This is a genomic window from Pseudomonas sp. MF6776, from assembly GCF_016613125.1.
GTDB classification, from domain to species: Bacteria; Pseudomonadota; Gammaproteobacteria; order Pseudomonadales; family Pseudomonadaceae; genus Aquipseudomonas; species Aquipseudomonas iridis.
Window position 1 is genome coordinate 1 of the sequence record NZ_JAENSQ010000031.1, and the last position, 56,331, is coordinate 56,331.

Annotated in this window: 55 protein-coding genes, 1 tRNA gene, 1 pseudogene and 1 riboswitch (1 of these 58 only partly in view); of the genes and pseudogenes, 27 read left to right on the forward strand and 30 right to left on the reverse strand. The window is 58.2% G+C overall.

The features are described from left to right. Window positions 1–86: 86 nt before the first annotated feature. A complete protein-coding gene (rimA, locus tag JJD74_RS25150) occupies window positions 87–857 on the reverse strand; it encodes a S6 modification regulatory phosphodiesterase RimA (protein ID WP_200617059.1) in 771 nt (256 codons plus the stop codon). Between the two features lie 1,200 nt (window positions 858–2,057). Between rimA and JJD74_RS25155 the strand changes: the two genes are divergently transcribed. Further along, window positions 2,058–2,498, forward strand: coding sequence for a phage infection protein (locus tag JJD74_RS25155; protein WP_200617060.1), 441 nt, complete (start codon window positions 2,058–2,060; stop codon window positions 2,496–2,498). A 290-nt stretch (window positions 2,499–2,788) separates the two neighbouring features. Here JJD74_RS25155 and JJD74_RS25160 read toward each other — a convergent pair whose 3' ends face one another. Both JJD74_RS25160 and JJD74_RS25165 read right to left on the reverse strand, forming a co-directional pair. Next, the gene (locus tag JJD74_RS25160; RefSeq protein ID WP_200617061.1) at window positions 2,789–3,364 is read right to left on the reverse strand and encodes an HD domain-containing protein; all 576 of its coding nucleotides are present in this window, start codon (window positions 3,362–3,364) and stop codon (window positions 2,789–2,791) included. Window positions 3,365–3,470: 106 nt separating this feature from the next. After that, on the reverse strand, window positions 3,471–4,028 hold the full coding sequence (locus JJD74_RS25165; protein WP_200617062.1) for a helix-turn-helix domain-containing protein: 558 nt from the start codon (window positions 4,026–4,028) through the stop codon (window positions 3,471–3,473). An 874-nt stretch (window positions 4,029–4,902) separates the two neighbouring features. Here JJD74_RS25165 and JJD74_RS25170 point away from each other — a divergent pair. Next, window positions 4,903–5,112: a hypothetical protein gene (locus tag JJD74_RS25170; RefSeq protein WP_200617063.1), complete on the forward strand. Its 210-nt coding sequence runs from the start codon at window positions 4,903–4,905 to the stop codon at window positions 5,110–5,112. Between the two features lie 3 nt (window positions 5,113–5,115). Here the strand turns inward: JJD74_RS25170 and JJD74_RS25175 are convergent, their stop codons facing one another. Beyond that, a complete protein-coding gene (locus JJD74_RS25175) occupies window positions 5,116–5,529 on the reverse strand; it encodes a cupin domain-containing protein (protein WP_047303372.1) in 414 nt (137 codons plus the stop codon). 276 nt (window positions 5,530–5,805) lie between these two features. Here JJD74_RS25175 and JJD74_RS25180 point away from each other — a divergent pair, with 276 nt between their 5' ends. Further along, window positions 5,806–6,186, forward strand: a complete 381-nt coding sequence (locus tag JJD74_RS25180; protein WP_042558925.1) for a RidA family protein — start codon at window positions 5,806–5,808, stop codon at window positions 6,184–6,186. A gap of 309 nt (window positions 6,187–6,495) precedes the next feature. Next, window positions 6,496–8,484, forward strand: a complete 1,989-nt coding sequence (locus tag JJD74_RS25185; protein ID WP_200617064.1) for a peptidase U32 family protein — start codon at window positions 6,496–6,498, stop codon at window positions 8,482–8,484. Window positions 8,485–8,598: 114 nt separating this feature from the next. Here the strand turns inward: JJD74_RS25185 and JJD74_RS25190 are convergent. Further along, window positions 8,599–8,673 (reverse strand) — tRNA-Gln (locus JJD74_RS25190). A 318-nt stretch (window positions 8,674–8,991) separates the two neighbouring features. On the opposite strand from JJD74_RS25190, the gene JJD74_RS25195 reads away from it, so the two are divergent. Then, a complete protein-coding gene (locus JJD74_RS25195) occupies window positions 8,992–10,020 on the forward strand; it encodes an alpha/beta fold hydrolase (RefSeq protein ID WP_200617065.1) in 1,029 nt (342 codons plus the stop codon). 71 nt (window positions 10,021–10,091) lie between these two features. Here the strand turns inward: JJD74_RS25195 and JJD74_RS25200 are convergent, their stop codons facing one another. The 5 genes from JJD74_RS25200 to JJD74_RS25220 form a co-directional block, all read right to left on the reverse strand. Further along, window positions 10,092–10,451, reverse strand: coding sequence for a DUF6124 family protein (locus JJD74_RS25200; RefSeq protein WP_200617066.1), 360 nt, complete (start codon window positions 10,449–10,451; stop codon window positions 10,092–10,094). Window positions 10,452–10,556: 105 nt separating this feature from the next. After that, window positions 10,557–10,922: a DUF6124 family protein gene (locus JJD74_RS25205; protein WP_200617067.1), complete on the reverse strand. Its 366-nt coding sequence runs from the start codon at window positions 10,920–10,922 to the stop codon at window positions 10,557–10,559. A gap of 539 nt (window positions 10,923–11,461) precedes the next feature. Next, window positions 11,462–12,487 carry a GlxA family transcriptional regulator gene (locus JJD74_RS25210; protein WP_200617068.1) on the reverse strand — a complete coding sequence of 342 codons (1,026 nt, stop codon included), beginning with the start codon at window positions 12,485–12,487 and terminating at the stop codon, window positions 11,462–11,464. Between the two features lie 86 nt (window positions 12,488–12,573). After that, a complete protein-coding gene (locus tag JJD74_RS25215) occupies window positions 12,574–13,734 on the reverse strand; it encodes a radical SAM/SPASM domain-containing protein (protein ID WP_047303359.1) in 1,161 nt (386 codons plus the stop codon). 123 nt (window positions 13,735–13,857) lie between these two features. Next, entirely contained in the window at window positions 13,858–14,751 is an 894-nt protein-coding gene (locus tag JJD74_RS25220; RefSeq protein ID WP_042558918.1) for a LysR family transcriptional regulator, read from the reverse strand. Window positions 14,752–14,866: 115 nt separating this feature from the next. On the opposite strand from JJD74_RS25220, the gene JJD74_RS25225 reads away from it, so the two are divergent. From JJD74_RS25225 to JJD74_RS25250, 6 genes are all read left to right on the forward strand, one after another. Next, window positions 14,867–15,268: a RidA family protein gene (locus tag JJD74_RS25225; protein ID WP_115147960.1), complete on the forward strand. Its 402-nt coding sequence runs from the start codon at window positions 14,867–14,869 to the stop codon at window positions 15,266–15,268. A 250-nt stretch (window positions 15,269–15,518) separates the two neighbouring features. Then, window positions 15,519–16,382: a putative selenate ABC transporter substrate-binding protein gene (locus tag JJD74_RS25230; protein ID WP_042558916.1), complete on the forward strand. Its 864-nt coding sequence runs from the start codon at window positions 15,519–15,521 to the stop codon at window positions 16,380–16,382. Beyond that, the gene (locus tag JJD74_RS25235) at window positions 16,379–17,176 is read left to right on the forward strand and encodes a phosphonate ABC transporter ATP-binding protein (RefSeq protein WP_200617069.1); all 798 of its coding nucleotides are present in this window, start codon (window positions 16,379–16,381) and stop codon (window positions 17,174–17,176) included. The genes JJD74_RS25230 and JJD74_RS25235 overlap by 4 nt, the downstream gene beginning before the upstream one ends. Next, a complete protein-coding gene (locus JJD74_RS25240; RefSeq protein WP_047302108.1) occupies window positions 17,170–17,994 on the forward strand; it encodes a PhnE/PtxC family ABC transporter permease in 825 nt (274 codons plus the stop codon). The genes JJD74_RS25235 and JJD74_RS25240 overlap by 7 nt, the downstream gene beginning before the upstream one ends. Further along, complete coding sequence (gene phnE, locus JJD74_RS25245; RefSeq protein WP_200617070.1) at window positions 17,991–18,758, forward strand: phosphonate ABC transporter, permease protein PhnE; 768 nt, start codon at window positions 17,991–17,993, stop codon at window positions 18,756–18,758. Before JJD74_RS25240 ends, phnE begins: the two co-directional genes overlap by 4 nt. Window positions 18,759–18,949: 191 nt before the next feature. Beyond that, window positions 18,950–20,629 carry an MFS transporter gene (locus JJD74_RS25250; protein WP_042558908.1) on the forward strand — a complete coding sequence of 560 codons (1,680 nt, stop codon included), beginning with the start codon at window positions 18,950–18,952 and terminating at the stop codon, window positions 20,627–20,629. 43 nt (window positions 20,630–20,672) lie between these two features. On the opposite strand, the gene JJD74_RS25255 is transcribed toward JJD74_RS25250, so the two are convergent. From JJD74_RS25255 to JJD74_RS25275, 5 genes are all read right to left on the reverse strand, one after another. Beyond that, window positions 20,673–20,903 (reverse strand): hypothetical protein, encoded by a 231-nt coding sequence (locus JJD74_RS25255; RefSeq protein ID WP_200617071.1) that lies wholly within the window; start codon window positions 20,901–20,903, stop codon window positions 20,673–20,675. After that, a complete protein-coding gene (locus tag JJD74_RS25260; protein WP_234451867.1) occupies window positions 20,900–21,829 on the reverse strand; it encodes a catalase family peroxidase in 930 nt (309 codons plus the stop codon). Before JJD74_RS25260 ends, JJD74_RS25255 begins: the two co-directional genes overlap by 4 nt. Before the next feature lie 98 nt (window positions 21,830–21,927). Continuing rightward, window positions 21,928–23,385 carry an aldehyde dehydrogenase family protein gene (locus tag JJD74_RS25265; protein WP_200617090.1) on the reverse strand — a complete coding sequence of 486 codons (1,458 nt, stop codon included), beginning with the start codon at window positions 23,383–23,385 and terminating at the stop codon, window positions 21,928–21,930. A 19-nt stretch (window positions 23,386–23,404) separates the two neighbouring features. Beyond that, window positions 23,405–24,916, reverse strand: a complete 1,512-nt coding sequence (locus JJD74_RS25270) for a GMC family oxidoreductase (protein WP_200617073.1) — start codon at window positions 24,914–24,916, stop codon at window positions 23,405–23,407. A 116-nt stretch (window positions 24,917–25,032) separates the two neighbouring features. Next, window positions 25,033–25,962, reverse strand: coding sequence for a LysR family transcriptional regulator (locus tag JJD74_RS25275; RefSeq protein WP_200617091.1), 930 nt, complete (start codon window positions 25,960–25,962; stop codon window positions 25,033–25,035). A 206-nt stretch (window positions 25,963–26,168) separates the two neighbouring features. Between JJD74_RS25275 and JJD74_RS25280 the strand changes: the two genes are divergently transcribed. Next, a complete protein-coding gene (locus JJD74_RS25280) occupies window positions 26,169–27,104 on the forward strand; it encodes a LysR substrate-binding domain-containing protein (RefSeq protein ID WP_047302118.1) in 936 nt (311 codons plus the stop codon). An 86-nt stretch (window positions 27,105–27,190) separates the two neighbouring features. Further along, complete coding sequence (locus JJD74_RS25285) at window positions 27,191–27,409, forward strand: hypothetical protein (protein WP_042558903.1); 219 nt, start codon at window positions 27,191–27,193, stop codon at window positions 27,407–27,409. A 139-nt stretch (window positions 27,410–27,548) separates the two neighbouring features. On the opposite strand, the gene JJD74_RS25290 is transcribed toward JJD74_RS25285, so the two are convergent. Genes JJD74_RS25290 through JJD74_RS25310 form a run of 5 tightly spaced genes read right to left on the reverse strand, consistent with a single transcriptional unit; the run spans window position 27,549 to window position 32,368 of the window. Beyond that, window positions 27,549–29,576 carry an LTA synthase family protein gene (locus tag JJD74_RS25290; protein ID WP_200617074.1) on the reverse strand — a complete coding sequence of 676 codons (2,028 nt, stop codon included), beginning with the start codon at window positions 29,574–29,576 and terminating at the stop codon, window positions 27,549–27,551. Between the two features lie 22 nt (window positions 29,577–29,598). Continuing rightward, the gene (locus JJD74_RS25295) at window positions 29,599–30,210 is read right to left on the reverse strand and encodes a hypothetical protein (protein ID WP_047302122.1); all 612 of its coding nucleotides are present in this window, start codon (window positions 30,208–30,210) and stop codon (window positions 29,599–29,601) included. Beyond that, a complete protein-coding gene (locus JJD74_RS25300; RefSeq protein ID WP_042558900.1) occupies window positions 30,210–31,505 on the reverse strand; it encodes a sialidase family protein in 1,296 nt (431 codons plus the stop codon). Before JJD74_RS25300 ends, JJD74_RS25295 begins: the two co-directional genes overlap by 1 nt. Before the next feature lie 51 nt (window positions 31,506–31,556). Further along, window positions 31,557–32,102, reverse strand: coding sequence for a cytochrome b/b6 domain-containing protein (locus JJD74_RS25305; protein ID WP_200617075.1), 546 nt, complete (start codon window positions 32,100–32,102; stop codon window positions 31,557–31,559). Next, window positions 32,102–32,368, reverse strand: a complete 267-nt coding sequence (locus JJD74_RS25310) for a PepSY domain-containing protein (RefSeq protein WP_042558898.1) — start codon at window positions 32,366–32,368, stop codon at window positions 32,102–32,104. Before JJD74_RS25310 ends, JJD74_RS25305 begins: the two co-directional genes overlap by 1 nt. A 170-nt stretch (window positions 32,369–32,538) precedes the next feature. Between JJD74_RS25310 and JJD74_RS25315 the strand changes: the two genes are divergently transcribed. The 3 genes from JJD74_RS25315 to mntP all read left to right on the forward strand — a co-directional run bounded on the left by JJD74_RS25315 (window position 32,539) and on the right by mntP (window position 35,446). After that, a complete protein-coding gene (locus JJD74_RS25315; RefSeq protein ID WP_115147975.1) occupies window positions 32,539–33,201 on the forward strand; it encodes a response regulator in 663 nt (220 codons plus the stop codon). Then, the gene (locus JJD74_RS25320; RefSeq protein ID WP_200617076.1) at window positions 33,198–34,568 is read left to right on the forward strand and encodes an ATP-binding protein; all 1,371 of its coding nucleotides are present in this window, start codon (window positions 33,198–33,200) and stop codon (window positions 34,566–34,568) included. Before JJD74_RS25315 ends, JJD74_RS25320 begins: the two co-directional genes overlap by 4 nt. A 136-nt stretch (window positions 34,569–34,704) precedes the next feature. Beyond that, window positions 34,705–34,876, forward strand: a riboswitch (yybP-ykoY riboswitch). Between the two features lie 6 nt (window positions 34,877–34,882). Then, window positions 34,883–35,446, forward strand: a complete 564-nt coding sequence (gene mntP, locus JJD74_RS25325; RefSeq protein ID WP_042558895.1) for a manganese efflux pump MntP — start codon at window positions 34,883–34,885, stop codon at window positions 35,444–35,446. Window positions 35,447–35,497: 51 nt separating this feature from the next. Here the strand turns inward: mntP and JJD74_RS30940 are convergent. The 3 genes and pseudogenes from JJD74_RS30940 to JJD74_RS25335 form a co-directional block, all read right to left on the reverse strand. Then, window positions 35,498–35,602: pseudogene (locus JJD74_RS30940) on the reverse strand (DUF72 domain-containing protein); the annotation flags it as partial. A 45-nt stretch (window positions 35,603–35,647) separates the two neighbouring features. Further along, a complete protein-coding gene (locus JJD74_RS25330; RefSeq protein WP_042558894.1) occupies window positions 35,648–37,435 on the reverse strand; it encodes a thiamine pyrophosphate-requiring protein in 1,788 nt (595 codons plus the stop codon). Window positions 37,436–37,612: 177 nt separating this feature from the next. After that, window positions 37,613–37,888, reverse strand: a complete 276-nt coding sequence (locus JJD74_RS25335; protein ID WP_047302133.1) for a DUF2798 domain-containing protein — start codon at window positions 37,886–37,888, stop codon at window positions 37,613–37,615. Window positions 37,889–38,012: 124 nt separating this feature from the next. On the opposite strand from JJD74_RS25335, the gene JJD74_RS25340 reads away from it, so the two are divergent. From JJD74_RS25340 to JJD74_RS25370, 7 genes are all read left to right on the forward strand, one after another. After that, window positions 38,013–38,954: a LysR family transcriptional regulator gene (locus JJD74_RS25340; RefSeq protein ID WP_200617077.1), complete on the forward strand. Its 942-nt coding sequence runs from the start codon at window positions 38,013–38,015 to the stop codon at window positions 38,952–38,954. Between the two features lie 76 nt (window positions 38,955–39,030). Continuing rightward, complete coding sequence (locus JJD74_RS25345) at window positions 39,031–40,074, forward strand: alpha/beta hydrolase family protein (RefSeq protein ID WP_200617078.1); 1,044 nt, start codon at window positions 39,031–39,033, stop codon at window positions 40,072–40,074. 43 nt (window positions 40,075–40,117) lie between these two features. Next, window positions 40,118–40,507 carry a hypothetical protein gene (locus JJD74_RS25350; protein ID WP_200617079.1) on the forward strand — a complete coding sequence of 130 codons (390 nt, stop codon included), beginning with the start codon at window positions 40,118–40,120 and terminating at the stop codon, window positions 40,505–40,507. Window positions 40,508–41,017: 510 nt separating this feature from the next. Beyond that, window positions 41,018–41,428, forward strand: coding sequence for a GFA family protein (locus JJD74_RS25355; RefSeq protein ID WP_200617080.1), 411 nt, complete (start codon window positions 41,018–41,020; stop codon window positions 41,426–41,428). Window positions 41,429–41,500: 72 nt separating this feature from the next. Continuing rightward, window positions 41,501–42,340 (forward strand): glutathione-dependent disulfide-bond oxidoreductase, encoded by an 840-nt coding sequence (gene yghU / locus JJD74_RS25360; RefSeq protein WP_042558889.1) that lies wholly within the window; start codon window positions 41,501–41,503, stop codon window positions 42,338–42,340. A gap of 248 nt (window positions 42,341–42,588) precedes the next feature. After that, a complete protein-coding gene (locus JJD74_RS25365; RefSeq protein WP_200617081.1) occupies window positions 42,589–44,769 on the forward strand; it encodes a TonB-dependent siderophore receptor in 2,181 nt (726 codons plus the stop codon). A gap of 132 nt (window positions 44,770–44,901) precedes the next feature. Next, window positions 44,902–46,095: a GAF domain-containing sensor histidine kinase gene (locus JJD74_RS25370; RefSeq protein WP_047302143.1), complete on the forward strand. Its 1,194-nt coding sequence runs from the start codon at window positions 44,902–44,904 to the stop codon at window positions 46,093–46,095. A gap of 34 nt (window positions 46,096–46,129) precedes the next feature. On the opposite strand, the gene JJD74_RS25375 is transcribed toward JJD74_RS25370, so the two are convergent. The 4 genes from JJD74_RS25375 to JJD74_RS25390 form a co-directional block, all read right to left on the reverse strand. Further along, window positions 46,130–46,270, reverse strand: coding sequence for a hypothetical protein (locus JJD74_RS25375; protein ID WP_155418744.1), 141 nt, complete (start codon window positions 46,268–46,270; stop codon window positions 46,130–46,132). Continuing rightward, window positions 46,267–46,995 (reverse strand): SDR family oxidoreductase, encoded by a 729-nt coding sequence (locus JJD74_RS25380; protein ID WP_200617082.1) that lies wholly within the window; start codon window positions 46,993–46,995, stop codon window positions 46,267–46,269. The genes JJD74_RS25375 and JJD74_RS25380 overlap by 4 nt, the downstream gene beginning before the upstream one ends. Before the next feature lie 425 nt (window positions 46,996–47,420). Beyond that, complete coding sequence (locus JJD74_RS25385; protein WP_047302146.1) at window positions 47,421–47,762, reverse strand: hypothetical protein; 342 nt, start codon at window positions 47,760–47,762, stop codon at window positions 47,421–47,423. Between the two features lie 85 nt (window positions 47,763–47,847). After that, window positions 47,848–48,486 carry an ATPase gene (locus JJD74_RS25390; protein WP_200617083.1) on the reverse strand — a complete coding sequence of 213 codons (639 nt, stop codon included), beginning with the start codon at window positions 48,484–48,486 and terminating at the stop codon, window positions 47,848–47,850. Window positions 48,487–48,656: 170 nt separating this feature from the next. Here JJD74_RS25390 and JJD74_RS25395 point away from each other — a divergent pair, with 170 nt between their 5' ends. Both JJD74_RS25395 and JJD74_RS25400 read left to right on the forward strand, forming a co-directional pair. Continuing rightward, entirely contained in the window at window positions 48,657–48,905 is a 249-nt protein-coding gene (locus JJD74_RS25395; protein WP_042562040.1) for a hypothetical protein, read from the forward strand. A 72-nt stretch (window positions 48,906–48,977) separates the two neighbouring features. After that, the gene (locus JJD74_RS25400) at window positions 48,978–49,472 is read left to right on the forward strand and encodes a PaaI family thioesterase (RefSeq protein WP_200617084.1); all 495 of its coding nucleotides are present in this window, start codon (window positions 48,978–48,980) and stop codon (window positions 49,470–49,472) included. Window positions 49,473–49,529: 57 nt separating this feature from the next. On the opposite strand, the gene JJD74_RS25405 is transcribed toward JJD74_RS25400, so the two are convergent. Beyond that, window positions 49,530–51,725, reverse strand: coding sequence for an OsmC domain/YcaO domain-containing protein (locus JJD74_RS25405; protein WP_200617085.1), 2,196 nt, complete (start codon window positions 51,723–51,725; stop codon window positions 49,530–49,532). 298 nt (window positions 51,726–52,023) lie between these two features. Here JJD74_RS25405 and JJD74_RS25410 point away from each other — a divergent pair, with 298 nt between their 5' ends. Beyond that, window positions 52,024–54,669: a bifunctional diguanylate cyclase/phosphodiesterase gene (locus JJD74_RS25410; RefSeq protein ID WP_200617086.1), complete on the forward strand. Its 2,646-nt coding sequence runs from the start codon at window positions 52,024–52,026 to the stop codon at window positions 54,667–54,669. 48 nt (window positions 54,670–54,717) lie between these two features. On the opposite strand, the gene JJD74_RS25415 is transcribed toward JJD74_RS25410, so the two are convergent. Both JJD74_RS25415 and ppk2 read right to left on the reverse strand, forming a co-directional pair. Then, the gene (locus JJD74_RS25415; protein ID WP_042558879.1) at window positions 54,718–54,921 is read right to left on the reverse strand and encodes a hypothetical protein; all 204 of its coding nucleotides are present in this window, start codon (window positions 54,919–54,921) and stop codon (window positions 54,718–54,720) included. 145 nt (window positions 54,922–55,066) lie between these two features. Continuing rightward, a complete protein-coding gene (gene ppk2, locus JJD74_RS25420; RefSeq protein WP_042558878.1) occupies window positions 55,067–55,882 on the reverse strand; it encodes a polyphosphate kinase 2 in 816 nt (271 codons plus the stop codon). Window positions 55,883–56,052: 170 nt separating this feature from the next. Here ppk2 and JJD74_RS25425 point away from each other — a divergent pair, with 170 nt between their 5' ends. Further along, window positions 56,053–56,331, forward strand: the 5' portion of a protein-coding gene (locus tag JJD74_RS25425; RefSeq protein ID WP_200617087.1) for a TonB-dependent receptor family protein. It continues 1,848 nt past the right edge of the window; the window shows 279 of its 2,127 coding nt (coding positions 1–279); it begins with the start codon at window positions 56,053–56,055; its stop codon lies beyond the right edge, outside the window.

Consider the following 56,331-nt stretch of genomic DNA (forward strand, 5'->3'; position numbering starts at 1 on the left):
GCAAGCGCTTCGACTTCAAATGCCCCATCGAGGTGATGGGAGAGGTCATGCAAAACTCCATGGCAATGCGGCATGATGCTCCGGCTTCAATTCAATAACCGTGTTGCACTCAGCTCCTGCAACCGCCCAGGCTTGGCGAACCAGTACCCCTGCATTAGATAAACTCCGCATTCGGTTAGAAAATCCCGCTCCTCGGAATGTTCTATTCCTTCTGCAATAACTTCAACACCCAGTTCCGCACACATAATGACAATACCTCGGACGATAGCCTGACGAGAGTGGTCACGATGAATGTTACGCACCAGTTCCAGATCAAGTTTTATAAAATCCGGTTGAAAGTCTGCCAGCAGTGTTAATCCCGAATAACCCGAACCAAAATCATCAATTGCTGTTTTAAAGCCGAACTCCCGATATTCACGTAGAATATTGGTGAGATGGTGATTGTTATCAACGTATTCGCTTTCGACCGTTTCGAAAATCAGACGATCGAGCGGGAAATTATTATTTCGTGCGGCTTCCAATGTAGTTCTAATGCAAAGCTCTGGACGATAAACTGCATTCGGAAGAAAGTTAATCGATAGATTTTCAGTCATTCCAAGTTGCGCAGCGGTAGTAATAGCCCGCGTGCGACAAAGTTGATCAAATCGATAACGATTATCATCGTTCACTTTACCCAGCACTGACATAGCCCCCTCACCATCAACTCCCCTTACCAACGCCTCATGTGCAAATATCGATTGATCGCGCACGTCCACAATCGGCTGAAAAGCGAAAGTAAAATCCAAATCCAGATCAATATTGCTTTTGCAACCCTTGCAACCCTTTGACGAAGTCAGTGCGCTTGGAAAGACGGTCATGTCGCGCTCCAAAAAATCCAAATTAAGGTTTAAGCATCGGAATAAAAGATACATCATGGAAGCTTTTATGAGGCCTCGACTGGGCTCTCTCACTATAGCAGTTGGTTCTTATAGTGCTTCTCACCGACTGATATACTCACGTCTTGCCAGCCTTAAAAACAACACCACCAGATCAAAATACTTTTATTAGTTAGATACTTAGCCTTATTTCATAAAGCCGGATTTAATTTTTGCGAGGAAGGTTTCCGGTCGCAAATTGCGAGGATGCGCGGCAAAAATGAGACCAATATAATCAGACGGAGGACTTCAGATGTGAAAGGCCCGGGCAACATTTAGCACGATCAACATCGACCATGGCTGATTTAAAATATAGATGAGAGCCCGCACCTTTGCGACAATAAACTTACAACCAAGTAAATTAACTATTATGACCCTGCAATCATTCCAGGATAGCAACACTGCTTTACTCTTAAATACCAGACACTTAATCAAAGCCCCCTGCTCTTTCTACTTTTATTTAAAAACATTTCGATTTTCAATTGATGTTAATACTGGACCATTGCTTTCACCAATGATTCTTGCTTCTCTTGTCTTGACTCATTTATCTTAACAGAAGCATTAGTGGTACTTTGATATCACGACAGGAGAGGAAATGTAAGAACCCCCACGGCAAATAAATTCATTATTTTTTGCAGAAGGTCAAAAATGAAATCAAAATAGACTCTAACCTCATGTTTTTTATAACTTATTTACCACAGAAGACTTTAGTCTAAAAAGCCATAACCATTTATCAACGTTTCCCAACCCTTCTGATCAAGCGATATAGCAGCGACGCGGTATGTGGCCTCAACTCTTCACTCAGGTGGACAACCCGCGGTGCTCGCCTTTCTCTTCTCGGGAGGCAGGGATCTGAAACTGATCCACGCGATATGACCATTTCCCGGCGAATGGCTGCTTCAGGTTGTGAATGGCAGCAATGAGAATGGAGTTGTCGCGCATTACGGTTGCTACGCAATGTAATCAACGCTCGGATACATGCCGATTGCGAAGGCTGCCCCCTCTCATCCCGCTCACCAGAGGTCGGCCGCTCGCCCTATCAATGCAATTGATGGTCACCATCAAGGTAATGAAGTTCTCTTAAAAAATCCGCGGCGTAACATCTGCTCCATACCAACCAAAAACACCCCGGAGCACACGATCATGAAACGCCAAACCATCCTCAGCATCGCTTTCTCGGTTTTTGCAGTTAACGCTTTCGCCGCTACCTCGACTCACCCGGTTGTCGCTGAAGGCGGCTCGGATCGTCTGATTGAACGTCGTGTGGCTGAAGGTGGCTCGGATCGTCTGATCGAAAAACGCGTTGCTGAAGGTGGCTCGGACCGTCTGATCGATAAACGCGTTGCCGAAGGTGGCTCGGACCGTTTGATCGATAAACGCGTTGCTGAAGGTGGCTCGGACCGTCTGATCGAAAAGCGCGTTGCCGAAGGTGGCTCGGACCGTTTGATCGATAAACGCGTTGCTGAAGGTGGCTCGGACCGTCTGATCGAAAAGCGCGTTGCCGAAGGTGTCTCGGACCGTCTGATCGAAAAACGCGTTGCTGAAGGTGGCTCGGACCGTTTGATCGATAAACGCGCTGCATAAACAAGTCGCGTCACCGCGATACCTGAAAGCCCGGTCTGATCAGCCGGGTTTTTTATGGGTAATTGCACTGACTTTCTTCATTTATATTCGTCCTGGCCAGTGATGTGCACCGTAGTAGACCAGCAAGCTTCGTGGAGACATGGCCGGTAGAGAGCGGCCGTTAGCGGGCGTTCTGCTGGTCGTTTTCGGGCAATAGCAGACGTTTTCGTCCCTCTGCAATGGCCAAAAGCGACCTTGTCCAGAGATAATCAGGATAGGCATCGCGGCGGCAGGCTATGTTGTGGGTTGGTTCATTTCGGATTTACAAGCATGTTTTGTTTGGTGTCTTGGTCAATGATGTTTCGAAGCGCCTCGAATAGAGGGGCGGCATCTGTGTATTTTTTGCCATAGGCAAGATTGAATTCGTAATCGAAGTCCGGTGGGTTCTTGCCTTGATTGTGCTGAAGCATTGTTTCCAACTTATCTAGCGCCTTGACGGCTACCGCCTCTGGCGACAAAGCATTTTCGTAGTCGTCCCAAAGTGCCAGAATCTCGGCTTTTAGTGCTTCATCCAGGGCACTGGTCAAGAGAATGAGATCTCTCCTCTCATGGTCGCTCTTGTGGGGAAACGAATCTTTATTGACGGCGGGAATGTCTCCGCTGATGGCCTCTCCCAAGTCGTGAATGACACACATCTTGAGCATTTTTAACCTGTCGAGGCCGGTCAGATAATCCCCAAAGACAACGGCCATCAGGCATAGGCGCCAACTGTGCTCCGCCGTGCTTTCGGTACGCCCGGAAGAGGTGTGTGCGCTTCTAAGTACATCCTTGAGCTTTTCCGCTTCGCGCAGAAATTCGAGACGCCCTTTGATTTTTTCGATGTCCATGAACACCTCTGACTCTGAGGACGGGCAGAATGCCGCTTGCCTTGTTCAGCCAGACTAAATCTCAAGATGAGCAGCGTCCACGCATAAAATATGCAGGGCGATGCAGTCAGAGCGACTCAACCAAGCGTGCTGTTGCTCCGTCCGAAAGAGGGATACGTGTCCAGCGACATAAGCTTTGGCTGATCGGAACGATGGGTGAATTATTGTCGCCCGTTAAAAATTCCAGCGCTGGTGGTGCGAAGGCTTCACGCCAACCCAATCTATCCAGGTCAACTTCCTTGCTAATGATATTTGGCGTAGCGAAGCGCCATAACGAGCTGCCCATCAGCTCACTGACAGGACTCGCGAACTGGGCTGCTCGAGAAGATGAACAAGCAAGTAGACGGTGCGTCAAATCACAGATGAGATGAACGGGACGCGAGCTTTCACGAACCATTCGGCCCAGCGCTTGATCAGCGGCTGTAGTCAGGCGTGCAGCCAGCAATTTCTCAAGCTTTTTGTGTGCGAGGGGATCCAACTCCAGTACGCCACTCTCCCAGCGTGAAATGGTCGACTGGGTGACGCCAAACAACTCCGCTGCACAGGACTGTTTGACCCGATGTAACTGACGCCATCGTCTTAGCATAAGGCCGGGCAAGGCAGGGTTTAGCAACATTTCAGACATTTCGTATTACGAGAAAGTGTAAAGGGCTGGCCAGTCTGATCCATGCGGCACATGTCTGTAAATGAGCTAGAAATTAAACTGGATAGACGCGTCAGCAGTGCAATGATTTCGTGAGGGCAGTTTGTAAATCCCTTTTTAACGAATGCTTCTGGCCGATTCCTGTCCTTCGCCACTTTCAGCTTGGGGCCCAGAGTGTGTAAAAACGCTTCGCCAAAATTGAAGTGTCCGCGTCTACGTTAAATCTGAAATTTATCGGCACGTCTGCAGATGTGGATTTCGCATAGAAACGCGATTTCCAGTGCGGTTTTGAGCACCTGAAGCGCTCAAAAACGTTTTTACACAGCCTCGGCCGTAAGCGGGCGTAGTTCAGCGTTCGCTTTTGACCGATAGCAGAATTCACAATTGACTGCCTTCGGCTCGAAGCCCCCTAGCCTCCCCGTCAACCTCAAATCCCAAACGAAAGCGCACCGCAATACATAACCGTATTACAAACAATCATCTGCGCAATAAAATTTTCTCTTGGGCTTGCACGGGCTGCCCTGAACAGGCTTTAAGCGCCAAAGTTAAACGAAATGGGAATCCGCGGCCTCGTTACTTCATAAAGTTTCACCGAGTGCATCAACCACGACGGGAAGAAAAAAGTGCCACTTTGGGCAACACACGTAGTGCTAAAACCCGCACTGAGGCAATCTTCAACTCTGATGCGCAAAGCAGGATTGTAGGTCGATGCAACCATCCCGCGGGGGCGATGAATTCCTGGTCACCGACCACATTAAAAAAGTTAAAGCACGTTGGCGCCATGCTGCCTTGAACTTCACGGCACGCAGGCATCGTGCTAAAACGGCAGCTACCCGCTATGCAGGAAAGTCACCGAATGCCCAGCAAACAACCGGCCAGTAAAGAGGCCGCAACCGCCGCAGACATCGAGCGATCGATCCAGGCGCTAAACAAAATGGCCGAACGCTTGTGGGGGGATGGTCGAGAAGCGGAAGCCAAAGCCCTTCTCGACGCACTTGATGCATTAAACCGTGCGCTCGACCGGATCCGGATTGGCGAGAGTCGCCGGGTTGTGACACTGCACTAAACCCTACGGCTTGAGAATCAACAGCGGGTCGCCCTTCTTCACGATGTAAGTCGCCAACTCCGAGCCCTTGTCAGTACCGATGTTCTTGGCGATATGCGCCACACCCTCCGGAATGAACAGCGAATCACCGGCCTTCAGCGTCACGGGCGCCCTGCCCTCGAGTTGATATTCAAATGTGCCGCTGATCACGTACGCGACTTCCACGCCCGGATGCGCATGGCGTGGCGAGGTCACGCCGGGTTCAAAATCGACTCGTGCCTGAATCACTTCGCGGTCGGCAGCGCCGAGATCCTGGCGAACCAGATCAGTTCGGCTCAGGCCTTGCTGCCAGCTTTTAGGCTGCGTATCGGCGGCGTGTGCGATGCCGATCATCGAAGCAAGTATGGCGGCAGTAGTCAGGAACAATGGACGGCGCATGATGTTGCCCTCTCAAACTCAGTGGTGTGTGGTGACGCCACTTTGAACAGGGCTTGTAGTGCTGATGTGTCGTGAATCCTTGGTTTGTTATTGGCGTGTGTACCCGGCCGGGATTGATACACGCTTATACAAACGTTTCGTCTTTCTGTCTGTGTGGGAGCGACCGCCCCTGAGGTGAGAAGCGTGACAGGCCTCCATTCGATTGACCAAACGGGCCATGTCGGCAACGAATCTGTAAACTGCGGCGATCTTTACTCGCTCAGACAAGGGACCCACATGGCCAACCAAGACATCACCTTCACGCCCGATCCGGATGCCGAGTCCATTTCTTCCGACGTCGCGACCTTCGGCGGGATCATGGTTTCCACCCAGATTCCGACCCGTGCCGATGGCAGCCTGGAACTGGGCGGCATCACCGAGCAAAGCGAATGCACACTGCAAGCGCTGAAAGTTGCACTGGAACGCGCGGGCAGTTCGATGGACCGGGTCATGCATCTGACCATCTACCTCACCGACATGGCTGATCGCGCCGCGTTCAACGAAGTTTACAAGCGCTTCTTCGCCAAACCGTGGCCGGTGCGGGCGGCGGTTGGTGTTGCCTCGCTGGCCGTCGAAGGCATGCGCGTGGAAGTGACAGCGATGGCTGCCAAGGCCTGATCACGATGCACTGATAGTCGACATCTTTATTGACTGATCCACCGCCATCGCGGGCAAGCCCGCTCCCACAGGGTTTTGCGGTGGTCGCGAGATCTGTGTATGGCACAAATCACTGTGAGAGCGGGCTTGCCCGCGATGGCGGCGGGTCAGGCAACATTGATGTTGGATGTGCCTGCCCCTTCGCGAGCAACCTTGCCCCCACAGGGTTTGGCAGGGTGGCATCTGCCATCGGGCAGCACGGGCGTGCCCGGCGCGCATTTCGGGGCTACAATGCGCGCCTCAACCGTGACAGCCTGACTAAAAAAAACTATGTCCTTGCCCAAGCATCATCTGGAATTGCTCAGCCCTGCCCGCGACGTGGCCATTGCCCGCGAGGCGATCCTGCACGGCGCCGACGCCGTGTACATTGGTGGCCCAAGCTTCGGCGCCCGCCATAACGCCTGCAACGAAGTGAGCGAGATCGCCGAGTTGGTGGAGTTCGCCCGCAAATATCATGCGCGCATCTTCACCACCATCAACACGATCCTGCACGACAACGAACTGGAGCCGGCGCGCAAGCTGATCCATCAGTTGTACGACGCCGGTGTCGATGCATTGATCGTCCAGGATCTGGGCGTGATGGAGCTGGACATTCCGCCGATCGAGTTGCACGCCTCGACCCAGACCGACATTCGTACGCTTGAACGGGCAAAGTTCCTCGATCAGGCCGGCTTCTCGCAATTGGTGCTGGCTCGCGAACTCAATCTGCAGGAAATCCGCGCGATCGCCGATGAAACCGACGCCGCCGTCGAGTTCTTCATTCACGGTGCGTTGTGCGTGGCGTTCTCCGGTCAGTGCAACATTTCCCACGCGCAGACCGGGCGCAGCGCCAACCGTGGCGATTGCTCCCAGGCCTGTCGCTTGCCGTACACCCTTAAAGACGAAAAGGGTGGCGTGATCGCCTACGAAAAACACCTGCTGTCGATGAAAGACAACAACCAGAGCGCCAACATCCGCGCCCTGGTCGAAGCCGGTGTGCGCTCGTTCAAGATCGAAGGTCGCTACAAGGACATGGGCTACGTGAAAAACATCACCGCCTATTACCGTCAGCGCCTCGACGACGTGCTCGAAGATCGCCCGGACCTGGCCCGCGCTTCCAGCGGCCGCACCGCGCACTTCTTCGTGCCCGATCCGGAAAAAACCTTCCACCGCGGCAGCACTGATTACTTCGCGACTGATCGCAAGATCGACATCGGCGCCTTCGATTCGCCGACCTTCACCGGTTTGCCGGTGGGCACGGTCGAGAAAGTCGGCAAGCGTGACATGCAGGTCGTGACCCACGAACCGCTGTCCAACGGCGACGGTCTGAACGTACTGGTCAAGCGTGAAGTGGTCGGTTTCCGCGCCAACATCGCCGAGCCAAAAGGCGAGTTCGAAGAAGACGGCGAGAAGCGTTATCGCTACCGCGTCGAACCGAACGAAATGCCGGAAGGCCTGTACAAACTGCGTCCGAACCACCCGTTGAATCGTAACCTCGATCACAACTGGCAGCAGGCGCTGCAAAAAACCTCTTCCGAGCGTCGCGTCGCCCTGAGCTGGGCTGCGCGTCTGCGTGAAGAGCAGCTGGATGTCACCGCCACCAGTGAAGAAGGCATCAGCGCCAGCGTCACCCTGAACGGTCCGTTTGGCGTTGCCAACAAACCTGAGCAGGCACTGGAGCAGTTGCGCGATTTGCTCGGCCAACTCGGCACCACGCAGTACCACGCCACCGACATCAAACTCGATGCGCCACAGGCATTCTTCATCCCTAACTCGCAGCTCAAATCCCTGCGCCGTGAAGTGATCGAAGCGCTGACCGCCGCCCGCGTTGCCGCTCATCCGCGCGGCGGCCGCAAAGCCGAAACCACGCCGCCACCGGTGTACCCGGATTCGCACCTGACGTTCCTCGCCAACGTCTACAACCAGAAAGCGCGCGACTTCTATCATCGTCACGGCGTGAAGCTGATCGACGCCGCGTACGAAGCGCACGAAGAAGCAGGCGAAGTGCCGGTGATGATCACCAAGCATTGTCTGCGTTTCTCCTTCAATCTGTGCCCGAAACAGGCCAAAGGCGTGACCGGCGTGCGCACCAAAGTCGCGCCGATGCAGTTGATCCACGGCGATGAAGTGCTGACGCTGAAGTTCGACTGCAAGCCGTGCGAGATGCACATTATCGGCAAAATGAAAGGCCACATCCTCAACCTGCCGCAACTGGGCAGCGTGGTTGGCCATATCAGCCCTGAAGACCTGATGAAAACCATCCCGCGCGCACCGCACTGAGTGGTCGGCGTGCGCGGTGCTTCGGCGCCGCGCACGCCTGCCCTGCTCCATCGAGGCCAAATCGCAGGCATAAAAAAACGCCAACTTCTTTCGAAGTTGGCGTTTTTTGATAGATGGCAGGGGCGGCTGGATTCGAACCAACGCATGGCAGGATCAAAACCTGCTGCCTTACCGCTTGGCGACGCCCCTACAGCACTTGTCAGCGGCTCCGTGAGGATCACTGCAAGAACGGGGCGCAATTTATCAACATTCGATACGTTTGGGAAGCCCGAAATGAAATATTTTTTGTTTTAAAACAGCGACTTATTTTCTTGGCCGGATTTAGCCCAATGATCGGCCCGTTTGGCGGCGTGTATCACACTGTGTACCTACCCCGCCGCGATACAGCGGATTTCAACATCGCCCCTCTTCGACACAGGCCAGATACGTCTCGGCGCTCAAATGCACTCAAGGTTTGAAGGGTTCATTCGCAACCCTCATCCGACAGTTCGCACAGGAGACGTCACCATGAAAATGGCACTGCACACTCGCAAAACCGCATTCGGACTTTCGATTCTGGCGCTGTCGTTGTTCGGCGCTTTGGGTGCGGCTCAAGCCCAAAGCGCGGAACCTTCGGCTGCGAGCTATTCCGCGCCCTCGCCGTTCGGTCCGCTGAAGCATGTGAAGGCGGGTGTGCTGGACGTCGCTTACGCCGAAACCGGTCCGGCCGACGGCCCGGTGGTGATTTTGTTGCACGGCTGGCCCTACGACATTCACAGCTACGATGAAGTCGCGCCATTGCTCGCGACCAAAGGCTATCGCGTATTGATGCCGTATGCGCGGGGTTATGGCGATACGCAATTCCTCTCCAAAGACACCCTGCGCAACGGCCAACCGGCGGCGCTGGCCAGTGACGTCATCGACTTCATGGATGCGCTGAAGATCAAGCAAGCGGTGCTCGGCGGTTATGACTGGGGCGCACGCTCGGCGGACATCGTCTCGGCGCTTTGGCCGGAGCGGGTCAAGGCGCTGGTGTCGGTCAGCGGCTACCTGATCGGCAATCAGGCGGCCGGGCAGAACCCGCTGCCGCCCAAAGCTGAATTGCAGTGGTGGTATCAGTTCTACTTCGCCACCGACCGCGGCCGCGCTGGCTATGCGAAGAACACCCACGACTTCGCCAGGCTGATCTGGCAAACCGCTTCGCCGCAGTGGAAGTTCGATGACGCAACCTTCGATCGCTCCGCCAAAGCGCTGGAGAACCCCGATCACGTCGACATCACCGTGTTCAATTACCGCTGGCGACTGGGCCTGGTGCAGGGCGAGGCGAAATACGCGGCGCTGGAGCAGAAACTGGCCACCGCCCCATCGATCAGCGTGCCGACCATCACCCTGGAAGGCGACGCCAACGGTGCACCGCACCCGGCGCCGGAGGACTACGCCAAGCGCTTTACCGGCAAGTACGAGTTTCGGCTGATCAACGGTGGCATTGGCCACAACTTGCCGCAGGAAGATCCGCAGGCGTTTGCCAAGGCTGTGATTGATGCGGATCACCTTTAAAAGTCTTCCCCTACCCGCACAAAAAAGCAGTCAACCGCTCAGGCTGACTGCTTAATGGCTAACGTACGTGATTACTCCGTTGGCACAACGATATCCAACGCCTTGTTGACCGCCAACTCTCCCAACATGACCACTTGCGCGATACCCAACAAGGTATGGCGGTTCGACCCTTCCAGCAGCCCTGCAAAATTACCGAGCATGACGGTGGCAGATGCTAAAGAGCCGCTGGCATTGGTCAGCAAGGACTCGGCGTCGGACTGCGGGTTGACCATGAACATAGTGCTGGGCGTATAGGGTGTTGCCATGATCCCGGCAGCTGGCAGCAGGTAATGGTCAAGCGCACGCTCTGCCGCTTCGTGGAGTTTTCTTGAGTTGGGTGATGCGTACGGCGATGCCGGATCTGTGACGGGTGGTTCGGGTGTCTTGGACATCAGCTGAAACTCCATAAGAGCCAGAAAGCCTGAAGCGTCACGATCGCGACCGTAGACGCTTGTCTGCAATGAGGGAGCAAGCCCCCTCACTCATCTGCATCGCGACTATTGCGGCAAGCGCTGATTATCCAGGACTCGCCCCACCACCAGTTCGCTGAGCATGATCACCTGCTGCAGCACCAGCATCTTTTTGCGGTGTGGCCCCTCCATCAACTCGGCGAACTCACGCGCCATGTCACTGGCGGACGACAAGGTTTCGTAGGCCTCGACGAGCAGCGTTTCGTCATCCACCGTGGGGTCGATGAGATAGATTCGGCCGGTCTTGCGTGTGGGGATTGAAGTCTTCAATGCCGAGGGATTGAGATAGAAGTTGATCGCGCGTTCTGTTGCCTCTTTGATGTTTTGAGGTTCGAGCGCGGCGTCGTAGGGGATTGGATCGGTGTCTGGCGGGTTTGGCGTGATTTTGAACATAGATGACACTCGCTTAGCAAAAAATGAGGAGCCATCACTCACGCTACCAAACGAGGGTGGTGACCATTACGCAGGTTGGTAAACCGGTCTAAGCGAGTAAACCCCGGCGCTCCCGAAAGAGCCCCACGCATGGCCACCATATAAACCGAGTCCCGAAAAGAGACTGCATATAGCGGCGCATTACGCTTAGAGGACGGGCTACCAAACCCGATCACTGTTTTGCAGTGACAGGGAAACGATACAGCCCGCCTCAAAGCGCGTAAGCCGGCGGATTCTGGCGTACGCGTAGGCAACGGCGCAAGGTGGTGTAGCCGTTATGGCGTAACAGTGCGTGTAAGTTAAACGTGTGCGCGCAGTGGCGTTTAAGTGCCGCAACGGACGTGAATCCTTCGTCCCCTTTGCGGGTCAATTTCAGTCCCCTCACATCAAAAGATCGCAGCCTTCGGCAGCTCCTACAGGGGCCATTGTAGGAGCTGCCGAAGGCTGCGATCTTTTGATGTGAAGGTTGTAGGTACGCCGACTTGGATACCGGGTTTGGGTTATTTGACCAGTCGTTTTTCCTTCGAAGGTCGATACCCGAAATACGAGCTATAGCACTTACTGAAATGACTCGGCGAAACAAACCCGCACGCCACCAGCACTTCCACCTGCGACAGCTCGGTGTGTTGCAGCAAGCGCCGTGCTTCGGTGATGCGCAACTCCAGGTAATAGCGCTGCGGCGTGGTGCCGAGTTGTTCCTTGAACAAGCGCTCCAACTGGCGGCGGGAGCGGCCGGCGTAGACCGCCAGTTGCTCCAGCTCCAAAGGTTCTTCGAGGTTGGCGTCCATCAGCTTCACCACTTCACGCAGGGGTGCGCTGACGCAGATATTCTCATCTGGTTTGATCCGTCGATAACGCGACTCCTCGAAGGCGAGGATATCCTCGACGCCCTCGACCAGGGCCTTGCCGTGGAGGTTCTTGATCCAGTCCAGTGCCATGTGAAACGCCCCGGATGGGCTCGATGCCGTGAGTCGGTCGCGGTCGATGACGTAGGGTTCGCTGCTGACGTGGGTGGTCTTGGCGATTTCGGTCAGCGCCGGGCGATGTTCCGGGTGGATCGCGCAACGATAGCCGTCGAGCAATCCTGCGCGGCCTAGAAACCACGCGCCATTCCACAAACCTGCGAGGCTGACACCGCGTTCTGCTGCCGCTTTCAACAGGCTGATGAACTCGTCACTGGCGCGCAGTTCGGTTCGATAGCCGCCGCACACCACCAACAAATCCAGATCCTGAAGTGCCGCCAGATCAATCCGCGCATCTGGCCGAATCACCAATCCCAGATCGCTGATGACCTCAGCTTCACTCAAGCCAAACGTGCGCGTAGAAAACAGCTCTGCGCGCAACAGATTGCTTGTAATGATCGTGTCCAGCGCCTGGGTGAAGGCCGGCAGCGAAAAGTGTTCAAGCAGTAAAAAACCCGCGCGCGTCACGCGGGTCTGGTCAGCGGATTGCTCATTCAGATAGCGGAGGTTTTTGCCCTTCATGCCCCCGCTGAATTGACGTCGTTCGATCAAGGTCTGGTCCATCGGTCATGTTGTTATGCGCCGATAGTTGGCCTGAACCGCGCCGGAGTCAATCACGCCTGTTACTGACCGGGTCATCCTGACTGCGTTTACACCGCTGAAAAAAGCCCGGCGCCCACTCGCCCTTCCAGGCGACCGAAGAGCACGTAGTGTTGATAGCCGCTGGTGAAAGCGCCGGTGGAAACGGCGTGGCGCACGTCATCGTTCAGTTGAAGGTATTGGGCTTCATCGAAATTTTCGGAACTGACCTCGCCGGCCCGGCCGAGTTGCTCGCTATCAATCGGCAGACCCGCAATGGTGCGTTGCTGGAAATCGATCATGCGATTGATTGCATGACTTTCCAGCACGCCCTTGCCGGGGTGCATCGCGTAGATGTGCATCCCCTTGTTTACGCACCGATTGCACATGTCGACACAGTTTTTCTGGGTATCTTTACGCTTCATCAATTCGTCGACATTGATGTCCAGATACTTTCCGACCTGATATTCGCTTTGATTGAAGATGGTGCAGCAAAGCACTGTATTGCCGTTGCAGTCGATCACCAGCCAGTTATCTTTGAGTGTGCACGCTTGCTTATGGAAGTGTTGTACGACATTGACCAGATCATCGTAAGGCGGCAATGCCAGCCTTTTCAGGGTCTCGTGGTCAGTATCGGTCACGGAAGGATCGCGTTCGACAATGGCCAGCGCCTTCTCCAGCGGCATCATCACGGAATACCCCGTGTTGAATATAAAGCCGAGACGTTCACTGAACTCGCGCATCAGTGCTTCTTCTGCCAGATTGTCCAGATACCGATGGTAATAAACCTCGACATTGGTGTTCAGACCATGACGCTGCACGATTTCACTCAGCGTGATCATGTTCTGTTTTACAACTTCGATGTCCCCCCCTACATGCCCCTTCGCGTAGGTCTCCTGGTAAAACCCTGACAGCGAAATACGGAAGAAACCCGGCTCGGCCAACAAGGCTTTTTCCATGTTCTTGGCCAGGTTCAGGTTAGTGCTGACGCCACTGTTCATGCCGGCTGCATTGATGATCTCGATGAACTCGCCGATCTTCGGATGCACCAAAGGCTCAGTCCAGTTGTAGAGAAAAATCGCCCGAACGCCTTCGCGTTTGGCTTTCTCGACGATCTGCCGGAACATGTCGAGCTGCATGGCTTTTTTGAAGTTTAGGTTTTCCGAGTTGCCCATCGGGCAAGAGGGGCAACTCAGATTGCAGGCGCCGACGATATCGATGTACATGTTCATGATGAGTAAAGCCCCTTGAGCTCAACGCTACTCTGGTCAACGCCGCAGGCTTTCGGGTTGCCGGATGTGTTAGTTATTTGACGACATTGAGCACGTCCAAGCAAAAAGTGCACCACACGCCTCCTAAGCCATTAACTTCACAACCCAATCGATAAATACTCGCAACTTGAGACTGATATGCCGGTTCGGCGGATACGCTATGTAGAGAGGCATCGATTCAAGTTGCCAGCCCTCGAACAGCGGCACTAGCTCGCCGCGCGCCACCGGGGCGTCGGACATGTACCTGGGCAGCCACAGCACGCCCATGCCGGCCAGACCCGCCGCAAGGTAGGCATTGCCGTCGTCGACTGCCAAAACATGGCGACCCTTGATCTGCAGGCTTTGCTTATCGTTATGCAGGGCATACGGCATGGGCTTGCCGGTGCGCGCCCACAGGAACGCAACCACGCGATGATGGGAATCTTCCAGCTCCTGCGGATGCATCGGCGTGCCGGAGCGAGCGAGGTAGTCGGGCGCGGCAAACACGCCCAATTGCAGATCCGCGACCTTGCGCGCCATCAGTGACTGGTCCAGCAACTCGCCGCCACGTACCACGCAGTCGACGTTCTCATCGATGATGTCGACGATGCGATCGCTGACGCCCATGTCGATCTGAATGTCTGGATACCGCGCGTGAAACTCGGGCAATGCCGGGATCAGAATCAAGCGAGCGAACGGGCTGGGGACGTCCACGCGCAAGCGGCCACTGGGCGACACCGAGGCACCGGGCAAACTGGTTTCGGCGTCCTCCATGTCGGCCAGCAACTTGATCACGCGCTGGTAATACGCCGCACCGTCAGCCGTGACATTGACCTTGCGCGTGGTGCGATTGAGCAATTTGACCCGCAACCGCGCCTCCAACTGCTGGACCAGTTGCGTCACGGTGGTCTTGCTCATGTGCAGGGTTTCAGCGGCTTTGGTGAAGCTCCCCGCCTCGACCACCCGTGCAAACGCCTGCATTGCATCAAAACGGTCCATTGCTCGGCTTCCGATTGTTTGGGTTTCACAAACAGTTAACGCCAAGCTTGCGCGTTTATCGCGCACCTGCAAATCCCTAAAGTTGGGCCATCACCTCACTGATGGAGACACCCCCATGACGCAGCGCGATGTTGTTTTCCCACCTACCCGCAGGACCCTTTACGAGCGCCATCGCTACTCACCGGCGATCCGCTCCAACGGTTTTCTGTTTGTCTCGGGCCAAGTCGGCAGTACGGAGGACGGTACGCCCGAGCCGGATCTGCAGAACCAGGTGCGTCAGGCTTTCAATAACCTGAATGCAATTCTCGACGAGGCCGGTTGCACGTTCGAGGACGTGGTCGACGTCACCCTTTTCATGGTTGATCCGCAATCGAAGTTCGAGACGATCTGGAACATCGTGCTGACGGAGTTCTGGGGCGAAGCGCCGCATCCGACCGTTACCGCCGTTGGCGTGACCTGGCTGTATGGTTTCGACTTCGAGATCAAAGTGATCGCCAGACTCCCAGAAAACCACTGATTGCCCCTTGTAGGAGCTGCGGCACGCTGCGATCTTTTGATCTTTAACAACAAGATCAAAAGATCGCAGCGTGCCGCAGCTCCTACAGGGGTTGTCCGGGGGCATCAAGTGTGACCAAAGCTGATGCGCACTGGCCTTTGAACCCACGAATGCGTATAACCTCGCCGTTTCGTCTAACCTGACTTTGCGCCCAGCCTCGACTGCACAACGGCGGCGCTTCGACTTTGACGCTCACGAAACGGAGAATTCCATGCTCAAACGAACCCTGGCACTGACGGCCGGCCTGGCCCTGTCCCTTTCCGCGCTGGCAGCGCAAGCCGCTGATGTGTTGCGGGTCAGCGCCATTCCCGATGAAGCCCCGACTGAACTGCTGCGCAAGTTCGAGCCATTGGGTGCGTATCTGGAACAGCAATTGGGCATGAAGGTGCAGTTCGTCCCGGTGGCCGATTACCCGGCAGTGGTTGAAGCCTTGGCCACCGACCGTCTCGACATGGCCTGGCTGGGTGGCTTCACGTTTGTGCAGGCACGCCTGAAGACCGACGCTACCACTCCGGTGATTCCGCTGGTGCAGCGCGAACAGGATGCGCAGTTCACCAGCAAATTCATTACCGCCGACCCGAACGTCAAAAGCCTGGCCGATCTGAAAGGCAAGACCTTCGCTTTCGGTTCCGTGTCGTCGACTTCCGGCAGCCTGATGCCGCGTTACTTCATGCTGAAAAACGACGGTATCAAGCCTGAAGCGTATTTCAGTCGCGTCGCCTACTCCGGTGCCCACGACGCCACGGTTGCCTGGGTGCAGGCTGGCAAGGTCGACGCCGGTGTGTTGAACGCCAGTGTCTGGCAGAAACTGGTGGACGCCGGCAAGGTCGACACCAACAAGGTCAAAGTCTTCGCCACCACTCCGTCGTACTTCGATTACAACTGGACTGTGCGCGGCACACTCGACCCGGCGCTGGCGGCGAAGATCAAAAAAGCTTTCCTTGATCTGGATCCGGCCAACCCTGAACAGAAGAAGATTCTCGATCTGCAGGCTGCCAGCCGTTTCATCGACACCAAGCCTGAGAACTACAAGGGCATCGAGGAAGCCGCCCGCGCTGCCGACTTGCTGAAATGACGCTACGCCTCACCCACGTCAGCCTGCGCCACGCCAATGGAGTCGATGCCCTGCGCGGCATCGACTTGCAGATTGGCGTCGGCGAACAAGTCGCGATCATCGGCCCGTCCGGGGCCGGTAAATCGAGTTTGCTCAACCTGCTGGCCACCGCACTGCGGCCCAGCAGCGGCGAGATCGAAGTGCTCGGCGAACGCGCCTGGCACTTGTCTGCCCGCCAGCGACAACGCCTGCGCGCGCGTATTGGCCTGGTGCATCAGGCGCCGCCACTGCCGCTGCGCCAGCGCGTGGTCACAGCCGTGCTGGCCGGCAAGCTCGGACAGTGGAGCTTGGGTAAAAGCCTGCTGAACCTGCTGCATCCACTCGACGTGCCCGGCGCCCGCGCGGCATTGGCACGGCTCGATCTGGGCGATAAATTGTTCGCCCACTGCCAACAACTATCGGGCGGTCAGTTGCAGCGCGTCGGCATCGCCCGGGTGCTGTATCAGGCGCCGGAGATTCTGCTGGCCGACGAGCCGGTGTCGGCGATGGATCCGGTCATGGCCGGGCACACGCTGACGGTGCTGTCGCGTCATGCCCGCGAGCATAACGTCACGCTGGTGGCGAGCCTGCATGCGGTGGACCTCGCGCTGTCGCACTTCCCGCGCATCATCGGCTTGCGTGACGGCCAGATTCTGTTCGACAGCCCTGCCGATCAAGTCAGCCACGACATGCTCGACGCGCTGTACGCCAATGAACATCTGCAATCGCCGCCCTCGCCAGTTGCGCCTCTGCCTGTGCAGATTCCGCGATGCTGAAGGCCGATTCACGCGATCCCGCGGCGTGGCCGCGTCTGCTGCTGACGGTTTTGGCGATTGCGGTGCTGTGGCCTGGAATCCAGCTCAGCGAGCTGAATCTGGGCGTGCTGCTGCCCGACAGTCAGAATGAAATGGGCCGGTTTGTCGCGCAGTTCTGGCCGCCCGCTCACGATGAAGATTTTTTGCAGTTATTGTTTAAAGCCACGCTGCAAACCCTGGCGATTGCCACGGCAGGCATGGCGTTGGCGCTGTTGCTGGCGGTGCCCGCCAGTTTGCTCGCCAGCCGTGCCTTGTCGCTGTCTGCCGCTTCACGGGGTGGCGTGCCTAGTCGTTTCGGTCGTTTGTTGCGCTGGCCGGTTCGTGGGTTGCTGATCTTCCTGCGCAGCGTGCCGGAAATCGTCTGGGCGCTGTTGTTCGTGCGCGCCGTGGGCCTCGGCCCGGCGGCGGGCGTGCTGGCGATTGCGATCACCTACAGCGGCATGCTCGGCAAGGTCTACGCAGAGATTTTCGAATCCACCGACCAGCGTCCGGCGCACGCGCTGTTGCAGTCGGGCAGCGGTCGACTGGCGAGTTTTGCTTATGGAATCTTGCCGAATGTCGCCGGGGAATTGCTCTCGTACACGGTCTATCGCTGGGAATGTGCGATCCGCGCTTCGGTGGTGATGGGTTTTGTTGGCGCCGGTGGCCTGGGCCAGCAAATCGACCTGTCGATCCGTATGTTCGCCGGCGGTGAGGTCGCGAGCATTCTGCTGACGTTCCTGCTGCTGGTGCTGGTGGCCGATCAACTCAGCCGTTTGCTGCGCTGGAGGCTGGCATGAACCGTCTGATCAATCTGTTGCTGATCGCCGGCATCGGCGTGGCCGTCATCGCTTCGTTCATCTACTTAGGGCTCGACCTCGGCGAGCTCGGCAGTGCCACCAGCCTGAAACAGATGGGCGCGTATGTGCAGCGTTTTCTCAGCCCGGATCTGAGCGCCGATTACTTGAAAGCGATCCTCCATGGCTCGCTGGAAACCCTGGCCATGTCGGCGCTCGGCACCCTGCTCGCCGCGCTGCTGGGCATCGTCCTCGCCCTGCCCGCTGCCGGACGTTTCGGCTGGCCGCTGCGCAGTGCTTCGCGATGGCTGCTCAATGCTCTGCGGGCCATTCCGGAACTGGTCTGGGCCGCGCTGATGGTGCTCGCCGCCGGGCTGGGCCCAAACGCCGGGACGCTGGCCCTCGCCCTGCACACCACTGGCGTGCTTGGCCGCTTGTTCGCCGAAGCGCTGGAAAACACCCCGCCGCAACCGGCCGAAGCGATCCGCCTGCAGGGCGGTAACCCCGTCCTCGCCTTCTGCTACGGCACCCTGCCCAACCTCGCCCCACAACTGCTCGCCTACGTCCTGTACCGCTGGGAAAACAACATCCGCATGGCCAGCGTGCTGGGTTTTGTCGGCGCGGGCGGATTGGGGCAGATGCTGTATGTGAGCCTCAGCCTGTTTCAGGAAGCACAGGCCAGCACGGTGATTCTGGCGATGCTGGTGCTGGTGTTTGCGGTGGACTGGTTGAGTGCGTGGAGCCGCCAGCGCTGGGTGAAGGCGTAAGTACAGATGCTGGCGAGTGGATATCTGTCAGAAGCTGATTATGCTTCAGGAAACCTCGCACACCCGCGAGGCGGTCAGACTGTGCAAGTTTCACGCGACAGCAATTGCGGCATACGCCACAAGGCCAGAGTGCGATAAAGCGGTAATGGGGAACTCCGGCCTACAAAAAACACGTACGACGGAGTACACCCATGACCACAATCGACACGACACCCACAGGCAATCCACCTCGCAGCGGCGGCATCACCAAGGAGGAGCGCAAGGTCATCTTCGCGTCATCCCTCGGCACGGTGTTCGAGTGGTACGACTTTTACCTTTACGGCTCACTGGCGGCGATCATCGCCAAGCACTTTTTTGCCGGTGTCAACGAGACCACCGCGTTCATCTTCGCTTTGCTGGCGTTCGCCGCCGGGTTTGCCGTGCGGCCGTTCGGCGCCATCGTGTTTGGCCGGCTCGGCGACATGATCGGGCGCAAACACACGTTCCTGATCACCATTGTGATCATGGGTGTGTCCACGGCTATCGTTGGTCTACTGCCCGGATACGCAACCATCGGCGTCGCCGCGCCAGTCATCCTGATCACCCTGCGCCTGCTGCAAGGCCTGGCGCTGGGCGGTGAGTACGGCGGCGCGGCGACTTACGTGGCCGAACATGCGCCTCCAGGCAGACGCGGCTTCTTCACGTCATGGATTCAAACCACCGCGACCCTGGGTCTGTTCATGTCGCTGCTGGTGATCCTCGCCTGCCGCACCGCGCTGGGCACCGAAGCGTTCGAAGCCTGGGGCTGGCGGATACCGTTCCTGCTGTCGATCCTGCTGCTGATCGTTTCGGTATACATCCGCCTGCAACTGAGCGAGTCGCCGGTGTTCCAGAAGATGAAGGCTGAAGGCAAGGCGTCCAAGGCGCCGCTGACTGAATCCTTCGCGCGCTGGGACAACCTCAAAGTGGTGATCATGTCGCTGCTCGGCGGTACGGCCGGTCAGGCGGTGGTTTGGTACACCGGGCAGTTCTACGCGCTGTTTTTCCTGTTGCAGACGCTGAAGATCGACCCTCAGACCGCCAACCTGTTGATCGCCGGATCACTGTTGATCGGCACGCCGTTCTTCGTGATCTTCGGTAGCCTGTCCGACCGCATCGGCCGCAAGCCGATCATCATGGTCGGCTGCATTCTGGCAGCGCTGACTTACTTCCCGATCTTCCATGCGTTGACCCAGTACGGTAACCCCGACGTGTTCATAGCCCAGGAGAAAAACCCGGTCAAGGTGATCGCCAATTCCGATCAGTGCTCGTTCCAGTTCGACCCGGTGGGCAAGGCCAGATTCACCAGTTCCTGCGACCTGGCCAAGACCCTGCTGGCGAAACGCGCGATTCCTTACGAGAACGTCGAGGCCGAGCCCGGCACCGTCGCGCAGGTGCGCATCGGTGACAAAGTCGTCGAGAGCTTCGAGGGCAGCGCCCTGCCCGCGGCTGACTTCAAGGCGCGCAACGATTCGTTTACCGCCAATCTGAGCAGCGCACTGAAGGACGCGGGCTACCCGGAGAAAGCCGATCCGGCGAAAACCAATTACCCGATGATGTTGCTGCTGCTGACCATTCTGGTGATCTACGTGACCATGGTGTATGGCCCGATTGCGGCGTGGCTGGTCGAGCTGTTCCCGACCCGCATCCGCTACACCTCGATGTCGCTGCCCTATCACATTGGTAACGGCTGGTTCGGCGGGTTCCTGCCGACCGTGGCTTTCGCGATGGTCGCAGCCACGGGTGATATCTACTACGGGCTGTGGTATCCGATCGTGATTGCGGTGATGACGGCAATACTCGGTACGTTCTTCCTGCCGGAAACCAAGGATCGCGACATTCTCAAAGACTGAGTCCAGGGCTCCGCCCTCTTGAACGGAGGGCGGAGCGCAGCCCCTAACGCAGCATCCAGCGTGACAGCAGTCGCGCACTCAACGGCAACATCCAGTACACCATGTTGAAAGAGATCAACCCGGCCACCACCACTTTGAACAACCATCCCGGCCACTCCAGGTCGGCCAGTTCCAGCAGCGTCGCCACCCCCCATGGCATGCTCACCGTCAGCGGCAAGACGACCAGCCATGACAACACCCATTGCTTCCAGCGAGCGCCCGTATTGCTACTCATGGTCGCTGTCGCCTGAGTACCGCCCGCTGATAAATACGATCACGCGCCAGCGTCATCGGGTCGGCGCTGAGACTGATGCCGTCGAGCAAGCGTCCCGGGCTGAACGCCAGACGTTGCTGGGCGAGTTGCTGAGTCTCGGCCGGTTCCAGTGCATCAAGGCTGAAAACCCCCAGTTCAAGCTCCTGGTTCTGACGCGACCACGCAATCGAGCCATCTTCGACAGCGTCTCCCGGCGCTGCCAATTGCAGCACCAAGCGCATCTTCAACGAGCCCTTGCTCAGTCGCGCGCTGATTTCCTCCTGCAAGTAATCAGCGTGCATCGCCGCCGCTTGGGCGTCACTCAGTGATGGCTGCATGAGCAGTGGTTCGATGCGGTAACGGCCAATCAGCTGATCGCCCTTGCGATTGGTGAACACCAGCGAGTTAACACCGAAGTATTCGAGCCCCGCATAGCTACGGGGTGCGGGTTTAGGCGCTTCCAGGAAATGCTGAGCCCGTGGATGGTTTGCCAGAAAGATTTGCAGTGGCTGAGGATCCGGCGGTGTCGCGACATTGGCGGCAATGCCTTGCAGAAAACCCAAAAAGTCTGCTGGCGTGGCCACCGGAAAGCCGTCGAACGAGTGCGCCACGATATCGGTGAACTCGCCGTTCGGCAGGGCAAAACGCACTGCCACCCCCTTAGGACTGGCCATTGGATCGCCGTCAGCGGTAGCCGGTACGCCACTGAAGTTGGAGAACCGCAGCACCACCGGTACCGTTTGCCCTTGCAAGTGGGCTGCCCGGCTGATCGAACCGGCGATGCGCGTAGCCGTGAATGTGCCGTTCACCAGCAGACCCTTGGCATGGGTTGCCCTGAATCCGGGGTGACGGCCGAACGTCGCAGTGAGCGCATCGAGCAACGCATCGTACAACCGCTCCTGGGGCATAGCGTTTTTCCTTGTTTCAGTGGCGAACAGGAGCGAGGACGTTGTCAGCGTCCCGGCCAGCACCGCCCCGATCAGTAAGTGCTGCAATCGCATCGCGGTCATACCTGGCGCAGACCGGGATTGAGCGCGATGTGTTTGTACTCAATGAAATCGTCCATGGCCGCCACCCCATTGAGCCGCCCCTGCCCCGATTGCTTGAAACCGCCCTCCTCGAACTCGTCGAATACCATGGCCCAGTCGTTGACCCAGACAGTGCCGGCCTCCAGCTCGCGTGCGACTCGCAGGGCGCGATCGACATCACGGGTCCAGACGCTGGCGGCCAGGCCGAACTCGCTGTTGTTGGCCAGTTCAATCGCCTCGGCCGCAGTGTCGAACACCTGCAATGTCAGCACCGGGCCGAAGGTTTCGCGCTGGACAATTGCCATGTGTTGATCGCTTACGCGCAACAGCGTCGGCCGATAAAACGCGCCTTTGGCCAGCGGCCCCTCAGTGACCGGCCCGCCGCGCACGATGACTTGCGCACCGGCAGCCATCGCCTCTTCGACCACTTGGTTGACGCGTTGCACATTGGCTTTGTCGATCAACGGTCCCATTTCACTGGCCGGATCCGCCGCCGGCCCCACGCGCACGGCCTCAAGGCGTGCAGCCAGACGTTCGATCAGCGCGGGCGCAATATCGCGCTGGACCAATAGCCGTGAACCGGTCATGCAGAACTGCCCGGCGAACACCGTCAGGGCCTTGAGCAACACCGGCACCGCCACCTCAAGATCGGCATCGTTGAATACCAGCATCGGGGTCTTCCCGCCCAGCTCCAGACCGAAGCGCTTGAGATGTTGCGCCCCCGCCGCCGAGATCGCCCGGCCGGTGCCGGTGCTGCCGGTAAAGCTGATCACCGGCACCTTGGGGGACTCGACCAGATGGATGGAACCCGCCGCCCCCAGTTCGCTGAACAGATTGATGACCCCGCGAGGCAAAGACCGCGCCTCGCTCATGATCCGTGCCAGTAGCGCGTTGGTCTGAGCGGTCTGCCCCGGCATTTTGACGACCGTGGTGCAACCGGCGGCCAGCGCCGGCGCCAACGATCGAATCATCAATACCACCGGTGAATTCCACGGCACGATGATGCCCGCCACACCCACGGCCTGACGCAGCACCATGGAGATCCTGCCGGGTTTCGGCTCTGCCGCTCGCCCATACTCGGCACGCGTCATTGCCGCGTAATAGCGCAACTTGGACGGCACCATCCGCACTTCAAATTCGGCTTCAGGGCGGATCTTGCCGTTTTCCAGTGCCAACGTATCGATCAGTTCTTCGGCATTGCGCTCGAAAGCATCCGCTAGCTCCAACAGCACCGTGGCGCGCAGGGTGCGATCATCTTTCCACGGTGTTTGGGCGAACGAGCGTAACGCCGCTTCAATGCCCTGCTGCGCTTCATGGGCACCGCCCTCGGCGTATCGCCCGATCCGCTCGGACGTCGCAGGGTCGATGGAGTCTTTGTAAACACCCGAATCGAGCCACAGGCCATCGATCCAGTTCAAAACCGGTGTGTTGTTCATGGTCATTAAAAACCTCAAGTCAGGCGTAGAGCGCGGCGATTTTTTCCGCAACGGCAATCACAGTGATGTTGGTGGCGACCGACGGCACATCCGGGAAGATTGATGCGTCGACCACGCGAAGCCCTTGCAGGCCAATGACACGAGCCTGCAAATCGACCACTGCGCCGGTATCACCCGGCTTGCCCATGGGCGCGGTTGAGGTTGGGTGGTGATACGTGTCCAGGCTCGCCCGCACGCTCGCCAACAGCGCTTCATCCGACTCATTGCCCGACCCCGGATTGAGCTCGGAGTGGATAAACGCGTTCAACGGCGCTGTGGCGCCGATTTTGCGCGCCAGGCGAATACCCTCCAGCAGACGCAGGCGATCCTCAGGTTCGGCGAGGAAGTTCAGGTCAATATTGGGCGCCACCAGCGGATCACGACTCGCCAGCGTGACGCTGCCGCGCGATTGTGGCCGGGTGAGTGCGACCGCGAGCACGAAGCCGACACCGGTCGGACTCTGCTCGTGAGGAAACAGGTGCGTGGCGGTGATATGCAGATCAAGCTCACCTTTGTCGGCGCTGCGGCTGTGTGTCCACAGCTTGGCCCCGATGGCCGGTGATTGCCGACCGATCACATCCGCACGGGCGGCATAGGCGTTGTAGTAGAACGGGTGATCCACCAAACGGCGACCCACCGGCAGATCCGCAACCAACGGAATCTGCAAAGCGTCCAGATCAGCGGCCGGGCCAATGCCGGAGCGCAGCAGAATCGCCGCACTGCCATAACTGCCCGCGCACAGGATCACCTCACCGGCCAACAGTTGCGTGCCATCACTCATTTGTACGCCTATGGCACGCTGGCCATCGAACAGCACTTTGTCGACCAGACGGCTCGCCTGGATCTGCAGGTTGCTGCGCGCTCGCACCTGTTCAGTGAGATAGGCCATGCCGGTGTTGATGCGCACGCCGTCGACGATATTCATCGGATAGGGGCCGACGCCGTTGGCATCAGCGGCGTCAAAGTCATCAATGATCTTGTAGCCGTAAGCAAACGTGGCCTGAATAAACGCCCGCTGCATCGGTGTGACGTCCAGGTTGCTCAGTTGCTTGACCGGCAGTGGCCCATCATGGCCGTGCAAGTCGCTTGCACCACGGCTATGGCTCTCCAGTTTCTTGAAAGCGGGCAGCACGTCTTCATAACTCCACCCTGGCAGATCCCAGCGCTGGAAATCACTGGCACGGGCGCGGATCGCTACGGCGCCATTGATCGCCGAACTGCCCCCCAATACCTTGCCGCGCAAGGCACCGATGGGATGGTCGATGTAGCCGGGGCGGGTTTTGTAACCCCATTCGAACGCTGGATCAGCGTTGGCTCCGACAATGTCGCTGCTGGCCACGAAGTCCGGATACTCGTTGGGTAAAAAGCTTTTGCCTGCCTCCAGCAGCAACACTTGACGCTGGTTGTTCTCACTGAGTCGGCGCGCCAGTACCGCGCCAGCCGAACCGCCGCCGACTATCACCACGTCGACTTTATCAAGGGTGTTGTTCATGCATGTCTTCCTTGTCAGGCGCTCGAGATGGCGCCTTTCAGGGAAAGCTTAAGGAACGGCACGAAGGCCCATAAGCAGGCAAAAAACGAATCGGCGTTTCGTTAATTCCGAACGACTCAGCCCGCTTGCCGCGCGTGCGTGGCAAGCATCTGCTCCCACTCTGGCGGACTGCCGATCTGCTCAGTCAGAAAGCTCACCAAGGCTTGCAGCTTGGGCGAAGCGCGCAGTGATTGCCGGTACACCGCCGAGATATTGCCACCGCGCGGAGCATAAGGCGCCAGCACCTCCTGCAACTCGCCGGCAACAATCGATTGCGCGGCCAGAAACGTTGGCAGAATCGCCAGGCCCATGCCTGCCTTGGCCGCTTCCATGAGTTGGTGAGCATTGTTGGTACGCAGTCGACAACGGACACGAAACGATTCCAGCGCATTGTTCACCGGCAAGGTCCACATGCCGTGCGGCTCGCGGTTCACGTAAAGCATCGCAAAGTGTCGGGACAGTTCCTGAGGGGTTTGCGGCGTGCCATGCGCCGTCAGATAGTCAGGACTGGCGCAAATGATGTGGCGATTGGGCGTGATGGTTTTCGCCACCAGCGAGGAGTCTGGCAGTTCACCGATCCGGATGGCCGCGTCGTAGCGCTCTTCGTGCAGATTTACATGGCGGTCGTCAAAATCGACGTCCAGTTGCAACTGCGGATAACGCACCGCGAACGACGACAGAATCGGCGTCAGATAACGAATACTGAACGCCATCGGCGCGGCGATTCGCAGGCTCCCGTGCAGGCTCGACTGCAGCGTCTGAACGGCGCCTTCGGCGTCGTCGACATCCGCCAGGATACGCACACAGTACCGATAGAACACCTCGCCCGATTCGGTCAGGCGCGCATGCCGGCCGCGCTCTAGCAAAATACTGCCCAACCGCTTTTCCAGTTGCTGAAGACGTTGACTGACCATCGATTTGGCAACGCCCATACGCCGCGCGGCTTCGGAAATACTGCCGGTGTCGACCACCGTCACGAAAGAATGCATCTCACAGAGTTTGTTCACGTTATAGATCCAGAGAAACAGCAAAAACTGCGCAGCCAGTGCGCAGGGCTGACGGTTCAGGCGGATGCCGGGGCGGTCATTCAACAGCCGCAATCTAAAGCCCCGGTTGGCGGGCGCGGTAGTCGCAAAAAACGGGTTGCTGATTCCCATACAAGGGACGATCAGCCTTGTATAGTTGGCGCCTTCTGACTGAATGGAATTCGACTGTGCTGGATCTCAATGACCTTCAGTACTTCGTTATGGTGGTGGACCACGGCGGTTTCGCGCCGACCGCCCGTGCGCTGGGTATTCCCAAATCCAACCTGAGCCGGCGCATCGCGCAGCTCGAAGAACGGCTGGGTGTGCGCCTGATCATCCGCAACACCCGAAACTTCTCGGTGACGGAACTGGGGCAAAGCTATTACGACCATTGCCGCGCCATGCTCAAGGAGGCCGAAGCCGCAGAAGCGGCGATCGCCATGACCCACACCGAGCCGGGCGGCGTGCTGCGTGTTACCTGCCCGACTGCGCTGCTGGAGGAATGCGTTGGCGCAATCATCACGCGATTCATGGCCATGCACCCGCGCATGGAAGTGCATCTGGAAGCCAGTGATCGCCAGGTCGATGTGGTTGCCGAAGGCGTCGACCTGGCGTTGAGGGTTCGCCCCATGCCGCTTCAGGACTCCAATCTGGTCAGCCGCGTCATGTCGCAACGGCCACAATGCCTGGTTGCCAGTCCAGCGCTTTTGAACCGTTTGGGCACACCCGATGGACCGGAAGATCTAGCGCGCTATCCCAGCGTTCATCACGGCAGCCCACAACGCGATTACAGCTGGACGCTATTCAATGAAGATGGCCGCGAATTCACCCTGCAACATCGACCGCAGCTCATTACCAAGGGCCTGCCGATGTTGCGTTGCGCGGCTATCGACAGCATCGGCGTCGCACAAATGCCCATGTCACTGGTACACGACTACATCGAGCGCGGCGAACTGGCCGTGGTTTTGCCGGACTGGAAACCCCGAACAGAAATGATTCATGCCGTATTTGCGACACGGCAAGGGATGCTGCCGTCAACGCGGTTACTGCTCGATTTCATGCTTGAGCAGTTTCGTCTGCTGGATGATCCGCTGCGAGGCATGAGAAACAGGCCGCTTGCCTGAAGTACCGTTCATTCACAGCCTCTGAAAAAAATCGAACGCTCGCCGCAGTCCCTCCTCCAATGGTTACACCCACGGAGGTCAACGATATGAACAGCAACGACAGCAAAACCCCGAACGCCCCGCCTACCGATACGTCCGGTAAACCGGTCAATGTGGTCGAGCGCGATCTTGCGGACAGGGACGATGACACCAAGGCTGTGGACGAGGTCATCACGCCTTCTTCCACCCGCGTCAAAGAGCAGGACGCCGAGACGTTGCAGCGCAAGGTCGATGAGATTGAGCGTAAGGTCGCGGATGGCAATTGAGTTTGTGTAGTGTCAGCGGGATTTACCCCCTCCCCCCGACCCTCCCGAAACGTCGGACCGCCCCCAAGGGCGCGAGGGGGAAAGGGAGCAGATAATCCCGGCTCTGGACTCAACACTTTGCTCCCGCCAGTTTCCAGCCTCAACGCACGTTGCGGTACAGCATCATCCTGGCGCTTTCGTGCAAGCCTCGGGTCAGTTCCACCAACCGCTGATATTCCTGCGGATTTTCCTCGGCGACGTTTTCCAGTGGGGTTAGCGAGCGCAGGTCGTGCAGGGTCGGATTGCTCCCGTCGTGCTGCATTTGCAGCAGATGATGGCGGGTCACGCCACCGATCAGCGGGAATGTGCCCTCGCGCAACACCAGCGGCACCACACGCTCACCTTCTGGCGGCGGTTGCTGAATATCGCGCCCCATCGCGCCATTGGTGAACGGGATGCCGGCCATGCCCGCAACGGTGGGCAGCAGATCCGCCAACCCCACGGCCTGGTCGATCACCTTGGGCTTGAGCAACCCCGGGGCATGAATGAGCATCGGCACATGATTGCTCTCCAGCCCCAGCTGCTCGAAGGCCGGCGGCATGTGCGGGATCTGGCTGATGCGGGTGTTGTGGTCACCAAAGAACACAAAAATCGTGTTGTCGTAGTAGCCGCCGGCCTTGGCCAGCTCCATCAATTTGCCGATGTTGAAGTCCAGCAGCCGCACGGCGTTGTACTGCTCGACGCTACGTGACCCGGCGGCCTGCACCTGTTCCAGCGACAGGTTACTGACCTGAAAACCGTCGTTGTTCTTGGGAATGGTGAACGGCCGGTGGTTGCCCGAAGTTTGCACGTAAGCGAAGAACGGCTGATCCCTAGGCAGATCGCGAAGTATCCGGTCGCTTTCCTTGAACAGATCCAGATCGGAAATGCCCCACACATCCACCAGCGGCGCGCGCCAGTCGCTTTCCTGATACAGACGCACGCCCTCGATGCTTTGCTGGATCAGCGCATTGATGTTGGCCCACCCCGCGTTGCCACCAATCATGTAGAGCTTGCGGTAATCGGTGAAGGCATTGATCAGTGTATGTTGGCGGGTGATCAGCGGATGGCGGGTTGCCGTTTCCTGACGGGTGACGTCGGGAACCCCGGTGATGCTCGCCCATACGGTTTTCGCGGTGCCGGTGACCGGGACGTAGAAGTGCTTGAAGAACCAGCTCTGGGCCGCCAGTTGATCGAGATTAGGCGTCGGGTTGAGCGGGTTGCCGTAAGCCCCGACTGCGCTGGTGCCAAGGGACTCGAGCATGACGAACATCACGTTCGGCGTACCTGCGACCCGGTACGGCTGCACGCCCTGCTGGCGATCAAAGGTCAGCCTTTGTGCGTCCGGACGATCCACGCCCAGATAGCGCGCAACCGCCGGGTAATGCTCGCGTACCTGAGCCTCGTCAAACTGCGCCTGCCCTGCCTTGAGCGTGTCGTACAGAAATAGCACCGGGTTGAGCCCTAACGCCGCCATTTGCGCGTTACCGGAGAAAAATGCATCGCTCCAGCGCAACGGCACCGGGTTTTCCAGGTTGAGATTTTCCACTCGTCCGAGCAGTGCCAGCAGCACGGCGATCAATCCGGCCCCGGTGCCGATGGCGAGCGAGGTGCGTCCGATGGCCCGAGGCTCACGCGTCAATGTCAGCTTTTCAAGACGCAAGAATCCGCAGAACCACAGGCCCAGCACGGTCAGCCAGCCTAGGGCAATCCACAGCACCGGATAGGTTTCCCGAACCATCTGCTGCGAGATCTGCGCATCCTCCAGATAACGCAAGATCGTGGCGTTGATCCGCACCCCGAGGTAGGCGTAATGGCCAAAATCGATGATGTACACCAGGCCAACAATGCCCAGCGCCAGCAGCCAATAACCTCGAGCAACAGCACGCAACAACGGCACTCGTATCAGGTTCCAGCGTGGCAGCCAGGCGAGCACGGCCACTGGCAACATCAGCAACACGGCCAGCCGCAAATCGAAACGCAGGCCGATGCCGAGGGTTTCGCGCAGCTGCGGATTATCGACAAACTCGCTGAGCGCAATGCCGGAAAAACCCAGCACAAACACCAGCCTGAGCAGAGCGAACAGTAAAAATGTCAAACCTGCCGCACCCACGCCGTAGCGCAGGCGTCGCGATTGCAAGCAGCCCATCGTTAACCTCTGAGTCATTCGTTTAGATAGAAGATGCCGCGACAGCTGACGTGCGGCGTAAACGCCGCCAGATCGATTTGAGGCAAAGCATCGCGCCGGCCACCAGGCAGTAGCCAACCAGCAACGGATCGATCAGGTAATCCCAGTAGTTTTCCGAAGCCTTGAGCCTCAGCGCAAAGGCCAGCGTGCCGAGCGCGAGCATCCACACCGCCAAGCCATTGCGCAGCCATACCAACGCCAGCGTCAGCAGGCCGATGCAGACGATCATCGGCTGCGGATTGAAACCCCAGCGGTAAGGGTCGACATAAGTCAGTCCCATTGTCGCCGGGTATAACACCGCGGCCAGCAGGCCAAACACCAGCAACACTTGCATGCGCACCACCGGTTTCACCGGCTGGACGACGCCCAGGCGCAACAGGCTCGCCCAGCCCAACAACACCAGCGTGGTGATCGCCAGATCATCGGTAAAACTGCGTACATACGCGGCCAGCGGCAGGTGATTGACCGGGATGAAACTGACCAGCGCCAATAGCGGCAACAACCACGGGCGCCATCGCCGGGTGCCGCGCAATGACCCCAACAGGACAAAACCCAGCAGGATAAAACTCAAATGGGCTTGCCATGGAAACAGCATCACAGGCGCTCCTCCAGCCAGGCTTCATTGAAACTGACATGCTTGATGAAGGTGTTATTCCACGAATACACCAGGTGATAGAGGCCGTCGGTGCCACGGCTGAAATAGGGGTATTCGTACTCGAAATCACAGCCTTGCGGCTTGCACACGCGGTAATCCAGATTGCTCAGGAAACGTTGCTCCAATGGCAGCCGGCGCGCGCCGCTGGAAGCGCGAAAACCTTCGCCAATGATCGCCTTATAAGCTTCGGGCGAGAACGGCTGGCCGAGCGGATCCGGTGACTGGTCGAGTTCGATGACGCTGCGCCAGTCTTTGAAACTGGCATCGGTGCCGTACAGGCTCAGCTTGAACCGACCATCGCGCAGATCGTTCAATGCCACCAGCAGACCATCGTCGGCGGTGCCCACGGCGGCCAGCGAAGAGTTGGGGTTGGCCGGTTCCAGCGGATACGGCTCGCTCCATGTTTGCCCGGCGTCTTCGGTGCGGCTGGCGAGTACGCGATGATGGGTGTCACCGGCATAACGCAGCATCGCCACGGCGCGGCGCGCGTCCAGGGGCACGATGGTGGGTTGCAGCGAGTTTTTGCCGCGGCTGATGCGGAATTTATCGATGACCGCGCCGTCTGCGCTCAGGTACAGGTATTCGGCAAATTTGCCCATGAATTCGTGATACACCGGCAAACCGATTGAGCCGTCGGCATGGAACACCGGCGCGGCGCGCACCAGCGTGCTGATGTTGAAGAATGGCGAGGTGATCAACTGCCGTGGCGCCGTCCAGTTACGCCCCATGTCATTGGAGACCATCACGTTGATCGCGCTGGTGGCCCAGCCGCCCACGGACACTGAAACATAGAACATCCACAGACGTTGATCCGGCGCCAGGGCAATCACCGGGTTGCCGAGTTTGCGGATATATCGACGCGTGCCGTCGCGGGTCGATTCACGGGTGGCCAGCACGTGTTCGGCGCCCCACTCCGCGCTGTCGGCGTCATAGCGCGCGGTGCGGATCTGCACATCAGCAGCGCCTTCGCGCGAGCCGGCAAACCACACGGCCATCAGATCCCCGCCGGGCAACGCCGTGACCGAGGAGGAATGCACAAAGTCTTTCAGTTCAGAGGAAACGAAACGGCTGCTGTACTTCGGTTCGGGGGCTGGCAGCGCGGCGTCGACCGGGGCTGTTGCGACCGCGAACGGCGCCAGAACATGGGTTGGATGGCTGCGCCAAGCAGCCAGAAAAACAAGGCACACGGCCAGACTGGCAAGTATAAATTTCAGGCGTAGAGATAACGCACGCATAGTCAACTCGCGGCAAAGGCAGGATGGGTGGCAATCGGCAAAACATCCTTGTCAGCGCGTCGAATCGTCCGGCAATCGGCGACGGCGTCCGGTGAGCATCGACAACGGCAAGTTGTCGCGAACCTGAAAGCTTTCAAACACGGCGGCGGCGATGTGGATGCAGACCAACACCAGCAGGCCATCAGCTGCGGTTTCATGAACCTGAAGCGGCCAATCGGCGCCCCACAAGGCATCAATCTCTTCCATGGCCCAACCGCTGAGGCCGACAGTCAACAACGCCAGCAGCATCAGAATCATCACCAGCGCACCCAGCGGCGAATGCCCAAGACGATGTTCGGGTCGCCCGGCCAGCAACGAACGCGCGTGGCTGGCAAGTCGCGACGGCGTCGGCCAGAAGTCCGCCCAACGCGCACTGCGTGGCCCAATGAATCCCCACACCATTCGCACCAGCAGCCAGGCTACGGCGTAGTAGCCAAGCCAGACATGCCAGTCATCGCCGACCTCATTGAAGAAGTAATTGGCGACGAAAACACCCGCGATGGACAGATGAAACAGCCGTACCACGGGATCCCACAGGCGCAGGGACTCGCTCGGCATCAGCCCTTGATCTCGGTCTTGATCGCTTTGCCGCTGACCGGATCGTGGTAGATCTCGACCTTGCGCTTGTCTTTGTCAAAGCCGTAGATCTCATAGCAATTGCCATCAGTGACTTTGAACTTGCTGATCTCGTAGCCCTGGCCTTTCAGTTTCTCTTGAAACGCCTTCTCGTCTTGCCATTGCGAACGCTCAGCGGTGGTGCATTGCGGGCCGGCAAGCGCCATCGGGCTGGCGACAATCAGGGACAACAGCAGAAGTTTACGCATGGAAACACTCTCGCTCGATGAGGAAGGCCTCACTGTGCAAAAGCAACCTTAGTGAAAGCTTAGTTGGCAACGAGTCGTTACATCTTTCCCGTCGGCCGGACTGCCACGGCTGGCCGTACAGCGGCATGATGCCGCCGATCAAACGCCCTATTTCCTACAGAGAACCGTCCATGCGCCTACTTCTGGTCGAAGATGATCGCGCCCTCGGGCAAGGCATTCGCGTTGCGTTGAGCAACGAAGGCTACACCCTCGACTGGTTGCAGGATGGCATCAGCGCCTTGCATGCATTGCGCAGTGAAAGCTTCGATCTGCTGTTGCTCGACCTCGGCCTGCCACGGCTCGACGGTCTGGCGCTGCTGCAACAACTGCGCGGCGGGCAGCAGGACTTGCCGGTCTTGATCCTCACCGCCCGCGACGGCACCGCCGAGCGCATTGCCGGGCTGGATGCCGGCGCCGATGACTACCTGATCAAGCCGTTCGATGTCGACGAGTTGAAGGCACGCATCCGTGCCTTGCTGCGCCGCAGTCAGGGGCGTGCGCAACCGGTGCTGGAGCATGCGGGCGTGTGCCTCGATCCGGTCAGCCAACAGGTGACCTGGCACGGCAACGACGTCGTGGTGACACCGATGGAATACCAGTTGCTCCATCAGCTGTTGGTCCGCCCCGGCAAAGTCGTCACTCGCGAGCGCTTGTCCCGGGCTCTTTACGGTTGGCAGGAGCGGGTCGAGAGCAACACCCTTGAGGTGCTGATCCACAACCTGCGTAAAAAGCTCTCCACGGAGTTGATCCGCACCGTGCGCGGCGTCGGTTATGTCGTGGAGCTCAACCCATGATTTCCATACGCGCGCGGATTCTGGTGCCGGTGCTGATTCTGGTACTGATGGGCGATGTGCTGATTAGCTGGCTGGTGCTGCGCGACAGTCACCATGAAATCGAAGAGGTCTATGACGCACAACTGGCGCAGAGTGCGCGCTTGTTGCAAGGCGTGCTGGCCCAGCGCGCACCGGGCGACAATGACTGGGATCGGCTCCATCATGCTTTCGATCAGGCCATGAGCCGGGTTGGCGATGGCGAAGCCGCACACCCCTATGAAACCCGACTGACGTTTCAGGTCTGGCGCAGCGACGGCCAATTGCTGATGCGTTCCGCCGAAGCACCGGAACTCAAGGCGCCACCAACGACGCTGGGCTCGCACGACCTGATAGACAACGGCCGCGACTGGTGCGCCTTCCTGCTCAAGGATACGCAGCAGGGGCTATTGATCTGGGTTGGTGAACGTGACGACATTCGTCAGGACCTGATCGAGCGTATCGTCGGTCATACGTTGTGGCCGAGTGTGATCGGTGTGCCGCTGTTGGCCCTGCTGATCTGGCTGACCATCGGCTGGGGCCTGCAACCGCTGCGGGCGATGGCCCAAAGCATTCGTGGGCGCAATACCGAAACGCTGAAACCGCTCAACCTCAGCCCCCTGCCCCACGACCTCGAACCGATGCAAACCGCGCTCAACCGGCTGTTGCAGCAGATTGACAATCTGCTGGGTCGCGAGCGACGTTTCATCGCCGACGCGGCACATGAGCTGCGCACGCCGCTGGCGATTTTGCGCATCCACGCGCAAAACGCGCAATTGGCCGGCACGCCGCAACAACGCGAAGAGGCGCTGGAGTTTCTGCTCAGCGGTGTCGACCGCGCCACGCGCATCGCCAGTCAGTTGCTGACCATGGCGCGCATCGAGCCGCGCCTGGCCAATCCGGAAAAAAGCGCAGTGGAACTGACTGCGCTGGTACGCGAAGAACTGGCGGAGCTGGCGCCGCTGGCACTGGAAAGAGACGTAGAGCTGATCCTCGACAGCGACCACCACTGCCCGGCAGATACCGATCCCGTCGCCCTGGCTATCGCTCTGCAAAACCTGGTGACCAATGCATTGAACTTCGCCCCACCCGGCAGCGAGGTGCGGGTTCAGGTGCTGCCGCAAACTTCCGGGGCGGTGTACATCAGCGTCGAAGACGCCGGCCCCGGTATCAACGAACAGGATTACGCACGGTTGTTCGAACGCTTTTACAGTCACGGCCACGCCAACGGTGCCGGGTTGGGGCTGGCCATTGTGCAAATGATCGTCAGCAAGATCGGCAGCACGTTGCAGCTGTACAACCTGCCGCAGGGTGGATTGTGTGCGCAGTTGCGGATCAATGAGACTCACTGAAATGTATGCCGGATAGTTAAGTCTGGCGCTGACTTTGTGGTGAGGGGATTTAGCGAACGCCCTCACCACAGGTTATTCGTCGCCTTCGAATTAATCGGGGGCTTTGACAAAATTTTCATATTCGTCCGACTAACATCCGCAGCCTCGTTGGGGAGTAGCCTGTTTCCGAGACTTTCGGAAGCGTTCGTATCAACATTCTCGGCAACCTGCCGTGGTACGAACACCTTTTGGTTGGTGAGACCGACGACACATTCATGCCTAAAGTCGGGCGTGTGATTGTGTCGTTGACTCATAGCCCGACTGGAAGTGTTGCCGTGAATCCCGTTTCCCTCATATTTCTCGCCCTCGCCATGTCCACGGATGCGTTCGCCGCCGCCATCGGCAAAGGCTCCAGCCTGCACAAGCCGCGTCTGACCGAAGCCCTGCGCACCGGTCTGATCTTCGGTGTCATCGAAGCCATCACACCCGTTATCGGCTGGCTGATCGGTCAGGCAGCGACCCGTTGGGTCGCCGAATGGGACCACTGGATCGCCTTTACTCTGCTGGTGATTCTGGGCCTACACATGATCTACAACGGCCTGAAACACGACGACGAGGAAGAAGAGAAATCCGGCCAGCACTCGTTCCTGATTCTGGCCGTCACCGCGTTCGCTACCAGCATCGATGCGCTTGCCGTTGGCGTGGGCCTGGCGTTTGTCGACGTGAATATCTGGGTGGCCGCCGGCGCTATCGGCTTGGCGACAATGACCATGGTGACCCTCGGCGTAATGCTCGGCCGTGTGTTGGGTGCGGTGGTTGGCAAGCGTGCGGAGATCGTCGGTGGCGTGGTGTTAATGATCGTCGGTTCGACGATTTTGTATGAGCACCTGTCTGTCTGACTCAGAGAACAAGGCAGTGACGATGCCGGTCATCGACTTGTTGATGGCCGGCGGACGATAGAACGAGCTGTTGATTTCCATGCTATTCAATCGCACGGCGAAGCGCTGCAGGTGCGTGCCTTGCGCCGGGAATGAAGGCCAATGCTCGCGCCCCAGACTTCACCCTGCATAGCTGATGAAAACCAACAGCCCCCCGCTCGGTTATTTTTTGCCGGGCAATACCGAGCTCAGTACTTGTTTGGCGGCTTGCACGATGATCCCCGCCTCATCCGGATCGCCCTTGAGCAGCGTCGTGGCGAATTTCTTCGCCTGTTCAAGCTTGATATGCGGTGGCAATGGCGGCACGTTCGGGTCGGTCTTGAACTCGATCAGCACCGGCACGTCCGAGGCCAGTGCCTGTTCCCAGGCCGCCGCCACGTCTTCTTCGCGGTCGACGAAAATACCTTTCAGACCGATGGAAATGGCGAACAAGTGATAAGGCACATCGGGGATGCTCTGCGACGCCTCGAATTTCGGATCGCCCTCCATCACCCGCTGTTCCCAGGTGACCTGATTGAGGTCTTCGTTGTTGAAGACGGCGCAGATCCATTTCGGGCTCGCCCATTGGCGCCAGTATTTGGCGACGGTGATCAGTTCGGCCATGTTGTTCATCTGCATCGCACCGTCGCCCACCAGCGCGATGACCGAGCGCTCGGGATAAGCGAATTTGGCCGCGATGGCGTAAGGCACGGCGGCGCCCATCGAGGCCAGGCCGCCAGACAGAGAGCACTTCATGCCCCGACGAATCTTCAAATCGCGGGCGTACCAGTTGGCACATGAACCCGAGTCGCTGGTGATGATTGCCTGATCCGGCAGGCGCGGCGACAACTCGTACACCACCCGTTGCGGATTAATCGGTTTGGCCTTGACCATGGCACGCTTTTCCAGGGTTTTCTCCCAAGTGCCGCGCCACCCTTCGACTTTCTTGCGCCATTTGCCCGAGCTTTTCTGTTCGAGCAGCGGCAGCAACGCGGCCAGTGTTTCTGCTGCATCGCCCTGCAGATTGACCTCCATCGGATAGCGCAGGCTGAGCATGTCGGGCTGCAAATCGATCTGTACGCCGCGCGCCTGGCCTTCCTTAGGCAGGAATTCTGAATACGGGAATCCCGAGCCGATCATCAGCAAGGTGTCGCACTCGGCCATCAACTTGTAGCTGGGTTCGGTGCCGAGCAGACCAATGCTGCCTGTGACCCACGGCAAATCGTCGGGCAGCACGGCTTTGCCGAGCAGTGCTTTGGCGACACCGGCGCCGAGCTTTTCGGCCACGGCGATGACTTCGTCAGTTGCCTCCAGCGCACCGGCGCCGACCAGAATCGCGACTTTTTCACCGGCATTCAGCACGTCTGCCGCACGCTGCAAATCTGCCTCGTAAGGCATGATTTTCGGCTTGCTGTAGCCGACACCGGAATGCGCGGTGCCATGCGCACGGGCCGGTGCCTCATAGGCCAGATCCTGCAAATCATTGGGCAGGATGATCGCGGTGACGCGACGCTCGCCAATCGCCGTGCGCACCGCGCGGTCAAGCAGATGGCGGACCTGCGAGGGCGCCGATGCCTGCTGCACAAACGCGCCAGCGACGTCCTTGAACATCGAGACCAGATCCAGTTCCTGCTGGTAGTGACTGCCCAGTGCAGTGCGCGCCTGCTGACCGACAATTGCCAGCACCGGCATGTGATCCATCCGCGCATCGTAGAGGCCGGTGATCAGGTGCGAAGCGCCGGGACCCGAAGTGGCGATACAAACCCCCAACTCACCGGTGAACTTGGCATGCGCCGATGCCATGAACGCGGCCATTTCTTCATGGCGTGCCTGTATGAATTCGATCTTTCCGTTGGCTCGGTCGAGCGCGCCAAATACGCCATTGATGCCGTCGCCCGGATAACCAAAGATCCGCGTGACGCCCCATTGGCTGAGCCGCTCAACCAGAAAATCTCCTACTGTCATCGTCATCGTGTGCCTCGCCTTTCACCGGTGCATGGAGCTTTCCGGCAGCGCATCCGCCGGAAGTTGTAAGGGTCTGGACAGTCGGGTTGGTGGCGAAGTTTCGACTTTCTGGTGGTCGGTGCCTATCCGTCTGGGAAACGCGCCGACATCTGTCGGGACGCGCCGAACCGGGACGAATGAACCTCACCGATGCGGATGCACCGTCCACGCCACCAGTTTGATCACGATGGGCCGAACGAAGAGGATGCACAGGAATGCCACCGGCATCGCCAGCTTGTAAGCGTGGAGCGCATTACTCAGGTAGTCGTTATCAATGCCGGAATTGGCGGCGGTGATCACCAGAGACATCAGAAACGCCATGATCGTCGCCATGTACAACGCAAACACATAGGGTGTGGCACGCGCTGACAGCTTGCGACGACTGACATACAGGGCATCGGAGCTTGTTCTTTGATTCATATGGCTTTTGCATCCATTGACAGGGAGCGGGCACCTTAGCAAAGCCCTTTGCCCCCAACTAGACGGCCAGTCACAGGTACTTTATAAAGCATTACTTACGAATCTTCTTCCCGGCAGGCCATGGATGAATCTGTTAGCGGCGATTGCCAGTTTTATCAAAGTGGTCGAATCGGGCTCCATTGTCGGTGCAGCCAAAACCCTGGGCGTCAGTGCAGCGGCGGTGAGCCAGACGATCAATCGTCTGGAGGCGCATCTCGGCGTGCGCTTGCTGCAACGCACGACGCGGAGCATGGCGCTGACTGAAAACGGCGCGGTGTACTACGAAAAGGTCAAGCGCATTGCGGCGGATCTGGAGTCGGCGCAAAGCTCAATCAGCAATGAAGAAACCGAACTGCAGGGGCGACTGAGCATTGCCTCGACCTCTGCATTCGGCCGGCATGTGCTCGCACCGCTGATCGCCGGTTTCGCCGCACAGCATCCGCGCCTGCTGCTTGAGCTGTCGACCACCGACGGCAAGATCAGCCACATTCAGGATGGCATTGATCTGAGCCTGCGGATCAAACCGCAACTGGAAGAAGGCATTGTCGCGCGCAAGATCGTGTCGCTGCCCTTCATCCTGTGCGCCGCCCCCGCCTATCTCGAACACGCAGGCGTGCCGCAATCACCGCACGACCTGCAAAACCATGCATGCCTGGCGTTTCGTTATCCTCTTGATGGGCGATTTCTGCGCTGGAGTTTTCTGCGCGACGGCCAGCGTTACGAGGCCAACATCAATGCCACAGCGATCAGCGACGACATCGACGCACTGGCGCAGATGGCAATCAGCGGCGCCGGCATCACGCGTCTGGCGGAGTTTGTAGCAGCGCCTTACATCGCCAGCGGTCAACTGCTGCCACTGTTCGAAACCCGTCACGGCGCACAACACGCCGTTGTCGAACCCATGGAGATTTACGCCTGCGTGCAGGAGCGCGCGGCAATGACGCCGAAGGTCAAAGCGTTCATGGACTATTTAATCGAACACTTGGCGCTGCGCTGGCCGATGGAACAGCTGTCATCGGGGCGCTAAAAGATACTCGCTGAAACATGTGGATTAAGGCAAAGTCCACATCGCCAATCGAGGCTCATCATGGAAGATAAAAACAATGAAAAAGGCTTTGCGCGCCCTGTTTCTGCTCTGCCTGACCACCCACGCATTCGCTGATGACACGCCTATCGGTTTCCAGCGTTCAACACTGCCCGACACGGACAACATCCGTCCGTTGGAAATGGTCGTTTGGTACCCTTCCCGTGCAACCACCAGTGCCCCCAAGTTGATCGCCGACAATCCGGCATTTGTCGGTGTCCTGTCTGTCGAAAACGCAGCACCGGCTGAAGGCGAACACCCATTGGTGGTGCTTTCCCACGGGTATCGCGGCAATTGGACTAACCAGGCATGGCTGGCCAGCGCGCTGGCGCATCAGGGTTACATCGTTGCGGCGGTCAATCATCCCGGTAGCACCACGCATGACCGTAGCCCACAAGCAGCCGCGCAGCTATGGCAGCGTCCCGCAGACATTGGCCGGGCCATTGATGCGGTGACGGCTCAGCCGGCAAAATTTGGTGCAGTCGCGACGCGGCGTATTGCCGTTATCGGTCATTCACTTGGCGGCTGGACAGCAATGGAAATCGCCGGCGCGCGTTTCGACACGGATCTGTTTGCCCGCGACTGCAGCGTTCATCTGAAGTTAGCCAGTTGCGGCGTTTACCAAACCATGAATCCCGCGAGCAACCCGGCATCAAAGGTCCGACTCGCCGCCGATTTAGGCGACAAGCGCGTCACTGCCGTGGTGGCATTGGACCTGGGTTTGTCCCGCGGCTTCACGGATGCCAGCCTTGCAACGCTGCCGGTGCCAGTGTTGGTGATCGCAGCGGGCGTGCCGTCGGAAGATCTGCCGGCCGAGTTGGAGTCCGCCGACCTGGCCAAGCGTCTACCCAAACCGTCGAGCCAGTACGTTGAAATTGGCGATGCCAGCCATTTCAGCTTTCTGTCGCAGTGCAAACCGGGCGCGATAGCCATGCTCGAAGAGGACGTGCCCGGTGATGGCATCATCTGCACCGATGGCCAGGGTGGACGTCCGCGTGAGGTGCTCCAACAGCAGGTTATTACGCTGATCAGCGAGTTTTTGGATCAGCCTGCAGGTCATTGAAGAAACAGACCAGAAACATACCGCTCTCTCTTTCGGGAAAATCATGCCGATGAACATTTCGAAAAAAGCCGCATTACCTGCGGTAGCCATCGCTGCCGCTGCTGTGGCCGCGCTGCAACTGTTTATGTACGACAGCGAAATAATCATCGCTCAGGCGACATTGGGCAGTATCCCGGTTGAGTTAATCGCTGAAATACTCATTACCGTCACATTGCATGCGTTCTTCGTCCTGGTGATCCCGCTGATATTGATCGCACGGCACAACATCACGGCTGGCTACGCGGCACTCGCGTTATCCCTTGCAGCCTACGTCCAGCTGACAACAGATTTGAGTTTGATCGGGATGGCAGTCACCGCCATCGCCTTTTCAATTCTGGCAGTCTGGGCTATCAGCAAAGCACTTGAATGGGTCCGCTATCTGCGCGCCAGATGAATGTGCGCAGGGTTGCTCGTATCACGATCAGGGAAACACTCCACACAGGGCATTTCCCTCATAACCATGCACGATCGGCCCTAACACCATGAGAGGACCACAAGCGTAAAGGGGAGATGCCATCGACTGCCCAGGACGCACTTTGCAGACCGGCAACATCAATGGAATCGGCACAATAACCGCCCAGAGCGTTACACCGCACCATTCTCGCCGGGTCTCGCCACTGTCGGTTTGCTGGGACCGAACGCCTGATTCTCGCGTAGAAACTGCTACTCCTACACAACCGGATAGCGTCAATGCCATGGCTGTCACGCATGAAATTGTTTTGAAGTGGAACTGACTTCGCATTGCAGGCTTTATCCTTAAAATCCAATCGCCTGGCGGCGTCTGTCGACTGCGCCAGCATCCCTGAAGGTGAAAGGCCGGGATTCTATCCCCTGAGGGTAAAAGCCACTAGCTGGGTTAAGGTTTTGCCCCAAGACGAAACAACACTCAACCAAGAGGTCTTTAATGAAGTTTCCCCAGACCTTTCTGGGCAGTTGCCTGTGCGGCGCAGTGATCTATCAGATCAACTCAAGACCCAAAGCGCTTTCTCATTGCCATTGCAGTCAGTGCCGCAAAAGCCACGGCGCAGCATTTGCCAGCTATGGCAGCGTGCCGAGTGCGGATCTGCAATTGCTGCAAGGCGCCGACGACATCAAGGCCTACCGCTCTTCTGAATCAGTACTGCGCCAATTCTGCTCTCACTGCGGCTCTTCGTTGTTCTGGTCACGTCGTCAGGGTGATTTCGCCGACTGGATTTCGATAGCGCTGGGGACGCTGGACACGCCTTTCACCAGTGATAAACAGAAGCATGTCGATGTAATGTCCAAAGCATCCTGGTATGACATTCAGGATCACTGGCCACAGTGCCAATCCTGACACATTGAATGGAACGAGATTTTTCCCTACGGTGTCCCTCTATTCTCAGCCAGCAACGATGAGGTCTTTTTCATGAGCAATGCGCCCTACGTTCCGCCCAAGGTCTGGAAAAACGAAGCAGCGTCCGGCGGCCAGTTTGCCAGCATCAACCGCCCGACTGCCGGGCCGACGCACGAGAAAACGCTGCCGGTTGGCAAGCATCCGTTGCAGCTTTACTCGTTGGCCACGCCCAACGGGGTGAAGGTGACCATCCTGCTCGAAGAGTTGCTGGCACTGGGGCACAGCGCCGCCGAATACGATGCGTGGCTGATCCGCATTGGCGAGGGCGATCAGTTCTCCAGCGGTTTTGTCGAGATCAATCCGAACTCGAAAATCCCAGCCCTGCTCGACCGCAGTGTCGAGCCACCGATTCGCGTATTCGAGTCGGGCTCGATCCTGCTGTATCTCGCGGAAAAGTTCGGCGCCTTCCTGCCTGAAGATCCGGCTGGGCGCACGGAAACCCTGAACTGGCTGTTCTGGCAGATGGGCTCGGCGCCTTATTTGGGCGGCGGGTTCGGGCACTTCTACGCCTATGCGCCGGAGAAACTGGAGTACCCGATCAATCGCTTCACCATGGAAGCCAAGCGGCAACTGGATGTGCTCGATCGGCGCCTGGCCGAGAGCCCGTATCTGGCCGGCGACAGTTACACCATCGCCGACATCGCGGTCTGGCCGTGGTACGGCCAACTGGTGCGCAACAACGTTTATTCGGCGGCTGAGTTTCTCGCGGCCCATGAATACACTCACGTGCAGCGCTGGGCAGAGGAGATCGCCAAACGGCCTGCCGTCATCCGTGGACAGCGCGTCAACCGCACGTGGGGCGATGAGGCGAGCCAGGTACCCGAGCGGCATCAGGCTGAAGATTTGAGCTGATATTCGCGCAACGCTCCCCTGCTTTAAAAACGGCCGATCAAAATCAAATTGATCGGCCTTTTTTTCAATCCCTACCTTCATCCAATCACCGGCGGTGACTGTTCAGTCGTAAGCCAGATGTGAAAAATTTGTTAACTAACTGACTCGTACGGCTTTCTCCGAGCGGATCAATCTGACAGACTAATGCGAATAATTCCTACACGCACATGCATCAGATTCGTCTTTAGTATCCTTGGGGAAGCAGATTGATGTCGTTTCATACCGGTTTTCGTCGTTCGAACCTTTCGCCTAACTTGTTGGCAATGGCCATTTGCATGGCCGGCGTCGCGCCAGCGCTGGCCGATGAAGCAACACCAGCCACGCCAGAAAACACCGCGGCGCCCGCCACGCTGGAGCTGGGTGCGACCGAAATTGGCGCCACGCAGATGAGCAGCACAACGGAAGGTTCAGAGTCCTACACCACAGGCCCGATGCAGACCGCGACCAAACTGTCGCTGACCATGCGCGAAACGCCGCAGGCGGTGACCGTCATCACCCGTCAGCGCATGGATGATCAGGGCATGACCAGCATTAACGATGTGGTGCGGGGCACGCCGGGGTTGTTCCTCAATCAATCCAGCGGCCCGGGTCGGCAAAATTACAGCGCCCGTGGTTTCGACATCGACAACATCATGTACGACGGCCTGCCGAGCTCTTACCAGCCGTACTCGATGGCAGTGCAGCCGAATCTGGCGATGTTCGACCGGGTTGAGATCGTGCGTGGTGCGACCGGTCTGGTGACCGGTGCCGGCAACCCTTCGGCAGCGATCAACATGGTGCGCAAACGCCCGACAGCCACCCCGCAAGTGACGCTCACCGGTGCAGCCGGCAGTTGGGATGATTATCGCGGCGAGATTGACGCCTCCGGCGCATTGAATGACAGCGGCACCTTGCGTGGCCGCGTAGTGGGTTCCTATCAGGGCGCCGACAGCTTCCGCGACAAGGAAGAAAACGATCACGGCCTGTTCTATGCCATCGGTGAATACGACCTGAGCGACGCCACTACGGCAACCTTGGGTTTCTCCCGTCAAAATGAGCAAACCAACTATTTCTGGGGCGGTTTACCGATCGGCACCAACGGCCACCACCTCGACCTGCCCCGCTCCACCTACCCGGGCACGGATTGGGAAAACAAGAAACTGCAGATCGACACCGTTTTCGGTGACATCGAGCATCGCTTCGACAACGACTGGAAACTGCACGTAGCCGGCTCCTCCTCAACGCTGAACGGCGAATTCTCTGGTTCGTACCTGTCGCGTTACGCCGGCCCGCTGGAAACCACCGCCTATCAGTCGCACAACACCGATAAGCAGCACGCTTTCGACGGTTTTGCCAGTGGCCCGTTCGAAGCCTTCGGCCGCACCCACGAGCTGGTCGTCGGCGCCAGCAATCGCGTCTACGATGCAACTACCAAGGAATATGATCCCTACACCACGGCCTGGCCGATCGGTGCACCCAAGCCCAACTTCGTGCGTGATGGCAAGACGCGCAGCGTCACCACTCAGGATGCGGTTTACCTGACCACCCGTTTGAGCCTGGCCGATCCGCTGACGCTGATCCTCGGCAGCCGCCTCGACTGGTATGACTACGATGACCGCACCACCGACGGCGACTACAAAATCACCCGCAACCTGACGCGTTATGCCGGGCTGATCTACAAGTTTGACGACCACCACTCCGTTTATGCCAGCTACACCGACATCTTCACCCCACAAACCAGCAAAGACCTTTCCGGTAAAGTGCTGGAGCCAATCGTCGGCGAAAACTACGAGGTCGGCATCAAGGGTGAATATTTCAACGGCGCGCTCAACGCCAGCCTGGCCGTGTTTCAGATGGACCAGACCGGCCGCTCTACCACGGCGGACAACCAGTTGGGTTGCCCGGTGATGACCTGCTACAACGCGTCCGGCAAAGTCCGCAGCCAAGGCATCGACATGGAACTGCAAGGCGCGCTGACCGAAAACTGGCAGCTCGGCGCTGGATACACTTACACCCGCACGCATTACATCAAGGACGACAACCCGGCCAACAATAATCAGAAATTCGACAGCGACACGCCCGAGCACTTGTTCAAGGTCTCAACGATGTATCGCCTGCAAGGCTCACTGGAAAAACTCCGCGTCGGTGGCAGCGTTTACTGGCAGAGCCGCATGTATAACGACATCGCACTCGCCAATGGCAACAGCTATCGTCTTGAGCAGGGAAGCTACGCGACCGCTGACCTGATGGCCGGTTACGAAGTCAGCAAACACCTCGACCTGCAGGTCAACGCGAACAACATCTTCGACCGCGTTTACTACTCCGCCATCGGCAGTAACGTCACCTGGGGTTCCAACGACAACTACGGCACTCCGCGCAGCTACATGCTGACAGCCAAATACAAGTTCTGAGTCGTGTAACCCTCACCTCGGCACACGCAAGGGCGCCTGGACAAGCCATGGCGCCCTTTTTTCGGACGGGCCAATTAGCCAAGACTGGCAATAAGAGATAGTCTTTCGACGACATTATTTCGAAGCGCCGCCATGACCGATCCTCAGTTCACATCAGACATTGAAGCCATCCGCAGCATTGATGCGGTGCCTGTCATCCTGAGCATGGTCAAGCACATCACCGGCATGCGTTTCGCGGCGGTGGCCCGGGTTACCGAAAATAACTGGGTGGCCTGCGCGGTCGACGACTCGATCGATTTCGGCCTCAAACCCGGCGACGAACTGGTACTCGAATCGACCATTTGCCACGAGATCCGCCAGCATCAACAACCTGTCATATTCGGCCATGCCAGCCTGCATCCGATCTTTTCATTGCATCACACGCCGAGAACCTATGGACTGGAGAGCTACATTTCCATTCCTATCGTCAAAGCCGATGGCGAATTTTTTGGCACGCTGTGTGCGATCGACTCCGTACCGGCCAAGCTCGACGAACCCGCCATCGCCAAGACGCTTACGCTATTCGCGCAACTGATCGCCATGAGCCTCGACACCCAGACGCGTCTGCACGCCGCCAAAGTCGAACTGGACACTGCCAATGAGCTGGGCCGGTTGCGCGAACAGTTCATCGCGGTGTTGGGGCATGACTTGCGCACGCCGCTGAGCGCCATTCGCATGAGTGCCGATTTGCTCGAAACCAAAGTCGAAGACAAGCGTTCGCTCAATTTTATCGCGGCGATCCGCAACAGTTCTGTACGCATGGGTGTGTTGATCGAAAACATCCTCGACTTTGCCCGCGGACGCCTCGGCGGCGGCATTCCAGTGCAGCGAAAACTGGTCGACGATTTGCAGCGCACGCTGCGGATGACGCTTGAAGAGGTTCAGGTGTCCCACCCGCAGGCAACGTTCATTCATAGGCTGGACGTGCCGACAGGTGTCTATTGCGACGCGTTGCGCATCAGCCAATTGCTCTCCAATCTGCTGGGCAATGCGGTCACCCACGGTTCAATCAGTGAACCGATTGTCCTCAACGCCTGGGCTGAGAACGACGAATTTGTGATCTCGCTGACCAACCAGGGCACACCAATCGCCCCCCATTTGATTCCGCTGTTGTTTGAGCCCTTCTCCCGCTCCGAAGCCGGGCAGCGCTGCGAAGGACTGGGTCTGGGCCTTTACATCGCTTCGCAGATTGCGACGGCGCATAACGGCAGTCTGAGCGTCACCTCAGACAGCGAATCGGGAACCTGTTTCGTGGCGAGATTCCCGGCGCAGTTCAAATGGGTCTGAGCACGTGCCGCCCGAACATGCCTGACGTGACGGGTCACAGGTCAGCGAGAATGCCACACTGCGCCGTAAAGAAGCCTGCGGCAATGTTGGCCGGCATGACCTGGCGCAACGCTTCGTCGGCACTGGACATGCAATAGCTGGCCTGAGCCGGTTGCCGCACTAGGGTCGCACTCATCTTTGCAGGCTCTCGCGGGTTGGACCGCGAAAATGCACCTCGTTGATGTGGCAGTTGCGCGGCTGGGTCAGCACGAATCGCATGGTCTCCCAGATGGACCGCCCATTGAGCAGCTTGTTCTGGGGATCGACCCTTTCATCCAGACCGGTGATTTCAAAATCCGGCGGATAAAAACCGGTGACCCGAATCTGCTCGCCGGCCAGCCGATCAGCCATGTTCTGGCAGAAACCACTCATGCCGTGCTTGGCGGCAAAAAACGCTGGATGGGCGACGGAGTTGGTGAAATTCGCCACCCCGCACACCGATACCATTGCGACGATGTCAGCTGCACCTGAGCGGCGCAGGCTTGGCAGCAATGCCCGGGTAAGGACAATCGACCCCGTCAGACCGGAGTCAATGGTCGAGCAGATTTCCTCGTCGCTATCGTCCTCTGCCAGCGGCCCTTCAAGCCACTGCGCCGCACTGAGCACGAGGATGTCGACCGGGCGATCATCCTCCAGCAGGCGTTCGGCGAAAGCACGCACCGACGCCGCACTGGCGATGTCGCATTGATAGGCACGGGCGGTACCGCCCTCGCGCTGAATAATCTCGCAAGTGGCCTGCGCACTGGTCAACTGTCGCGAGCACAAGTCGACGTGGGCGCCTTCGCGGGCCAGCCAGACCGACACCGCCTGGCCGAAATCGCGCCCTCCTCCGGTGACAACAACACGTTTGTTTTTAAGCATGATCAACGTACCTTTCAATAAGCAGACTGTTACAGCCCAGGATGCGCAACGGTGCAGCTACCGGAGATCTTGCCCTGGTTCGTCGGCGTCGACCGCGAACTGGCAGCCATAGACCTTGTGTCCCCGTGCTCTGCCAGCGCATGACTCAGGGCTTGGCCTAAACCGCGGCTGACGCCGGTAATGGCGATCCTGAGCGACTTCCTTGTATTCATGATGAAAACTCCTCCTTGATGTGTCGGCTGCCAGTGCCGAAATGTATAAGCAGATTATCGGGCCGTAAGTCAGGTACCTCACCGCACAGTAATTGGCGGGCCAAGCAAAATCCAGGCAAAAAAAACCCCGCAACCCAATTAAGGGGCGGGGCAAAAAATTGGTTGGTTGCGGCCAACCAAAGGAGCTCTGTGAGATACGGTTAACGGGCGAAATCAGATGCACTCCTGGGCTGCCCGTTCAAAACTTGATGGCAGGAAGTTCGAGGCCAGCAGGTGGCGCTCGTAAAGGAACACCTTGCCGCCGCTGCCGGCCTTGTAGGCTTCCAGCACGTTGTCCGCCGAGACCTTGCTCGGCACCACGATCCGGTAACTGCGCTGGGTCTGCGAGACGGTCGGGTTAAGCGCAATGCCCTGCAACTTGGGCACGACGCAATCGGCGTATTGCGCTGGCGTCTTGCTGGTCTGCAAGGTCAGGGTCGGGTCGTTCGGTGCAGAGGCGCAGCCGGCAAGCAGCAAGGAAGCGACAACCAAGGCAGAAACGAATAAAGGACGCATCGGTGTAATCCTGAAAATAGAGTTTCGGTTCAACCGGCAACGGTTCGGCTTCACGCTGCCGCCATTGCCGCTGGTATTTGCGATGTCAGCTTGCCGAGACCAACGCCTTGAGCGAGCTGTCGAACTGCTTCAATGCGTTGAGTTGCAAGTCGCGTTGCTTATCGATCTGCGCGGCGATTTGCGGCGGCGCCTGGTTATGCACCCAGACCGACGGCATCTGCTTTTCCACCGCGCCTTCCGCCTTGCCGATGTATTGCAGGTCGGCGTCATAGAACCGCGCGGTAAAACGCGCTTCGACCAGACTGTTGCGTTGGGTCAGCAGACGATTGAACGTGTCGAGTTTCACCACCACATCGGGATGGGCCCGCACCAGCTCGTCGAGGCTGCCGTAGACAGTCACTGACAAGAACTGCTGTTGTAACGAACTCATCAACCAGTCGATGGCCAGTTCCGGGTCGGAACTGGCGACGAAAGCGCCGCGAATCCGCGAGTCGAGCGCATCTTTCGCGCCGTTGAGGGCCATGTCGTGGTAACGCTCAAGGTATTGCAGGTTGTCCAGGGTGTTTTCGCTGTACAGCACGCCAACAGTCTGCGAATGCTGCAACGTGGCGCTGCTGCCGGTGATGGATTGAAAATGACACGACCGGGCATTGTCGGCGTAGGTCGGCGCAGCGACAGCGCCCATCAGCAGGGCCGCCAGAGCCAATCGAGTCAGAATGTTCATCGCGCAAATTCCTTGAGCTGCGTGTTCGATGGAGCGATTTTCCGCCCATCGGCGACAAAGCAGAACTTGCGTTTGGTGATGGTCACTATTACTTCTAGCGATAGTTGCGCAATGTGCAGACTGATTACACACTCGATCACAACTAGAACAAGATGAATGAGGAATTCTCCTTGAGAACATTTGACCTGATCCGCGACGCCGTCCTATCCGAATATCGCGAGCGCGTGGCTGAATACCTGGTCCAGTACGAAAGTGTCCTGCTGAGCAAGGATGACGCTGACCAGCAGCTCATTCGGGACACCGCCAATCAGTTGCGCGGCTACCTGCGCGGGCTGAACACCACGCGGGTTTTGGGCATGGCGTATTGGGAAGAGCTGGATCGACGGGTTGTCGACACGTGGCTCACGTCCGAAGAATGACCGTACATTCAAGCGCGGCGGCCGTAACCGCATTCGCCTGATCGGGCTCACTACTTCAGGATGACCACACCCATGTCCAACCTCGATACCCCACTGCAAGACAGCGCCGCCCCCGAAGGCGTTTGCTACGGCTGCGGCGGCAGCAACCCCCACGGCCTGCACATCAAGAGCCATTGGCATGAAGATGGAGTGCACGTCATCGCCGAGCATCTGCCGGATGCCAAGTACTGCGGCTGGCCGGATCTGGTCTACGGCGGACTGATCGCGATGCTGGTCGACTGCCATTCCAACTGGACGGCGATGGCCTATCACTACCGCGCAGAAAACCGCGAAGCCGGGACCCTGCCCCGCATCGATTGCGTCACCGGCAACCTCGGTATCAAGTTCATCAAACCGACACCGATGGGCGTAACGCTGACCTTGCGGGCGAAAGTCGAGGGTGAAGTCGGGCGTAAAACCCGGGTGATTTGCGAGGTATTTGCGGGCGACGTGCTGACCGCGGTGGGTGATTCGGTTTTTGTGCGAGTTGATACCGGGCAGTTGGCGGATGCTGCGCATAAGCGCTAACTTCGGAAAACTGTGGCAAGGGTGCAAGCTCCCTCGCCACAGGTGATCATTTCAAAATCACACCGCGACGCTGGCCCGTGCCGAATGCAGCTTCTTATAGCTCTCGATCAAGCGCAAATGCCGATCAAGGCCTTCCAGCTTCATGCTCGTCGGCGTCAAACCATAGAAACGCACGCTGCCGTTCACCGAGCCAATGGCCGCGTCCATGCGCTCGTTGCCAAACATGCGGCGGAAGTTGGCTTCGTAGTCGGCCAGTTCCAGATCTTCGTCCAGTTCCATTTCCAGCACCACGTTCACCGCTTGGTAGAACAAGCCGCGTTCGACGGTGTTGTCGTTGTATTGCAGGAAGGCTTCGACGAGGTCTTTCGCCTGATCAAACTTTTGCAGCGCGAGGTAGATCAGCAGGCGCAGTTCGAGGATGGTCAGCTTGCCCCACGGCGTGTTGTCGTCGAACTCGATGCCGATCAGGGTGGTGATGTCGGTGTAATCGTCCAGCTCGCTTTTTTCCAGACCCTGGGCCAGGTTGCGCAGGCCGACTTTGCTCAGGCTGTGCAGGTTGAGGATGTCGGCGCGAAATTGCAGGGCCTTGTTGGTGTTGTCCCAGATCAGGTCTTCGACCGGATAGATTTCCGAGTAGCCCGGCACCAGAATCCGGCAGGCCATGGCGCCGATGTGCTCGTAGACCGCCATGTAGACTTCTTTGCCCATGTCTTCGAGGATGCCGAACAGCGTTGCGGCTTCTTCGGCATTGGAGTTTTCGCCGTGGCCGGAGAAGTCCCACTCGACGAACTCGAAATCAGCCTTGGCACTGAAGAAGCGCCACGACACCACACCGCTGGAGTCGATGAAGTGCTCGACGAAGTTGTTCGGCTCGGTCACTGCCTGCCCCGAAAAGGTCGGTTGCGGCAGATCGTTCAGGCCTTCAAAGCTGCGGCCCTGCAACAACTCGGTCAGGCTGCGCTCCAGCGCGACTTCCAGGCTTGGGTGCGCGCCAAATGAGGCAAACACGCCGCCCGTGCGCGGGTTCATCAGGGTCACGCACATCACCGGGAATTCACCACCCAGCGACGCATCCTTGACCAACACCGGGAAGCCTTGCTCTTCCAGGCCCTTGATGCCAGCGAGAATGCTTGGGTATTTCTCCAGCACTTCCTGCGGCACATCCGGCAGCGCCATTTCACCTTCGAGGATTTCGCGTTTGACCGCGCGCTCGAAGATTTCCGACAGGCACTGCACCTGCGCTTCGGCCAACGTGTTGCCAGCGCTCATGCCGTTGCTGAGGAACAGGTTTTCGATCAGGTTGGACGGGAAGTACACCACTTCATTATCGGACTGGCGCACAAACGGCAGCGAGCAGATGCCACGCTGAGTGTTGCCGGAGTTGGTGTCATAGAGGTTCGAGCCACGCAACTCGCCATCGCGGTTGTAAATCTCAAGACAGTATTCGTCGAGGATCTCGCTCGGCAACTCGTCCTTCGGGCCAGGCTGGAACCAGCGCTCGTCCGGGTAATGCACAAACTCTGCGCTGGCGATGTCCTCGCCCCAGAACTGATCGTTGTAGAAGAAGTTGCAGTTCAGTCGCTCGATGAACTCACCCAGAGCAGACGCCAGTGCACCTTCCTTGGTCGCGCCCTTGCCGTTGGTGAAGCACATCGGCGAGTGCGCGTCACGGATATGCAGCGACCACACATTGGGCACGATATTGCGCCACGAAGCGATTTCGATCTTCATGCCCAGGTCGGCGAGAATTGCCGACATGTTGGCGATGGTCTGCTCCAGCGGCAGGTCCTTGCCGGCAATGTAGGTGCCCGCCGCCGAGCCCGAGTGCGGCATCAGCAAGGCCTGGGCATCGGCATCGAGGTTTTCGACTTCTTCGATGATGAATTCCGGGCCGGTCTGCACGACTTTCTTCACCGTGCAGCGGTCGATCGAGCGCAGGATGCCCAGGCGATCCTTTTCAGAGATGTCCGCCGGCAATTCGACCTGGATCTTGAAGATCTGGTTGTAGCGATTTTCCGGGTCGACAATGTTGTTCTGCGACAGGCGAATGTTTTCCGTGGGGATATTGCGCGTGTCGCAGTACAACTTCACAAAGTAAGCCGCACACAAGGCCGACGACGCCAGGAAGTAGTCGAACGGACCCGGTGCCGAGCCATCGCCCTTGTAGCGGATGGGCTGATCGGCGATCACCGTGAAGTCGTCGAACTTGGCTTCAAGTCGAAGGTTGTCGAGAAAGTTGACCTTGATTTCCATGCGGGATTACCAGAATACGGCTAAACGAATGGCGGCCATTATCCGGTTTTTGAGCGGGAAGTCTTGTGCTTTCGGGAATCGCCGCTGACCGGGTCGACGCCGTCTTCGGCGCGCAAACCCATATCCGGCGCGGCTTGGGCGGGTCAGTCGTCACTTGTTGCAAACTGGCGAAAGCAAAGTCTCCCGGTGTTCACTACGCTTCTACAGACTCCGATCAGCATGATCCTGAAGAAGAATCTGAACATTGCTCCAGCGGCACTGTTCTAGATTCAGAAGACAGCGGATCAAGGACGAGCGAATGGACATTTCCACTTACGCAGCACCGCTTCCCCCTCGGCAGAGCGTCGTCACCCGGCGCCTGGCAGTCGCAGTGGGTGCGCTATTTGTCACTGGCGTGATTGCTGCGGCCGCTGCCTTGCTCGGCATCGCCAACAAACTGGATAAGGAGGAAGTCCGCAAGACCGAGTTCTACTCGGTTCGCGCCCTCGAAAATCGCATCACTGCCTCGAAAAACTACATCACCAGTTACGCCTACTGGACCACGGCCTATGAGCGCCTGAGCGATCAGGTCGACACCCAATGGGCCTATACCGAGCAAAACCTGGGTAACACGCTGTTCACCGCCGACGGCTATGACGGCGTGTTCGTGCTGGATCGCGAGCGCACCAAATACGCTGTGGTTCGCGGCCAAATGCTCGATACGGATATCGCGGCGTTCGAGGAGGTCAGCGCGGCTTCACTGCTGGATCAAGTGCAAGGCCAAAGCGACTTGACCCACCCCGTCAGCCGATACTCACTGTTCGAAGGCTGGCCGGCGCTGGTGTCGGCAGCGGCCATTTTGCCTAACGATGAGCGGCCGCAGAAGACTGCGCAGCAAACCTCTGTGCTGGTGTTCGTCGACAAACTCACCCCGACCAAATTGCGCAAGATCGGCAGCGCTTACGGCTTGAAAAATCTGACCCTTGCCCCGAATGAAACCCTGGACCCGGCACGCCCGCAAGTGCCACTGGACAGCACCGGTTTTAGCCTGGTATCCGATCTTGAGCGGCCGGGGCAACAGTTATTGTGGTCATTGCTGCCCACCCTCGGCGCGACGATGGTGGTATTGATGCTACTGACCGCCTACTTCTTCCGCCACGCTTTGCGTTCGTCGCGGTATGTCGACGAAAGCTTTGCGGTGATGCAGTCCTACAACCTTGCACTGGAAGCCGCCAACTTCGGCCTGGAAGCCAGTGAGGAGCGTTTTCGTGCGGTGGCGGAAGCCGCTTCGGACTGGATCTGGGAGACCGACCGGCATCTGTCGCTGACCTATTTGTCGGCGCGATTCAGCGAAGTGACCGGCTACCCACAAACCCTTTGGCAGGGTCAGGACATCGGTCAACTGCTGTTCTGCGACACCACGCCGCTGGAGCTGTGGCTGAAGAAACTGAACGAAGAAGGTCACGCCAGCGATCTGCGTTGCACCTACCGCGACCATTCCGGGCAGCAACGTCATTGTCGTCTTTCGGCTCGTCCGATCTTCGACAAGCAAGTCGTCATCGGTTATCGCGGCACCGCCAGCGATATCACCGACGAGGTCGCCGCCCATGCTCAAATCCAGCATTTGTCCATGCACGATGCCCTGACCGGGCTGCCCAATCGCAACAAACTCGCGCGTTATCTGGATGAAGCGCTGTTGCTCAGGGAGCACGCGCCGGCGCTGTCGCTGCTGATGATCGATCTGGACAACTTCAAACCGATCAATGATTCGCTCGGCCATCCGGCCGGTGATGCAGTGCTGCAGGAAGTCGCCGCCCGTTTGCGTGAATGCACCCGCGACGATGACATCGTCGCCAGGCTTGGCGGGGACGAATTTGTCGTGGTGCTCAATGGCATGGACGCACCTAACGAAATCGACAAGTTCTGCACCCGACTGATCGGCAGCCTGCATCAACCGGTGGTCTTCGAGCATCACCCGTTGCACATTGGCGCCAGCATCGGCATCGCCCTGAGCCGACGCCATGGATTCACCCCCAGCGAACTGATCCGCTACGCCGATATTGCGCTTTACCAGGCCAAGTCCGAGGGCAAGAACACCTGGTGTTATTTCGAAGCGCACATGAGCGACCAGATCCAGACACGCCGGCAAATGGAAGACGACCTGCGACATGCGCTCAAGCACAACGAGTTTATCCTGCACTACCAGCCGCGCTACAAAGTTGATGGCAAGCAGATCGTTTCAGTCGAGGCACTGGTGCGCTGGCAGCATCCGACCAAGGGTTTGCTTGGGCCCGACCTGTTTATTCCGTTGGCGGAGCAGACTGACCTGATCGTCCCGCTCGGGCGCTGGGTGTTGCGTGAGGCTTGCGAAACGGCGCTGACGTGGCCGGAAGACATCTTGCTATCGGTCAATCTGTCGCCTGCGCAATTCGCCGTGACCGATGTGGTCGAGGATGTCCGCGAAGTGCTGGTCGACACCCGCTTCCCGGCCAGTCGACTGGAGCTTGAGATCACTGAAAACGTCATGCTCAACGATACCGACGGCGCGCTGACCACCATGAACGCTCTTAAAGAGCTAGGCGTGCGCCTGAACATGGACGACTTCGGCACCGGATACTCATCGCTCGGTTACCTGCGTGCGTATCCGTTCGATGGCATCAAGATCGACAAGCGCTTCATCGCCTCGATCAGCAGCGGCGCCAATGATCGGGCGGTGGTGCAGGCGATCATCGGGCTGGGCAAAGCCATGGGCCTGACCGTCACTGCCGAAGGCGTCGAAACCGCGGAGCAACTGGATATTCTGGGGGCTGATCAATGCAATGAAGTACAGGGTTACTTCATGAGTCGTCCGGTCGACAAAACCGAATTTATGGGTCTGCTGCAAACATCGAGAAGTGGCCAGGCAGCGCAGCCGAAGGCAAAAAAAGTCAGCGTCAGGAGTGGCCTGAATCTGGAGGGTTTGTGAGTCCCCCCAGAACATGAAGACTTACTTCGTTCGGTTTCAGCCAAGTGTCTAAGTCATATCGCTGGTAAACACGCTCCCCGCATCCCGCACCAACTGTCGCCATTCGGCGCTGGTAATGATTCCCTGCGCCTCCATTTCATCGGCAGCCTTGAGCAGTTCGTCGTACTGCTGCTCCGGATCCATCTGCAATTGCGACTGGGTCGCCAGGTTGCGCCATGCCGCCAGTAATTCTTTCTTGCGCTGATCGAACATAGGGTTTAACTCATGGGGGACTTCCCCTATAGAAAGAGGCGCAGGTGCGGTTGTTCAGCGCAGTCGACGGGTGGAAGGCTGATTCATGATCCTGCCGATTCCAGCACAGGTTCGAGCACATACCTCTAACGCCGAGAGCGAGCCGTCAGAACTTGTCTGCAACACGTTTGTACTGATAATCCGGTTCGCGGTACTTGCCCGGTTTCTGCCGCTTGGGCAGAGTGACCGGCTCGTGTGCGACTTCCTCATAAGGAATGCGGCTCAACAGATCAGTGATGATGTTGAGCCGCGCCCGGCGTTTGTCGTTGGAGTCGGCCACCAGCCAGGGGGCGTGGTTAGTGTCGGTATGCTTGAACATCTCGTCACGTGCGCGTGAGTAGTCATACCAACGGCTGTAGGACTTGAGATCCATCCCCGTCAGCTTCCAGGTTTTGCGACCGTCGTTGATACGCGCTTCAAGCCGACGGGTCTGTTCCTGCGGGCTGACCTCCAGCCAGTATTTGATCAGGATCACTCCTGACTCGACGATTGCGCGCTCGACCAGCGGTGTAGATTTGAGGAACTTGTCGGCCTGTTCCTCGGTGCAGAAACCCATCACCCGTTCGACGCCCGCGCGGTTGTACCAACTGCGATCAAAGATCACCACTTCGCCCGCCGCGGGTAAATGTGGCAGGTAGCGCTGGACGTACATCTGGCTTTTCTCGCGTTCTGTTGGCGCCGGCAGCGCCACCACGCGAAAGATCCGTGGGCTGACCCGTTCGGTGATCGCTTTGATTGTCCCGCCCTTGCCCGCACCATCGCGTCCCTCGAAGACGATACAAACCTTCACGCCCTTGGCGATGACCCACTCCTGCAGCTTGACCAGCTCGACATGCAGCGTGCGCAACTCCTCAAGGTAAGCCTTGTTTTTCAACCGGGGAGTTTCGGACGTCTTTGCGGCTTTCTTCTTGTCTTTTGCCATGATCGAGCCCTCACGGATTGGAATTTCGCTGTGAACCAGACTCGTGAGATTAGTTTATGGCGCGTTGTTTTCCATTGCCGGACAATAAGCAAAATCGCGATGTGTTTCTTTCGTTCTTTCTAACGTCGCACTGTTCATTGCCCGTGCCTGTCTTGTCTGGAGTTTTTTCGATGCCTTCGCCCAATTCCCTGCCCACCGCGTTGTTGGGGCTGGCCCTCGCGTGCCCGACCATGGCTCAGGCTCAAGGTATGGAGTTGGGGCAGGTGCTGATTTCCGCCGAGGATCGCAGCGGTACCGACGCGGCTGTCGAGGACGCCAAGGTGCGTCTGGCCGGTGTGCCCGGCGGCACCAACGTTGTCGACATGCGCCAGCCATTGCAGGGCCGCGTGGCGAGTAATCAGGATGTGCTGGCCTATCAGCCGGGGGTTTATGCGCAGTCGGCGGGCAAC

Bases quoted from the DNA above. Each gene is read 5' to 3' on its own strand.
- JJD74_RS25415 (WP_042558879.1), bottom strand. From the start codon at position 54,921: ATGTTCGATCAGCGCAAGAAAGAATTACTGGCGGCATGGCGCAACCTG.
- JJD74_RS25225 (WP_115147960.1), top strand. From the start codon at position 14,867: ATGACGCAGCGCGATGTTGTTTTCCCACCTACCCGCAGGACCCTTTAC.
- ppk2 (WP_042558878.1), bottom strand. From the start codon at position 55,882: ATGGCAAAAGACAAGAAGAAAGCCGCAAAGACGTCCGAAACTCCCCGG.
- JJD74_RS25260 (WP_234451867.1), bottom strand. From the start codon at position 21,829: ATGCCCCAGGAGCGGTTGTACGATGCGTTGCTCGATGCGCTCACTGCG.
- JJD74_RS25205 (WP_200617067.1), bottom strand. From the start codon at position 10,922: ATGTTCAAAATCACGCCAAACCCGCCAGACACCGATCCAATCCCCTAC.
- rimA (WP_200617059.1), bottom strand. From the start codon at position 857: ATGACCGTCTTTCCAAGCGCACTGACTTCGTCAAAGGGTTGCAAGGGT.
- JJD74_RS25290 (WP_200617074.1), bottom strand. From the start codon at position 29,576: ATGGGCTGCTTGCAATCGCGACGCCTGCGCTACGGCGTGGGTGCGGCA.
- JJD74_RS25340 (WP_200617077.1), top strand. From the start codon at position 38,013: ATGAATCTGTTAGCGGCGATTGCCAGTTTTATCAAAGTGGTCGAATCG.
- JJD74_RS25240 (WP_047302108.1), top strand. From the start codon at position 17,170: ATGCTGAAGGCCGATTCACGCGATCCCGCGGCGTGGCCGCGTCTGCTG.
- JJD74_RS25215 (WP_047303359.1), bottom strand. From the start codon at position 13,734: ATGAACATGTACATCGATATCGTCGGCGCCTGCAATCTGAGTTGCCCC.
- JJD74_RS25355 (WP_200617080.1), top strand. From the start codon at position 41,018: ATGAAGTTTCCCCAGACCTTTCTGGGCAGTTGCCTGTGCGGCGCAGTG.
- JJD74_RS25230 (WP_042558916.1), top strand. From the start codon at position 15,519: ATGCTCAAACGAACCCTGGCACTGACGGCCGGCCTGGCCCTGTCCCTT.
- JJD74_RS25210 (WP_200617068.1), bottom strand. From the start codon at position 12,487: ATGGACCAGACCTTGATCGAACGACGTCAATTCAGCGGGGGCATGAAG.
- phnE (WP_200617070.1), top strand. From the start codon at position 17,991: ATGAACCGTCTGATCAATCTGTTGCTGATCGCCGGCATCGGCGTGGCC.
- JJD74_RS25375 (WP_155418744.1), bottom strand. From the start codon at position 46,270: ATGAGTGCGACCCTAGTGCGGCAACCGGCTCAGGCCAGCTATTGCATG.
- JJD74_RS25285 (WP_042558903.1), top strand. From the start codon at position 27,191: ATGAACAGCAACGACAGCAAAACCCCGAACGCCCCGCCTACCGATACG.
- yghU (WP_042558889.1), top strand. From the start codon at position 41,501: ATGAGCAATGCGCCCTACGTTCCGCCCAAGGTCTGGAAAAACGAAGCA.
- JJD74_RS25345 (WP_200617078.1), top strand. From the start codon at position 39,031: ATGAAAAAGGCTTTGCGCGCCCTGTTTCTGCTCTGCCTGACCACCCAC.
- JJD74_RS25310 (WP_042558898.1), bottom strand. From the start codon at position 32,368: ATGCGTAAACTTCTGCTGTTGTCCCTGATTGTCGCCAGCCCGATGGCG.
- JJD74_RS25255 (WP_200617071.1), bottom strand. From the start codon at position 20,903: ATGAGTAGCAATACGGGCGCTCGCTGGAAGCAATGGGTGTTGTCATGG.
- JJD74_RS25165 (WP_200617062.1), bottom strand. From the start codon at position 4,028: ATGTCTGAAATGTTGCTAAACCCTGCCTTGCCCGGCCTTATGCTAAGA.
- JJD74_RS25180 (WP_042558925.1), top strand. From the start codon at position 5,806: ATGGCCAACCAAGACATCACCTTCACGCCCGATCCGGATGCCGAGTCC.
- JJD74_RS25350 (WP_200617079.1), top strand. From the start codon at position 40,118: ATGCCGATGAACATTTCGAAAAAAGCCGCATTACCTGCGGTAGCCATC.
- JJD74_RS25155 (WP_200617060.1), top strand. From the start codon at position 2,058: ATGAAACGCCAAACCATCCTCAGCATCGCTTTCTCGGTTTTTGCAGTT.
- JJD74_RS25365 (WP_200617081.1), top strand. From the start codon at position 42,589: ATGTCGTTTCATACCGGTTTTCGTCGTTCGAACCTTTCGCCTAACTTG.
- JJD74_RS25235 (WP_200617069.1), top strand. From the start codon at position 16,379: ATGACGCTACGCCTCACCCACGTCAGCCTGCGCCACGCCAATGGAGTC.
- JJD74_RS25160 (WP_200617061.1), bottom strand. From the start codon at position 3,364: ATGGACATCGAAAAAATCAAAGGGCGTCTCGAATTTCTGCGCGAAGCG.
- JJD74_RS25295 (WP_047302122.1), bottom strand. From the start codon at position 30,210: ATGCTGTTTCCATGGCAAGCCCATTTGAGTTTTATCCTGCTGGGTTTT.
- JJD74_RS25185 (WP_200617064.1), top strand. From the start codon at position 6,496: ATGTCCTTGCCCAAGCATCATCTGGAATTGCTCAGCCCTGCCCGCGAC.
- JJD74_RS25380 (WP_200617082.1), bottom strand. From the start codon at position 46,995: ATGCTTAAAAACAAACGTGTTGTTGTCACCGGAGGAGGGCGCGATTTC.
- JJD74_RS25330 (WP_042558894.1), bottom strand. From the start codon at position 37,435: ATGACGATGACAGTAGGAGATTTTCTGGTTGAGCGGCTCAGCCAATGG.
- JJD74_RS25175 (WP_047303372.1), bottom strand. From the start codon at position 5,529: ATGCGCCGTCCATTGTTCCTGACTACTGCCGCCATACTTGCTTCGATG.
- JJD74_RS25265 (WP_200617090.1), bottom strand. From the start codon at position 23,385: ATGAACAACACACCGGTTTTGAACTGGATCGATGGCCTGTGGCTCGAT.
- JJD74_RS25300 (WP_042558900.1), bottom strand. From the start codon at position 31,505: ATGCGTGCGTTATCTCTACGCCTGAAATTTATACTTGCCAGTCTGGCC.
- JJD74_RS25405 (WP_200617085.1), bottom strand. From the start codon at position 51,725: ATGGAAATCAAGGTCAACTTTCTCGACAACCTTCGACTTGAAGCCAAG.
- JJD74_RS25370 (WP_047302143.1), top strand. From the start codon at position 44,902: ATGACCGATCCTCAGTTCACATCAGACATTGAAGCCATCCGCAGCATT.
- JJD74_RS25305 (WP_200617075.1), bottom strand. From the start codon at position 32,102: ATGCCGAGCGAGTCCCTGCGCCTGTGGGATCCCGTGGTACGGCTGTTT.
- JJD74_RS25200 (WP_200617066.1), bottom strand. From the start codon at position 10,451: ATGTCCAAGACACCCGAACCACCCGTCACAGATCCGGCATCGCCGTAC.
- JJD74_RS25195 (WP_200617065.1), top strand. From the start codon at position 8,992: ATGAAAATGGCACTGCACACTCGCAAAACCGCATTCGGACTTTCGATT.
- JJD74_RS25170 (WP_200617063.1), top strand. From the start codon at position 4,903: ATGCCCAGCAAACAACCGGCCAGTAAAGAGGCCGCAACCGCCGCAGAC.
- JJD74_RS25335 (WP_047302133.1), bottom strand. From the start codon at position 37,888: ATGAATCAAAGAACAAGCTCCGATGCCCTGTATGTCAGTCGTCGCAAG.
- JJD74_RS25400 (WP_200617084.1), top strand. From the start codon at position 48,978: ATGTCCAACCTCGATACCCCACTGCAAGACAGCGCCGCCCCCGAAGGC.
- JJD74_RS25315 (WP_115147975.1), top strand. From the start codon at position 32,539: ATGCGCCTACTTCTGGTCGAAGATGATCGCGCCCTCGGGCAAGGCATT.
- JJD74_RS25390 (WP_200617083.1), bottom strand. From the start codon at position 48,486: ATGAACATTCTGACTCGATTGGCTCTGGCGGCCCTGCTGATGGGCGCT.
- JJD74_RS25250 (WP_042558908.1), top strand. From the start codon at position 18,950: ATGACCACAATCGACACGACACCCACAGGCAATCCACCTCGCAGCGGC.
- JJD74_RS25220 (WP_042558918.1), bottom strand. From the start codon at position 14,751: ATGGACCGTTTTGATGCAATGCAGGCGTTTGCACGGGTGGTCGAGGCG.
- JJD74_RS25410 (WP_200617086.1), top strand. From the start codon at position 52,024: ATGGACATTTCCACTTACGCAGCACCGCTTCCCCCTCGGCAGAGCGTC.
- JJD74_RS25320 (WP_200617076.1), top strand. From the start codon at position 33,198: ATGATTTCCATACGCGCGCGGATTCTGGTGCCGGTGCTGATTCTGGTA.
- JJD74_RS25385 (WP_047302146.1), bottom strand. From the start codon at position 47,762: ATGCGTCCTTTATTCGTTTCTGCCTTGGTTGTCGCTTCCTTGCTGCTT.
- JJD74_RS25270 (WP_200617073.1), bottom strand. From the start codon at position 24,916: ATGAACAACACCCTTGATAAAGTCGACGTGGTGATAGTCGGCGGCGGT.